The organism is Neisseria sp. P0021.S006 (genome assembly GCF_051956895.1).
This window is the reverse complement of sequence record NZ_JBQCWZ010000019.1, coordinates 1-42,193: the sequence shown is the minus strand read 5'-3', so window position 1 is coordinate 42,193 and position 42,193 is coordinate 1. Positions and strand designations below refer to the sequence as shown.

Genomic DNA, 42,193 nt, shown 5'->3' with positions numbered 1-42,193 from the left:
GGCGAGGATAAATCGACCAAGCTGCTGACGCGCGGGTCGTTTTGCAGATGCGCTTTGAGCGCGTCTTTCAATATTGCGCCGTTGGCCGGCGCGGCAATAACCAAACGCATAAAAACTCCTTGAAGCACACAATAAACATTACTCAGCATACGCCCGCGCGTGATACGATTCAAGCCTGCAACGCAGAAAGCACGGTATGAGCAAAACCTACTTCACATCAGACCTACATTTCTCACATAAAAACATCGCTAAATTCTGCCCCCAATTTCGACCGTTCGATAACGTGGAGCAGATGGATGAATTTTTAATCCGGATATGGAATGAAACCGTTACGCCTGAAGATACGGTGTACAACTTGGGCGATTTTTCCTTTGCCCAAGACCATAAGCAGATAGAGCGCGTTTTGTCGCGGTTAAACGGGCAACATCACTTGATTTACGGCAATCATGATCATGTGATTCGGCAGTATGCCGATTTTTTCCGCAGCCAAACCAAGCATGACGGCCATCCGCTGCTGTCGTCCATACTGCCGTATTTGAAACTCAAATTGCCGGAAATTAAGAATACACTGGTTCTCTTTCACTATCCGATTCAGGAATGGGACGGCTGCTATCAGGGCTGGTATCACTTGTACGGCCATTTGCATGACAGGGTGGCGGAAATCAAAGGGCGTGCTTTAAATGTCGGATTCGATTTGCACGGCCGTTTTTTGACGGCGCAAGACGTCGATAAGTTTTTGTGTGATTTGCCTAAAATTTCGTATTTTGGTGAAGCAGGATTTAAAGCCAACTCGCCGGAAGAAGCGGCAGAGCTGGTGTCTCGGAAACTGGCGCAGTTAAATCAGGTATAATTTCAGACGGCCTTTGCGGATTTCCGGCAAAGGCCGTCTGAATATCAATTTCCCATTTTTGAGTGATACATGGAAAACCTTTTGGCTTACTTACTACAAAAAATCAGCCTCCCCAACCAAACCGGCAAGGACAAGTCATGAGCAGTAAGCCTTTGAAGTATCCCGTTTCCGCTTTGGTTGTTTTGTATGATAAAGACGGCAATATCCTGCTGATTGAACGCACGGCGCCGCAAGGTTTTTGGCAGTCGGTTACCGGCAGCTTGGAAGAGGGCGAGCGTATCGAAGAAACCGCATGGCGCGAAGTGTGGGAAGAAACCGGTATCCGCCTTGCAGACGGACAGCTGGAAAACTGGCACGACAGCACCGTTTATGAAATCTATCATCACTGGCGCCATCGCTATCCCAAAGGCGTTTTTGAAAACCGCGAACACATCTTCTCCGCCCAAATTCCGCGCGATACGCCTATCGTCCTGCAACCGGACGAACACGTTGCCTACGGTTGGTTTAGTGCGGAAGAAGCGGCAGAAAAAGTGTTTTCGCCTTCCAATAAACGCGCAATTTTAGAACTGGTCAAAAGGCTGAATGCCAAAAAGGCCGTCTGAATACGACAGTTTCACATTTTCAGACGGCCTTGGGTTTGCTATACTTTCGCCGTTTGACTCTATTTAAAATCAAAGGAAACCATCATGGCAGACTTCAATAAAATCCTGACCCCGGGCGATGTGGACGGCGGCATCATCAACGTTGTCAACGAAATCCCTGCGGGCAGCAACCACAAAATCGAATGGAACCGCAAACTGGCCGCTTTCCAACTCGACCGCGTTGAACCGGCAATTTTCGCCAAACCGACCAACTACGGCTTCATTCCGCAAACTTTGGACGAAGACGGCGACGAATTGGATGTATTGCTGGTGACCGAGCAGCCTTTGGCAACCGGTATTTTCCTGGAAGCACGCGTTATCGGTGTGATGAAATTCGTTGACGACGGCGAAGTGGATGACAAAATCGTCTGCGTTCCGGCCGACGACCGTAACAACGGCAACGCCTACAAAACTTTGGCCGATTTGCCGCAACAACTGATCAAACAAATCGAGTTCCACTTCAACCACTACAAAGACCTGAAAAAAGCAGGTACCACTAAAGTTGAATATTGGGGCGATGTAGAAGAAGCGAAACAAGTCATCAAAGAATCTATCGAACGTTGGAACAAACAAGCCTAATCGGTTTGCCCCATCCAATATCAAGGCCGTCTGAAAATCAGATTTTCAGACGGCCTTTTCATATCTCAGCAGCCTATCAATCCTTCAAGCATTTTCAAACTGATATTTCAAACGAATCAATCATATTATTTTAAATAATTGTTCCCTAAAGCCGAAATTTCAGACGGCTAGAGAATAGGTTTTCTAGATTGCAATTACAGCATCAGCCCCAAAACGCTTTTTCAAATCCTGCCGCGCATTCTGGTGGCAGTTCCCGTTGTAGTAAATCATGCAGAGCAGAATATAATTCTGGAGGTATGTCGCAGCTTTCTTCATCGTAGAACTCCCCGCCTGCTTTCCGCCATTCGCGCTCAAAATCATAAATTGCCAATAAGGTTTGCATTAGTATTGCTACGGAAGGGGCGATAAGGCGGCGTTTTTCTATTGTACCGTAACCTATTATCAACCAATAAACAGGACTGCCGGGAGCGGTGGTATCAGCAAAAAGAATTGAATCGTCAAACATTATGCCAAATATCGCCCATTCTTCACGCCAGCCTTGTGTAGGCAGATATTGCTTGGTCTTCCTATCCCAGCCGAAGGCCCAATCGTGCCAACTGTTGGGCAATTTGGGATAAGTCACCCATTGTAAAAACAGAGTTTCCATCTCCAGCCAATAATTGGCAAGTAGATTGTCGGAATGCCATATGCCGTCCATATGGCGGTAGAAGTCGGCTAATGCACCCAAATGTAGATGACGGTTACCTTCCAGTGGGGGCAGTTTCTGCAACGTTTCTGTATAGGGAAAACCAAAGGTTTGTGCGAAGGTGCGTATAAGGGAGTGAGGCATAAAGTTTGCTTGCTGTATTTTTACGGTTTAAGTCCGTGGAAGATAATGGATTATAGTGGATTTAATTAAAATCGGGCTTGACGCAGGCTAATGATGTAAGCCATCGATTTAGTTTATTTTTGATCTGCCAACGTTCATCAGTCAGAACATAAATATAGTAAATTCAAATTGTCTATAAGTTAGTGCGATATTTTGCCAATATAACAAAATCGTCTTTAAAACAAACAAACCATTCTTTCTCATTTTCAGACGGCCTCATTAAAGTAACGCCTATACCAAAAATAAGGAGTGCTTCAATGACTGCTACCACAACCGATCCACGAGCCAAGCTGCCTGAGACGCCTTTGTCCGGCAACGAAGCCTTGAAAGAGCGCAGCGATTATCTGCACGGTACGATTAAGGAGGAGTTGAAAGACAATTTTACCGGCGGCTTTACTGCCGACAACTTTCAACTTATCCGTTTCCATGGCATGTACGAACAGGACAACCGCGATATCCGTGCCGAGCGTACCGAACAAAAACTTGAACCCTTAAAAAACATGATGTTGCGTTGCCGTTTGCCCGGCGGCATCATTACGCCGAAGCAGTGGCTGGGTATTGACAAATTTGCCGGTGAAAATACGATTTACGGCTCTATCCGCCTGACCAACCGTCAAACCTTTCAATACCACGGCATTTTGAAAACCGATTTAAAACAGGCACATCAGGCATTGCACAAACTTGGTTTGGATTCCATTGCCACAGCCAGCGATGTCAACCGCAATGTGTTGTGTACCAGCAATCCGGTGCAAAGCACGTTGCATCAAGAAGCCTATGAATGGGCGGCGCGCATCAGTATGCACCTTCTGCCGCGTACCATGGCATATGCCGATGTCTGGCTGGACGGTGAAAAAGTGTTTACAACCGAGCCGACCGAGCCGCGTAATAAAGAAATTGCTGATGAGGTCGAGCCGATTTTGGGTAAAACCTATTTGCCGCGCAAATTTAAAACTGCCGTCGTAATTCCGCCCGACAACGATGTGGACATTCATTCCAACGATTTGGGTTTTGTGGCGATTGCAGAAAACGGCAAGTTGGTGGGCTTCAATGTATTGGTCGGTGGCGGCTTATCCAGCGAACACGGTAATACCAAAACTTATCCGAACATTTCTTACGAATTTGGTTTCGTTCCGCTCGAATACACCCTCAACGCCGCTGAAGCTGTTGTCAGCACCCAGCGCGACTGGGGCAACCGCAGCGACCGCAAAGCAGCGCGTACACGCTATACGCTGCAACGCGTCGGCGTAGATGTGTTCAAAGAAGAAGTCGAAAGGCGCATGGGCATTAAATTTGAACCTATCCGCCCTTACGAATTTACGCATCGCGGCGACCACATCGGCTGGGTACAAGGGCATGAAGGCAACTGGCATTTGACTTTGTTTATTGAAAACGGCCGTCTGCTCGATTATCCCGGTAGGCCGTTGAAAACAGGTATCCGCGAAATTGCTAAAATCCATCCCGGCGACTTCCGTCTGACGGCAAACCAAAATCTGGTGGTTGCCAATGTACCGCCCGAATTGAAAGACACGATTGATAAAATCGCCAAAGACCATGGCCTTATCAGCAAATCGATTACCATCCAGCGTGAGAACTCGATGGCCTGCGTTGCCTTGCCGACCTGTCCGTTGGCAATGGCGGAGGCTGAGCGTTTCCTACCAACATTCTCCGATAAAATTGACGAAATGTTCGCCAAATATGGTTTGGAAGACGAATACATCGTTTTGCGCGTAACCGGTTGCCCCAACGGTTGCGGCCGCGCCATGCTGGCAGAAATCGGTTTGGTCGGTAAAGCGGTCGGCCGCTACAACCTTTACGCAGGCGGCAACCGTGAAGGCACCCGCATTCCTCGTTTGTTTAAAGAAAACATTACCGAACCTGAAATCCTTGAAATTGTCGAAGGCTGGGTGGCAGATTGGTCTCGAAACCGTTTAGATGATGAAGGTTTTGGCGATTTTGCCATCCGTACCGGCATCGTCAAACCTGTATTGGACGCTCCGCGAGACTTCTGGGCATAATGCATACAACCAGATCCGCAAGTCTACAATAAGAAAATAGAGAAAACCAAAGGCCGTCTGAAAATCAGATTTTCAGACGGCCTTTTATATTGTGCGTATTTATATTAAAGATGGAATATAAACCGAATCAGCGACGGCGGCCAAAGCCCCGACCCATACTTGGGCGGCGGTAGTTGGAAGGCTGACGCGCGGTTTCGCGGTAACGCTGTTGCTGTTGAGCGTTTTGTTGCTGGGCACGCAGGGTGCGCGTATTCAGCTGTTGGCTGGTGCGTCTGTTTGGACGTGCGGTTTGATAATAGTTGGCACGGGCTTGACGTGCAATCGGGCTGTTTTGATTGCTTGCCTGTGTGAATTTGTTGGCCAATGCGTTGCCGATAAATGCACCGGCTGCCGCGCCCACCAAGCTTTGCAGCAGCCAGCTGCCGGTGGATTGGTCGTAGATATATTGTTGGCCGTCTGTACCGGTTACCGGTTGGCCGTTGTTGCCGTTAGCTTGTGCCTCGGCAGGAATGGTGTCTTTCACGGCTTCAGGCGTGAGCTGGTAAACCGTATTGTCTTCTTGTTGGCCGTTTTGTTGTGCCAACTGTTGTTGTAATGCTTCGATTTGTTTTTGTTGCTGCTCAAGCTGCGCTTGGGTATTGTCTTTGCAGGCAGCAAGGGCAAAAGTGGAAAGGGCGGCTAAGGCAATCAGTTTTTTCATTGTTTTTCCTGAGAGAAGTTTGTCTTTGCCGAGATTTCGGCGGAGTGTGTTCGCCTAATATTAAACCATTTCCCTGTTTTTCAAGTAGTTTTACAAAATAATATTGGAAAGTTGCGCTGCAAATGCACGGCTGTTGGCAGCCAGATTGCCCAGTGCGGGCATTTCGTGTTCGGTTTCGATAATCAGCAGGTTGGCAGGGCGGCGGGTGTGCAGGGACATTTGCATTTCAGCGGGAGAGAAGGGCATGTGATGGCGTTTGGCGAAAGCTTCGGCGCGTTTGTTGGCGGTTTTGAGCATGGGCAACAGGGTAATATCCAAATGGAAACGGCGTACGCCCAAAACCAAAATACGCGCTGCGAAGAAATCCGCTTCATCAGTAAAAACGTTGGGGCTGCTTTGATTGAAGTCGTGGCGCTCTGCGGCAATCAAGGTCGCGATGGTGCGTACTTGCGGAATCAGGGCTTCGCTGATGAGGCTGTCAGGCGAATCAGGCAAAGTGTGCATGTTGAGCATGCTGTGGTGGCTGTTGCTGTCAACGACCATGCGGCAGGTGTGTAACATTTGTGTTTGGCTGTGGATTTTAGTTGAGGCAGTCATGGCTGTATTCCTTATTTCTTAAAAATGGGTGGATTTAAGCGGCCATGGTGGGTATAAAAAAAGCCGCTCAAATGAGGCGGCTCTAATTTGCGTATTTTCAATTTGGTCTGTTTTAGACAAGCGCAAAAAAGTACCGCACGTTTGTGTGGTACCAATAGAAGAAAGTAGCAGAGCGTTGCGCGGTTTGCATGATGAAAATACGTCTTTAATGTATAAAAGAATGGAACGTAGTTTAAAACAAGAATGCCAGTAATTTCAATATCCAATCGACAAAACCCACCAATAAATCTACAAGTTGTTGTAATCCTTCCAATTTATTTTCTTTCGAGTGAGTCAAATTTGCACAATTATAATGCAAAACCGGGTGAATTGATAACAATCCGAGCAGGCTCTTTAAAAAGGCCGTCTGAAAACTGAATTTCAGACGGCCTTTATTTTTGTTTATCCAATCAATAAATGTCGCGTTGGTAGCGTTTGTCTTCGCGCAGGTCGTTGAGGTAGTCTTCGGCTTCGTCACGGCTGAGTTTGCCTTGGGTTTCGATGACTTCGATCAGGGCGTTTTCGACATCGCGTGCCATGCGTGCGGCGTCGCCGCAGACGTAGATGTGTGCGCCTTGTTGCAGCCAGTTCCAAACTTCGGCGGCGCGTTCGGTGATTTTGTGTTGGACGTAGACTTTGTATTCGCCTTGACGGCTCCATGCGAGGTCGGCGCGGGTGAGGAGGCCGTCTTTGCGCCAATCGCTCCATTCGAGTTGGTAGAGGAAGTCGTCGGCCAGGCGTTGGTTGCCGAAGAAGAGCCAGTTTTTGCCGCTGTCGCCATTGGCTGCGCGTTGTTGCATAAAGGAGCGGAAGGGGGCGACGCCTGTGCCTGCGCCAATCATGATGATGGGAGTGTCGCCGTTTTGGGGCAAGCGGAAGTTGGGGTTGGGTTCGACAAAGACACGGATTTCGCTGCCTTCTTCGAGGCGTTCGCCCAAGTAGCCAGATGCTGCGCCGGTGTAGGTGTGGTCGTAGTGGTTGAAACGGACGACGCCTACGGTAAGGTGGACTTCTTCGCCGACTTCGTCTTGGGCGGAGGCGATGGAGTAAAGGCGCGGGGTTTGTGGGCGGAATAGGCTGTATAGGGTTTGTGCGTCCAGTGGGTGTGGATGGGCGGCAAATACGCCTACGGGCGGTGTGGCGGCGAGGTAGGCATCCAGTTGGGCTTTATCTGCGACTATGGTTTTGAGTTCTTCGTTGTTTGTTAATTCGGCGTATTGTTGGACGAATGCCGGTGTGTTTTGGGTGATGTCTGCGGATTCGGTCAGGGCGGTGCGGATGTCGGTTTCGCGGTCGTCTGAAAGTTGGACGGTTTCGCTGCCGGTCAGTTGGTTGAGGTCGAGGATTTCTTGGACGAGGTCGGCGGCATTAAGCGGCCATACGCCGAGTGCGTCGCCTGCCTGATAATGCAAACCTGAGCCGCTGAGGTCGATTTCGATGTGTTCGACGTCTTTTTCCGCATCGCGCGAGGTAATTTTTTGGCGCACGGATAGGGTGGCTGTGTAGGGTTTTTCTTTGGTATAAATGGCGTCGTTGCTTGGTGTTGCTGAACTGTTTGGTGCAGCGGTTATACTTGGGCTTGCTGCTTGGGCGGTTAATTCGGCTACTTTGGGTACGACGGCGGCAATCCATGCGTCGGCATCGGCTTGGAATTCTAAGTCGCAAATGCCCAAGTCGTTCAGACGGCCTGCGCCCAGTTCAGCAAATTTGGCATCAAAGTCTTTGCCTGCTTGGCAGAAGTTGGGATAGGAGGAATCGCCAAGGCCTAAGACGGCAAAGGTGAGTTTGCTGAGTTCAGGTTTCTTTTTGCCGTAGATGAATTTGTACAGGGGCAGGGCTTCTTCGGGCGGTTCGCCTTCGCCTTGGGTGGAGGTAACTAAAAGCACGATGTCTTCGTCGGGCAGGGTCTTGCTTTTGAAATCGCCTGTGCTGCTGAGGCGGGCTTCTACGCCGGCGGCTTGAAGTTTGGTGTGTAATGATTCGGCAACGCTACGGGCATTGCCTGTTTGTGAGGCGGAGAGGACTAATACGCGGCGGCCGACTGTCGAGGCGGCTGCTTGCAGGGCAGATGGTTCGGCTGCTGCTCCGGATACGCCTTGGCTTTGCGCCCAGCAATAGCCAGAGAGCCAGGCAAGTTGGGTGGGGGATAGGGTGGAGAGTTGGACGGAGAGTTCGGGTGGAAGCGGATTGGCTTGGCTCATTTGGATTCCTTTGTTGGACGGCTATAACCGATTGTTTGAATAATGGACAATCGCCACTTTAAACAGGCCGTCTGAAAAAAGGAAAGAATGCTTGGTTTTAATTTAAGATGATTTCGTTATATTCGGGAAGGTATTAGGCCGTCTGAACATGCTCGTTCAGACGGCCTTGGATTGGATAGAAACGAGATTTTCAGTTTCCGCTGGAGAGTTTCATCACTACGACGCCGGAGATGATGAGAAATGCGCCAAGCCAGCGGCCGAAGTTGGCAGCATCGTTGAAAAATACAACGCCTACCAAAAAAGCCCCTGCCGCGCCTATGCCTGTCCAGACGGCGTAGGCTGTACCCATCGGAATACTTTTTTGGGCAAGGTAAAGGAAGTATCCGCTGCCGACGATGCAGGCAAGCGCGGCGGCAAAGCCATGCCAGCGGTAGCCTTCCTGTTGTGCCAGCTTCAAGCCCAATGGCCAGCCGATTTCCAGCATACCGGCTAAGATTAAATAAAACCAACTCATAATATGTCCTGATAGTGTGTTAAGGTTTCAGACGGCCTTAGAAAGATTGTTTTCTTCCGAGAGTTCAACGCGTTGTCCGATATCTTTTAGATTGGAGTATTGTTCGACCAAGCGCGGTACATCGTCCAAGCTCATTGCAAACATCCATAAATAAGTGCTGACGGAATAGATATGGCCGGCGCTTCCGTAGCCTTTAAGCGTCATGTGTATAAAGGCGAAGCCGAACAATACGCTCATCGCCATGCCGATACTGAGATAGCCTAAGGCTTCGCGGTTGGAAATCAGCACGCGTAGTTTGGCAAACCAGCCATAGTGGCGGTAGAGCTGATGCTCGTTGCCGTCGCGGATAAGGTGGTTGTCGCGTTCAAACCGATTGTTTAAATGGAAATATAGGTTTTCGCTGATGGCGGCAAAACGCGGCAGCAACCATAAAAACAGGGCAAGTATCGCGACAGCCAATACGCCCACCCAAAATTCCAATATCAGCAACATCATACATGCACCGAAGATGGAGACCAGCGAAGTAGCAGCGATGGGCAGGTGTTCTTCAAAAAAACTGACAAACTCGCGCGATAGGGCAACGCGTGCGGTAATGGCGGAATGCGGTACTTCTCGCTTGCGCTGTTCCAAAACGACCGGGACGGCTATTTCAGTATAGATTTTGGTAAATGTACGCGTATCGGCTATCCTTCGGGCGGCGCCGATTATCCACATTAATAAGACCACCACACCATACAACATTGCCTGCCAGACGTTGCCTTCCATAACGGCATTAATCGCCCAGCCTCCAAACACGGGATATACCAGCAAGAGCAGATTATCCAAGCCGACGAGAGAGAAGGTTGTGATGAGTTTGCGGCGGTGTGTTTGACCGATGTGTTTCAACATTTTCCACATGGTTGCCCTCCTTCCTTATTTAGTATTGAGGGTTTGCGCCATTAATTCGGCCAACGCGTCCAAATCGGCAAACAGTCGGGCTGCACGTTTTTCACCGAAGGCGGTAAAAATTCGTTTGCTGAATTCCTGCATGTTTTGCACCAATGGTGCGGCGGATTCTTTGCCTTGCTCGGTCAGCGACAATAAGCGTTCGCGTTTGTCTTGTTCGCTTTCGTGAAATGTCAGCAAGCCTTGTTCCGCCAGCGTTTTGCATGTGCCGGAAACGGTTTGCTTGGGCAGGCTCCATTCTTCGCCTATGTGTTTTTGAGTGCGGCTGCCTTCGGTGGCCAAGGTGTAGAGAACGGCGAAGGTATTGTAGTTGGTGTTTTGCTGTTTAATCCATTGGTCAAATGCGCTGTCTATGTGGCTGATACGCATGCCGAGTTGGTCGAGCTGATTCATAAATTGGTCTCAATATTGACTAATTGGATGCGGATTATAGTCATGTTTAGGACTAATTGCAAATGGAGGGCCGTCTGAAACAATCATTTTCAGACGGCCTTGAAACCGTTAAAATAATTAATGTAGAAACGATATATTCAAACTACGATAAACCTAATAAAACCATCTTCAGCACATACGCCATGATTCATTTCTTATCTCAAAACATCTCCTCTAAACAAGCCACTGCCATCGGGCTGCTTGCCGTTGCTTTGTGGAGCTTTGTCATTTCTCTGATACGCTCTTTGAGCCTGCATATGGGGGCAGTGGGCGGAGCGGCAATGATGTACACCCTGTCCACCGTATTGATTTGGCTGATTTTCGGCCGGCCGCATTTACGCAATTACAACCGCAGCTATCTGTTTTGGGCGAGTGTGTTTTTTGTCGGCTGCGAACTGTGTTTGTCGCTCTCGGTCGGTTTTGCGCAAAACGCGAGACAGGCGGTGGAAATCGGCATGGTCAATTATTTGTGGCCGACGTTTACCATCGTCGGAGCGGTATATTTCAACAAACAGCCGTCAAAATGGTGGATAGTCATCGGCTTTGTGCTGTCGTTTTTAGGGATTGCCACTGTATTGGGCGGCGATGTCGGCTTGTCAATTTCCGGCATCTACCACAATGTCCGCACCAATCCCGGCGGCTACATCATGGCATTTGCGGATGCGGTGTTTTGGGCGGCATATTGTACGCTGACGGCGCGCGTGAAAGCGGAAGGCAGCAGCGTCGGCTTTTTCTTTGCGCTGGTGTCGATATTGTTGTGGATAGAGTATTTTCTCAGCGGCGCGGATACGTTGAGTTTTGATTCCGTATCGCTCGGCTATGCCGTTGCCGCCGCGTCTTGTATGGGCTTGGGCTATGCAGTGTGGAATATCGGTATTTCGCGCGGCAACCTGACCGTATTGGCAGGCGCATCTTATTTCATTCCGGTATTGTCTGCGGTAGTGTCATCATTTTTGATTAGCGCGCCTTTGTCCATGACATTTTGGCAGGGTGCGGGAATGGTGTGCTTAGGGTCGATTGTATGTTGGTTGGCGACCCGGAGAAAACGGATGGTGTGAGGTAATATCCCATAGTTTTGCGATATAACGAAAACAGCTTTTTTAACAACCAAACATTCTTTCCCATTTTCAGACGGCCTGTTTAAAGTAGCAGTCAGTTTGAGAAATCACGAGAAATGGGAAAGAATCATGACCGTAGCTTCCGCTCCGCTTTTACGCTTCATTACCGCTGGCAGTGTCGATGACGGCAAATCCACCCTCATCGGCCGCCTGCTCTACGACAGCAAAACCTTACTGACCGACCAGATTGACAAGCTCAACCGTGCCACTGAAAACGGCGAAACGCCTGATTTTGCCAGTTTGACAGACGGCCTTGCCGCCGAGCGCGAACAAGGCATTACCATTGACGTGGCCTATCGTTATTTCGCCACGCCCAAACGCAAATTCATTATTGCCGACACGCCGGGACACGAGCAATACACCCGCAACATGGTAACGGGTGCATCGACCGCCGATGCCGCCATCGTCCTGATAGACGCAACGCGCGTCGATTTTTCCGGCAGCGAACCCGTCCTTCTGCCGCAAACCAAACGCCACAGCGCGATTCTGAAACTCTTGGGCTGCCCCAACGTCATCGTCGCCGTCAACAAACTCGACCTGCTCGACTTCGACGAAACCAAATATCAGGCCATTACCGCAGCCTACCGCAAACTGGCTGAACAAATCGGTCTCCAAGCCCAAATCCACTTCCTGCCCATCAGCGCGTTAAAAGGCGACAACATCGTCAACGCCAGCAGCCAAACCCCGTGGTATCAAGGTTTGCCGCTTTTACCCCTGCTCGAAAGCCTGCCCGTCAACCGCCAAAACGCCGCCGACCAAGCCACCCACTTCCCCGTACAGCGCGTCGCACGGCAAGACGGCAGCAGCAGCGACGACTTCCGCGGCTATCAAGGCAGGCTGGAAGCAGGTCGTCTGAAAACCGGAGACGAAATCAAAGTCCTGCCTAGCGGACACACCGCCAAAATCGCCGAAATCTACAATCCAAACGGCAAAACCGAATCTGCCGAGGCAGGGGAAGTGTTGACTGTCGTTTTGGATACCGATATCGATATTTCACGCGGCAACAGTATTGTTTCAGCCGACAGCGCCATTGTTCCCGAACAACAATTTCAAGCCGCGCTTTGCTGGTTTGACGATATTCCGCTCAATCTGCGCCGCAAATATTTGCTGAAGCACACTACCCAAACCACGCCCGTAAAAATCAGCGAAATTGCCTATGTTTGGGACGTGAACACCCTCAGCCGCGTCGAATCCGCCGAAACGCTCAAGCTCAACGACATCGGCAGCGTCAGCCTCAAAACCCAGCAGCCGCTTTCTGCTGCCGCATACGAAGACAACCATGCACAAGGCGCGTTTATTTTGATTGACGAAGCCACCAACCATACTGTCGCAGCAGGCATGATACGCAAAGTCAGTGAAACAAACAGTTTTGAAATTTAAAAGAAAGTTGCAATAAAAAAAGGCCGTCTGAAGTTTCAGACGGCCTGTTATTTTATCCAAGGCGAAATGCTTATGCGCCGTAAACCGGATATTTATTGCACAAAGCAGTCACTTGTTCGCGGACTTTGGCGAGGTTGGCTTCGTCTTCAGGGTTGGCCAATACGTCGGCAACCAAGTTTGCCAATACGCGCGCGTCGGCTTCGTTAAAGCCGCGTGTGGTCATGGCGGCGGAGCCGATGCGGATGCCGGAGGTAACGAATGGTTTTTCCGGATCGTTCGGGATGGCGTTTTTGTTGACGGTGATATGAGCTTTGCCCAAAGCGGCTTCGGCGGCTTTGCCGGTGATTTTCATCGGTTGCAGGTCAACGAGGAAAACGTGGCTTTCAGTACGGCCGGAAACGATGCGCAAACCGCGTTTAACCAACTCTTCCGCCATAGCGGCAGCATTGATTTTCACTTGTTTTGCGTATTGTTTGAACTCAGGTTGCAACGCTTCTTTAAACGCCACGGCTTTGGCAGCGATAACGTGCATCAACGGACCACCTTGCAGGCTTGGGAAGATAGAAGAGTTCAGCGCTTTTTCGTGGGTATTGTCACGGCACAAAATCACACCGCCGCGAGGGCCGCGCAGGGTTTTGTGGGTGGTGGTGGTTACGAAGTCGCAGAATGGTACGGGGTTAGGATATTCGCCGCCGGCAATCAGGCCGGCATAGTGCGCCATGTCGACAAAGAGGTATGCGCCGACTTTATCGGCGATTTCGCGGAATTTTGCCCAATCGATTTGTAGCGCATAGGCAGATGCGCCGGCCACAATCATTTTAGGTTTGTGTTCAAGCGCCAAGCGTTCTACTTCGGCATAATCGAGAACTTCGTTTTCATCCAAACCATAAGTAATGGCGTTGTAGAGTTTGCCGGAGATGTTAACGCTTGCGCCATGGGTCAAGTGGCCGCCGTGTGCCAGAGACATGCCCAAAATGGTGTCGCCCGGTTTCAAAACTGAAGCATATACGGCTTGGTTGGCTTGCGAGCCGGAGTGCGGTTGGACATTGACATATTCTGCGCCAAACAACTCTTTAGCGCGGTCAATCGCCAATTGTTCGACAATATCAACGTATTCGCAGCCACCGTAGTAGCGTTTGCCAGGATAGCCTTCGGCGTATTTGTTGGTCAATTGCGAACCTTGGGCTTCCATAACGGCACAGCTGACGTAGTTTTCAGAGGCGATTAGCTCGACGTGGTCTTGCTGGCGCTTGTCTTCTTGGGCGATGGCTGCTGCCAAATCGGGGTCATATTGTGCGAGGGTAACGCTTTTTGAAAACATGTTCTCGATTCCTTTGTGATGGGCTGAAAATATGGGATGGAGTGCTGCGGATTGGTTCAAGATGAACTATTTTTCTTGCATTGTCAACAATTGTGTCGGGTGTTTGGTTTCAGACGGCCTGAGATTGAAGGGTTTATTTGAAAATATCATCTTGTTTTAAATGAAAATCCATTTTTTCCAGAAGTGCGACCAAATCGGATTCGGCTTGGGCGGCTTTAAGATTTTTTGCCAGTTCTACCAAGGCTACTGCATTTAATCGTTCTTTCTCCAACCGTAGAGCTTCTTCGCTGAAGATTTTGATATTGTCTGCCGATTCGGCGGCATCTATTTTTTCAAATGGATAAAATGATTCTTCGTGCACGGCCAAACCGTCAGGCAAGGGGGCAGCATGGTTGAAATCGGCATCATTGACCGGCATCCATGAAGGATGGTTTTCAAGCAGGATAAATTGTCCGTCCATGCCGTTGATATGACGGAATAGGGTGGTTCGGCCATTGTGTAAACGCATAAGCCCGATTGTATGCCCAAGTCGGCAAACCGTCTAGAAACCTGTTTCTTTCCATTGGGACGATGGCTAATGGTGATATTATTAATTTTGACATAAAACAGTTTCGGCTTAAAAAAGACTGGATAAAACGCCCGTGTTTGTTATAATGAAGCTAAAGATTAATTCGTCCTAGTTTTTGGCAGCAGTACTTTTTTATTTAATTAACAAGAGAGGAAAACAAAATGTTTCCAGAATATCGCGATCTGATTTCTAAACTGAAACAAGAGGATGCACACTTTGCCCGTTTGTTTGAGGAGCACAACGAGCTGGACGATAAAATTACCGGTTTGGTGAATAACGTGGTAACCAGCGGCGCCGAAGAAATCGAGGAGCTGAAAAAAGCCAAACTCAAACTCAAAGACGAATTGTATGCCCTTTTGCAAAAAGCAGCAGGCAAATAATTAAAATTTGAATAAGGCCGTCTGAACGGTATGATGGAAATCTCAGATTCCCTTTCATGCCGGTTTAGACGGCCTTTTTAATTATTAGGCATTTGGTTATTTTTATTGGCTTAATTTAACGAATAATTGTAAATCACTCTTAATTGCATTGAAAACTCTGTTAAGTTTATTTAAAATCTCGAATAATTTTTATTTTGATTTTTAACAAACAAAGTTAAAGAGAAACGATGCAATGAAAACATTCACACTCGCCATTTTGCCTTTGGCGTTAATTAGTGCATTCTCACACGCAGCTGAAGAGAAAGCAGTTGAGCAGGCTGAAGTCGATACCGTTTACGTTACTGCCGAGAAGCAGTTGCAGCAATCGCTCGGCGTATCGCGTATTTCGAAAGACGACATTGACAAGCGTCCGGCCGTCAACGATATTTCCGAATTTGTCCGCACCATGCCGGGCGTCAACCTGACCGGCAATACAGCGACGGGTCAGCGTGGCAACAAACGCCAAATCGACTTGCGCGGTATGGGCCCTGAAAACACATTGATTCTGATTGACGGCAAGCCTGTGAACTCGCGCCAATCCGAGCGTATCAGTATGCGCGGCGAACGCAATACGCGCGGCGACAGCAACTGGGTGCCGGTTGAAGAAATTGAATCCATCACCGTTTTGCGCGGTCCGGCGGCAACGCGTTATGGCTCGGGTGCGATGGGCGGCGTGGTCAACATTGTCACCAAAAAAGTACCGAAAGAATTCAAAGGATCAGTGAACTATTACACTAACCAGCCGCAAGACAGCAAGGAAGGGGCAACCAACCGTGTCGGCTTCAACCTTGGCGGGCCGATTATCCAAGACGTATTGGGCTTCCGTATCTACGGCAATTTCAACAAAACCGATGCCGATTCCACAGACATTAACCGCGATTCTATCACCACTGTTACTACGAAAAACGGCCCGATACGGGAACGCGGACGTGTCGTTGTGCCTGCCGGACAAACCCGCACTGTTACCAACACCACCTATGGAGCGGCAGGGGTGGAAGGTGTGAAGAATAAAGACATAGCCGGCCGCCTACAATGGAAAATCAGTCCGTCACAAACCCTGATTTTAGACAGCAGCTACAGCCGTCAGGGCAATATCTACAACGGCGATTCGCAAAATTCCAATGCTGCCAATACACGGACCGTCATTACAGATACTGCCACAGGCGTGGTGATTTCCGACACCGATTCGACCCTGCGCGAAATTTACCGGAGCGGCATTAAGGAAACCGCTCGCCTCTACCGTTCCTCCTACGCCCTGACCCATGACGGCGCGTGGGACTGGGGCGACACCAAAAACGTATTGAGCTACGAACGCACCACCAACAGCCACCTGCCCGAAGGTTTGGCAGGCGGGCCTGAGGGCAGCTATGTCGGCACGGAATACGTCCAAAGCCGTCTGAAAAACCTGCGTTTCAGCAGCGAGGCCAACATACCGTTCAAACTCGGCGTAGAAAACGTACTGACCGTCGGTGCGGAATTTACCGACAGCAAACTGGACGATCCCTCATCCAACCGCCAAGGCTTTACCGACCAAGGCCAAACATCGACCTTCCCGGGCGTTTCCGCCATACGTGGCGGCAAAACATCGCAGCAGAACAAGGCAATCTATGTCGAAGACAATATTTCGCTGACCCCGTCCACCAAACTGATACCGTCCCTGCGCTACGACCACAACAGCAAAAGCGGCGGCAACTGGAGTCCCGCGCTCAACTTCTCCCAGCAGATCGGCGCAAACTGGCTGGTCAAAGGCGGCATCGCGCGCGCCTACAAAGCCCCCAACCTGTACCAAAGCAACCCCGAATTCATCCTGTACACGCGCGGTAACGGCTGCCCCGTGGAATTGGGCAGCGACCCACACTGCTACTTTATGGGCAATGCCAACCTAAAACCCGAAACCAGCGTCAATAAGGAAATCGGCATCGAATTCGAAAAAAACGGCTGGCAGGCCTCGGCAACCTACTTCCACAATGCCTACCGCAACAAAATCATCACCGGCACGGAAATCATAGCCCGCAGCAGCACCAGCTCAGGCATCCTCTACCAATGGGACAACTCACCGAGGGCGACTGTTTCCGGCCTGGAGGGCAACCTCGTCATCCCCCTGCACAACACGCTGAAATGGAGCAACAACTTCACCTACATGCAGAAATCGGAAGACTACAAAGGCAACCCCCTGTCGCTGATTCCGAAGTTCACTATCAACAGCACGCTGGCCTGGACGCCGAACGAACGCTTTGACGCCAACCTGACCTTCACCCAATACGGCCGCACCAAACCGCGTTCGGTCGCCATCAACAACATCGAACAAAGCGGCAGCGGCGGCAGCGGAGAAACCCTGGCTTCAGCCCGCAACCAAACCGTTTTGGGCGGATACAGCATCTGGGGCATCAACGCCGGTTACAACTGGAACAAACGCGTGGCCGTGCGCGGCGGCATCAGCAATCTGTTCGACAAAAAACTGTACCGCACCGGCAACGGCGCGCAGACCTACAACGAGCATGGCCGTGCCTTCTACGGCAGTTTGAAAGTATCGTTTTAAGTAGAAGCGTATTAAATCAGGCCGTCTGAAACGGTGTGAAATGAAATCTAGGATTTCTGACACATGGTTTCAGACGGCCTTCTGATTTTAAATTTAGAAGTATTTGTTGTTACGGAATTTGCTTCTCTTTTTGGAAAAGTAAAAGGGCGGTTTTGCCGCCCTGAGAATACAAACTACTTATTCGACCCAAGTCACCATTTCATCAATCGGCTTGCGTGATTTTTTAGTGATTTCTTTGGCGCGATAGCCGAATGTTGCCGCTACGGATACGCCCCATTCGTTGGCATCAAACAGGCCTTCTGCTGCCAATACTTCGTTCATTTTGTCGTAGTTGAAGCCTTCGATTGGGCAGGAATCGATGCCGATGGCCGCTGCACCTGTAAGCATATTGGCCAAAGCAATATAGGTCTGCTTGCCGCTCCAGTCAAAGAGTGCGCGTTGGTCGTCGGCAATTTTAATGTCGGTTTCTTGGAAGCTTTTGTATCTTGCCAATGCTTTTTCCAGTTGCTCTCCTTGCAGGCCCCTGCGTTCGGCAACACTGCGGAAGAACGGGGTATCGTAACGGGCATTTTTCTTGGCAAGGATAATCACCAGATGGCTGCAGTCATCCAGTTGCGATTGCATCCCCCAGCTGAAAGGCTTGATTTTCTCACACAGGGCTTTGTTTTGAATCACCAAGAATTTCCATGGCTCGGAGCCGACGGAGCTTGGGGAGAGGCGGGCAAATTCTAGAATCGCTGCAAAATCTTCTTGGCTGATTTTTTTGTTGGGATCGTAATAACGGGTGGAGCAGCGATTTTCGAATACTTGCAGCATTTGTTCGCGTGTAATTTGATTCATCTGGTTTTCCTAATAAATGAAGATGTTATTCCAATATCCGGTTCCTTTTGAGGCATCATTACCGGCATAACCTTAAGGAGGAAACAGGCTGGGGCAACACCATGTTAAATCAAACCTGACGGTCAGGCTATCTTTTAATTCTGAATTTCGCAAAAAAAATTCGATAAATATCAATATCAATACGAAAAGGCCGTCTGAAACTTTAAACGTTAAAGTTTCAGACGGCCTTTGATTTCAAATCCTAATTACAGATGAGGATTAATCAGGTTTTCTGGAGAGAGGATGCGGTTGAGCTCTTCTTCGCTCAACAGGCCGCGCTCCAGTACGACTTCGCGCACGCCTTTGCCGGTTTGGGCGCAGATTTTTCCGACCAAGTCGCCATTGCGGTGGCCGATGTATGGGTTCAGATAAGTGACCAAACCGATGGAGTTGAAGACGTAGTGTTCGCAGATTTCGCGGTTGACCGTAATGCCTTTGACGCATTTGTCGGACAGGTTGACCGCGGCATTGCCCAAGAGGGAAATAGTTTCAAACATACATTGGGCGATGACCGGCTCCATAACGTTCAGCTGCAACTGACCTGCTTCGGCTGCGAAAGTGATGGTGGTGTCGTTGCCGATGACTTTGAAGCAGACTTGGTTGACGACTTCGGGAATCACGGGATTGACTTTGGCAGGCATAATGGAAGAACCGGCCTGCAATTCAGGCAGGTTGATTTCTTTCAAACCAGCGCGCGGACCGGAAGAGAGCAGGCGCAAGTCGTTACAGATTTTAGACAGTTTGACGGCTGTGCGTTTCAATGCGCCGTGTACCATCACATATGCGCCGCAGTCGGAGGTCGCTTCGATCAGGTTTTCAGTCAGTTTGCAAGGCAGGCCGCTGACTTCGGAGAGTTTCTCAACAACCAAAGCCGCATAGCCTTTAGGCGTATTCACGCCGGTACCGATGGCTGTGGCGCCGAGGTTGACTTCAAGCAGTAGGGAGCGGGTACGGTCGAGGTTGAGGATTTCTTCTTCCAACAACACTTGGAAAGATTGAAACTCTTGTCCGGCAGTCATCGGCACGGCATCTTGAAGCTGGGTGCGGCCCATTTTCAAAACATCTTTAAACTCTTCGGCTTTTGCGGCAAAAGAGTTTTTCAAGATGGCCAGTTTGTCGAGCAATTCGCCGATGCTGTAATACACGGCAAGGCGGAAGCCGGTAGGGTAGGCGTCGTTGGTGGATTGGCTGGCGTTAACATGGTCCATCGGATTGACGATGTCGTAGTGGCCTTTTTCGTGACCCAAGACTTCTAATGCGAGGTTGGCAATGACTTCGTTGGTATTCATGTTGACCGAAGTACCGGCGCCGCCTTGATAAACGTCGGACGGGAATTGGTCGAGGCAGCGGCCTTTGACCAATACTTCATCGCAGGCTTTTTCGATGGCGGCCGCGATTTCCGGCTTGATGGCACCCAATGCGCCGTTGGCTTGCGCGGTGGCTTTTTTAACCATGACCATGCTGCGGACAAATTGCGGTACGTCGGAAATTTTTTGCGTGGAAATTTTAAAGTTTTCAATGGCGCGCAAAGTATGGATGCCCCAATATACTTCAGCAGGGATCTCGCGGTCGCCCAATAAATCGTGTTCGATTCGTACAGTCATTTCTCTTACCTTCTCGTATAGTTGTGTTGGTGTGCGTTATGCGTTTGGAACATTAGCCCAGTTTGGCAAGATTGTCCAGTCGGTAAGGCTTAATCGTCAGGGTGAAGGCGCGCTGCTTCGCGTTCCTTGGCAACCGTATCTTTGTCTTTCAGCTTCGCACCCAGGCCCAACATTTTTTCATATTCGGATTGTGGCGTTCCGTCATCCTGCATACCGAACGCGCTGGCGTTGACCCAGAGGGCGAGCAGGGAAACGATAATGGCGAAAAAGCTGACGATATACCAAAACATTTTTTTCTTCCTTGTGTGTCTGCGTGTGCAGATTGTTGTGGTTTGTAAAGATGTGAATGTAGCACAAACGCGGTTGGGTTTAAATTCTTCTCCCGCATCCTTTCATTGATTTACCTGTAATTGTTTAGAAAGGAAAAGGCCGTCTGAAAAGTAAGACTTTTCAGACGGCCTTGGGGGCTTTGTCGGGAAGATTAGCCGCCGCATGCGCCGCAGCAACCGCCTTCGCCATGACCGCCGCGTTTTTCTTCGTTGTTGATAACGGGCAGCTCGGTTTCTTCGGTTTGCTCTTTTTTATCTTCAGGCAAATCGTTTACTTTGATTTTGTTTTCTTCGGCCATGATACATCCTTTCAATGGATTGAGGAGTGGAAAGATTCATAAAGATAGCATCTTTAAACGAATAAACCAAGCAGCACAAAACTGCCTTGTGATAATGCCATGACTTGGAACAATAAATTTGCTTGTAAAAGCGTTAAGGCCGTCTGAAAAAATCCAAAGAGGAGTGTTGGTTTTATGGTTTGAAATGGCAGCAGAAAGATTTAAGAATGCTTGATTTGAAGGGATAAACTGACATTGATTTCAAAAAACAATACAATGTTATCATCATCTGGAAACAGCCAATTTATCGGAGCATATATGTATTCACACCACAGCGAACGCCATTTCAGCGACCGCAACAACTGGCTTCGGGCAAGCGTATTGGGTGCCAATGACGGCCTGATTTCCACTGCCTCGCTGTTGACGGGCGTAGCCGCTGCCGCGCCTGATTTCCAAACCCTGCTGTTGACGGGCGTTTCGGCGCTTATCGGGGGCGCAGTATCAATGGCGGCGGGGGAGTACGTTTCTGTGTCCAGCCAATCGGATACGGAAAAAGCCGATTTACACAAAGAGCGTTTTGAGTTGGCAAATAATCCTGATGCGGAGTTGGAAGAGCTGACGGAAATTTACCGCCTCCGCGGTTTGTCCGATGCGCTTGCCGCAGAGGTGGCCAAAGCCTTGATGGAACACGATGCGCTCGCCGCCCACGCGCGTGACGAAATCGGCATTACCGAAGCTTCTTCCGCCCGTCCCATGCAGGCTGCGCTGGCTTCTGCCGCTTCATTTTGTGCCGGCGCGATTTTGCCGTTACTGGTCGCATTGACAGCTTCTAGCGCCATTGTTCCGGCCTTGGCAGTTTCCACTTTGTGCGGACTGGCAGGACTAGGCTATGTCTCCGCCAAACTCGGTGGCGCGCCTGTTGTTCCCGCCGTTTTGCGCGTGTGCCTATGGGGCGTTGCGGCATTGGTGATAACCGGATTTATTGGAAAACTGGCCGGCGTGGCCGTCTGAATGTAAGGGCTTATATTCTTTTAAACCTGTATCCAGTAAAATTGAAAATCTATTTGATCGCTAAAGGCCGTCTGAAAATTTTTCAGACGGCCTATGGTGCTTGTATTTACTTACTTACAAACTGTTTTGTCATGACCTATCCGATTCCCAAACCTCGTGAAAAATCCCGTTGGCTCAATCTGTCTCAAGGCTCGCTGCCCTTGGCTTTGGCGCGTTATCTGCCGCATAAGCAGCTCAAGGTTGTCTTGACCCAAGATGCGGAACAGGCGCTACGCCTTCAGACGGCCTGGCTGTTTTTCCGTCCGCACGATACGGCGGTATTCCTGCCGGACTGGGAAACGCTGCCTTACGAGCGTTTTTCACCGCATCAGGATTTGGTGTCGGAGCGCTTGTCAGCATTGTGGCAGATTAAAAGCGGCACTGCGGATGTGTTGTTCGTACCGGTTGCCACGGCGATGCAGAAGCTGCCACCCGTGCCGTTTCTGGCAGGGCGTACGTTTTGGCTGAAAACAGGGCAGACTTTGGATATAGGCCGTCTGAAAAGTGATTTGGTGGATGCAGGTTATAACCATGTTTCCCATGTTGTCGCGGCAGGCGAGTTTGCCGTGCGCGGCGGTATAGTCGATTTGTTCCCGATGGGCAGCGAAATACCGTACCGCATCGATTTGTTTGACGATGAAATCGACAGCATTAAAACCTTCGATACTGAAACGCAACGCACCATTTCCCCCGTTTCCGAAATCCGCCTGCTACCGGCGCACGAGTTTCCCACCGACAGCGAGGCGCAAAAGATTTTCCGCAGCCGCTTTCGTGAGGAAGTCGATGGCAATCCGAACGATGCCGCTGTGTACAAAGCCGTCAGCAACGGCCACTTCGGCGCGGGCGTGGAATATTATCTGCCGCTGTTTTTTGAAAACGAGCTGGAAACGCTGTTTGACTATATCGGCGAAGATGCGCTGTTTGTCTCTTTGGGCGATGTTCATGCCGAGGCAAACCGTTTTTGGAGCGACGTCAAATCGCGTTACGCCATGGCACAGGGCGATGAAACATATCCGCCTTTGCTTCCACAGCATTTGTATCTCTCTTCTGATGTCTTTGCAGGCCATCTGAAAAACTACGGACAAGTGCTGCCCGATGTTTCCGGCAAGGAACACACCCTGCCCGACCTTGCCGTCAACCGCCAATCCGACGAGCCGTTGCAGGCATTGAAGGATTTTCAGACGGCCTTTGAAGGACGGATTTTGCTGTGTGCCGAAAGTCTGGGACGGCGCGAAACCATGCTCGGTTTCTTGCAGCAAAACGGCTTAAAAGTCAAAAGTGTATCCGACTGGCAGGGCTTTTTGTCGGCACATGAGCCGCTGATGATTACAGTGGCGCCGTTGGCTTACGGGTTTAAATTAGAAGATCAAAACATCGCGGTCATTACCGAATCCGATCTTTATCAATATGTTGCCCGCTCACGCAAACATCATCGTAAGAAACACGCCGCCGTTTCAGACGGCCTGTTGCGCGACCTTGCCGAAATCAATATCGGCGATCCTGTTGTACACGAAGAACACGGCATCGGGCGCTATATGGGCTTGGTCACAATGGACTTGGGCGATGAAACCAACGAAATGATGTTGCTCGAATACGCGGGCGAAGCGCAGCTTTATGTGCCTGTTTCGCAGCTGCATTTAATCAGCCGCTACTCCGGTCAGGCGCATGAAAACGTTACTTTGCACAAGCTCGGCAGCGGCGCGTGGAACAAAGCAAAACGCAAAGCTGCCGAAAAAGCGCGCGATACCGCCGCCGAGTTGCTCAATCTCTACGCCCAACGCGCTGCCCAATCGGGATACAAGTTTGAAATCAACGAGATGGACTATCAGGCGTTTGCCGACGGTTTCGGCTATGAAGAAACCGAAGACCAGGCCGCCGCCATTGCCGCCGTGATTAAAGATTTGACGCAGGCGAAACCTATGGATCGCCTCGTGTGCGGCGATGTCGGCTTCGGCAAAACCGAGGTCGCCCTGCGCGCCGCGTTTGTGGCGGTAATGGGCGGCAAACAGGTCGCCGTACTTGCCCCGACCACGCTTCTGGTCGAGCAGCACGCGCAAAACTTCGCCGACCGCTTCGCCGATTTCCCCGTGAAAGTCGCCAGCCTTTCGCGTTTCAACAACAGCAAAGCCACCAAAGCCGCGCTGGAAGGCATGGCGGACGGTACGGTCGATATCGTTATCGGCACGCACAAATTGGTGCAGGACGACATCAAATTCAAAAATTTAGGTTTAGTGATTATCGATGAAGAACACCGCTTCGGCGTGCGCCAAAAAGAGCAGCTCAAACGCCTGCGCGCCAATGTCGATATCCTCACCATGACCGCCACGCCAATTCCGCGCACCCTCAGCATGGCGCTCGAAGGTCTGCGCGACTTCTCGCTGATTACCACCGCACCCAGCCGCCGCCTCGCCGTCAAAACCTTTGTCAAACCCTTCAGCGAAGGCAGCGTGCGCGAAGCCGTGTTGCGCGAACTCAAACGCGGAGGACAAGTGTTTTTCCTGCACAACGAAGTGGATACCATCGAAAACATGCGCGAGCGGCTGGAAACCCTGCTACCCGAAGCCCGCATCGGCGTGGCGCACGGACAACTGCGCGAGCGCGAGCTGGAGCAAGTCATGCGCGACTTTTTGCAGCAAAGATTCAACGTGTTACTCTGTTCCACCATCATCGAAACCGGTATCGACATCCCCAACGCCAACACCATCATCATCAACCGCGCCGATAAATTCGGGCTGGCGCAACTGCATCAGCTTCGCGGGCGCGTCGGCCGCAGCCATCACCAAGCCTACGCCTACCTGCTCACGCCCGAATACATCACCAAAGACGCAGAAAAACGCCTCGACGCCATCGCGGCGGCAGACGAACTCGGCGCAGGTTTCACCCTCGCCATGCAGGATTTGGAAATCCGCGGCGCCGGCGAAATCCTCGGCGAAGGGCAGTCCGGCGAAATGATACAGGTCGGCTTCACACTCTATACCGAAATGCTCAAACAAGCCGTGCGCGACCTCAAAAAAGGCCGCCAGCCCGACCTCGACGCGCCGCTGGGCATCACCACCGAAATCAAACTGCACAGCCCCGCCCTGCTGCCCGAAAGCTACTGCCCCGACATCCACGAACGGCTCGTCCTCTACAAACGCCTTGCCGTCTGCGAAACCGTGCAGCAAATCAACGCCATACACGAAGAACTCGTCGACCGCTTCGGCCTGCCCGAACAACCCGTCAAAACCCTCATCGAAAGCCACCACTTACGGCTTGCGGCAAAAGAATTAGGCATTGATGCCATTGATGCGACCAGCGAAGCGGTAACGGTAACCTTTGGTAAAAATAACAATGTCGATCCAACCGAAATCATCCTGCTGATTCAAAAAGATAAAAAATACCGCCTTGCCGGAGCCGATAAGCTGCGATTTACCGCAGAGATGGAAAATATCGAAGTGCGGATTAATACGGTGAAGAACGTATTGAAGACTTTGAAAGACAGGGTGATAGCAAAGTAGAGGCTAGTGAAAAAAGGTCGTCTGAAATGATTTTTCAGCTTTCAGACGACCCTTTATAAAGACGATATGGAATATAAAAGCAATTAATCTTGTCAAATCTTTTAACCGCGTGCGTCCCAAACGTTCACTATAAATAGACTTCATGTAGGCTATGACTTGCTTAAACGCTCCGTCATCGCAATTTATTGTTATTTCAACGATAATATCGGGTTACAATCTAACATTTAGATTAAATTTATTCAGACAAACAATTATTTGGAGACAATAAAATGCTAGATGAAAAAAATAAGCTAATTTTTCAAACTTGTTTATTGCTGGTTCGTCATATTACAAATTTAGTTGAACACGAAAAGAGTACAGGAGTACGAATAGGTTACCATAGCCGAATATTCGATTCTTTATTACACCCACAAGAGTATTTTATTTCTTTAGGGAAATCAGAAAAATTATTAGATGGGGTTCAGGGTCGTATTGAGCACGTTGTCCCTTGTGCGTATATAGTTGAAAAGCTTGAAGAGTTAATTAAGGAGCAAAAATATACACAAGAAGAATTGGCGCATGCATTACAGAAAAATTGGAAGGTGGCACATATTACGAAAGAAGAAGCAAAGTTTATGGACTTCAATTTAAAACTCAAATCCACCATGCCAAAAGATTGGGATTTTATGACAGGAAGGCCTGAAATTAGATTGGAAGCAGCAGGAATCAGATTAGTCCCTAACAATCCACATTAAACAACACACGCTCATATTTACGTTGTTTATTTCAAGTGGCACACGATAGCAAGCCATAGCCTGCATTAAACCTGTAGGCAGGGTGTGTGCGGTACGCACGCGAGCTTTAAGTGTAAATATAGAAGCAGTATAAAAAGGTCATCTGAAAATAAATACAATAAAGGCCGTCTGAAAAATTTTCAGACGGCCTTCCTATTCCGGCAATATTTCAAGATTTTTCTGCGCAGAAAAAGGAATACAGCAACTGTATCATCTTGGTTACCCTCGGGTCGGCAATGTAATATTGCCGTTCCCGATGGTTCACTTCAAACGATACCAAACCGGCTTCACGCAGTAGGGCTAATTGGCTGGACATTGCCGCTTGTGGCAGTCCGGATGATTCAGCCAACTCGGTTACATTGTGCGGCCTTTCATGTAGTTTGCACAATACGGCGAGGCGGTTGGGATTGGCCAGTAGTTTGAGAAAAGCGGTGGCTTCTTCGTAGGGTGGTTGATTGTCGGCAGTGGTCATTTTTCACGCTTGTCGGCAAATGAGGAGGTCGAATTATCAGTCATAATAGTCTTAGCAGCAACTTTCAGACGGCCTTTGCTTAATGATTCCATGGCATTTTGGCCAGCAGGCGTGCCATGCCGCAGAATCCGGTTAACCCCGCCGTTAACAGGCCTGCACCGACCATTACGTCTATCAGATAAAACCAAGGCGATACCAGCCAACCTGCCAGCACGCCCAACAGAATCAAACTGCCCGCAATGGTTTGCACCTGCCGCATGATGTCCGGTGCGGCACGGTCGGCAACAGTAGGAAGCCCTGCAGCCTTCCATGCCTGTAAGCCGCCTTCTAGAATATAGCATTCTCGACCTTGGCCAAGCACTGACAATATTGTTTCTGCCCGTGTTGTACGTTTGCCGCTCAGGCAATAAAAAATCAGGCATGGGGCTGTATCATCGGGCAGTTTGTCTCGCTGCTGTTCAGGCGGAAGGGATAATGCACCGCCAATATGCCTGCCCCGATATTCGGCTTGGCTTCGGATATCGACTGCCAACGCGTCCTCACGGATTTTTGCCGTAGCTTCGGAAGGCGTGATTCGCGGGAGTTGTCCGACCGTACTCATGTTTTGTCTTCGTTATTTTTTGTTGATGCGGCAGGTGTTGATGCCCAATAAGCTGTACAGTGCGCAGTTGCCAATCAGTGCTGTGCCCAGAGGGACGATGCCCAGCCAACCCCACCAGCCAATTTGTCCGGTAGCGGCTGCAGCAATCAGCGCTACGCCGATAACAATACGGATTACGCGATCCAAAGTACCCAAGTTTCGTTTCATTTTATTGCTCCTTGTTTCAGAATGAATTGTCTATCAATAAATATATATAACAAAAATCATATATGAGAAATATTATAGCTTTAAAGATGACTTTGTCAAATGGTTTACAGTAAAAGTGTAATGAATATTTGGATTGTATTTTTAAACTCCAACGTCATGGTTAAATGTAAAAATACAGCCTTATATTTTCAGACGGCACTGGAGATGATCTATATAATATTTTATTTATATTGGAAGAATTGGTAGTCAGTTTTCAGAAGGAATCAAATCATGACCGATTTGGAAAAGAAGCCCAATGGAGAAGATTTGAAGACTGGATAATCCGTTGTGTAACTAGAAAGGGAGAGGAGATACTTTAAAATCAAATTGTCTACGAATTATAAAAGGCCGTCTGAAAACTGAATTTCAGACGGCCTTTGGTTTCTTTATAACGTCGTTCGTATCATCAGAAACGATAGTTCACGCCCAAGGCAAACTCGCGGCCGCGTTCGTAGAAGGGCATGCGTCCGTTGCCGTCAGGGAAGCGTTGGCTGTGCGAACGGTATTGCTTGTTGCCGATGTTGTTGACGGCGAAGTTGACGTTCAGGTTGTCTTTTTTCAGCGGCTGCCAGTTGGCGTAGATGTCGTGTACGCCGTAGCCTGATTTCTTGCCGTGTATCGTGCCTTGTCCGCGGGCGACGTCGGTGTATTTCACGCTTTGGGCGTAGCGGCCGCGCCAGCCGATTTCGAGTTTGGGGTTTTCAAACTGATAAGACAGACCGGTCAGCCATTGGCGGCCGGTGTTCCAGAAGGTGAACGAGCTTTCGTGGTCTTCCGCTTGAATCGGGCTTTCGCCGTAGTACATTTCGCCGTTCAGACGGGGTTTGACGTAGGACACGCCGGCGCGCGCGGTCAGACCGCCCCAGCGGTAGGATGCGTCAAGTTCGTAGCCGTAGGTTTTGAGCGTGCCGCCGTTGTAAATCTTGCCGCGTTCGGTGATGGAGGCGGTGTTGTTGTTGATTTTTGCCCAACGGTAGACGATGAGGTCTTTGATGCGTTGGTGGAACACGCTGCCGCTGACGTTGAAGTTATCGTTGCGCCATTTGAAGCCGAGTTCGGCACGGCGGGCGGTTTCGGCTTTGAGGTTGCTGTCCAAATCGGCGGCGGCGCCTGCGCGTTCGTTAGCCAACAGGGCTTCGTTCAGGCGGGGCGCGCGGCTTGCCTGATTGAGGTTTGCCAAGAGCGAGAAGTTGTCGTTGATGTCCCAAATCGCGCCGATGCTGGGGTTGAGCTGGCCGTGGGACGCGCTTTGTCTGCTGGCGGCGTTGTATTTGAAATGGTCGTAACGCAGGCCGGTGGTCAGGGTAACGGGGTGCAGGTTCCAGATACCTTCCGCGTACACGCCGTATTCGGATTTCTTCTCTTTGTCGCGGTCATACAGGCCGAGAATCTTCAGCCACGCGCCTTTGTCGGACGGCTCGGAGGTTTCGTGGCGGTAGTTGACGCCGTATTTCACCATGTGTCCGTCGCCGAAAGAGCTGGCGAGGTTCAGATTCGCGCCGGTTGCTTTGATTTTGCTTAACTCAAGCTGGCCAATGGGAACGCCGCCTTGCGCCGTGCCGGAAGCTTGGGCTTTTGGAGAAGGAGCGCCTTTAGGCGGTTTGGTGTCGTCGGTGTTGATTTGGAAGACATTGGCGTCGATTTTGTCGATGAAGCCGACGTTGCGGCCACGGTATTCCAGATTGTAGGTCTGCTCTTTTTGATAAGTGCCGTCCACGCCGACGTAGCTGTCAACGTTTTGGAACTCGGCTTTATCGGTGCGGTTGCCTTTTTGGTATTCCTGACGGTAGGTCAGGCGGATGCCGTGGTCGTCGTTGAAGTCGTAGCCGATTTTGGCGAGGTAGCTGTGCTGTTTCAGACGACTGCCGTGGTTGACATTGCCGTTGCCGTCTTTGTAGTCGCGGTTGTTGAGGAAGTTGCCTGCAAACAGGGCATCGAAGCCGTTTTGATAGCCGTAAACCGCCGCGTTGCCGGTTGAGCCTTTATTGCTGCTCAAGCCCGCGCCGAGTTTGAAACCGAAAGGTTTGCCGTCGGTCAGCAGGTCTTTCGCGTCAACCGTCGTCACGCGGATGGTACCGCCGACCGCGCCCAAGCCCGCGCTCGCCGCGCCCGTGCCTTTTTCGACGTTGATGCTTTTCACCAAAGCAGGGTCAAGCTGGAAGCGGCTTTGGTGGTGGAAAATTTTGGTGGATTGGCTGGTGCCGTCCACTTCCAGATTAATTTTGTCCTCGCCGACGCCGCGGATGCTGTAAAACTGCGCCACGCCGTTGCCACCGCCGACATCCATACCGATTTGGTCTTTCATGACTTGTTTCAAATCGGTCGAAGTCTCGCGGTCAAGCTGGTTGCGGGTAACGCGGGTCGGTACGGCGGTACCGGTAACCTTAATTTCATTCAGTTCGGCAGTTTCTGCGGGGTGCGTATTTTCGGCATGGGCGAAGCCTGTTGATAGTGCGAGTGTAATGAGACTAAGGCGGAATACAGGAAAAGAGGTTTTATTCATGATTTTTCCCAAGGAATAAAAAATTGACCGCTTATTCTAATTATTTTAATAATGATTATCAAACTACAAATAAATGTAAAAGAACATATTAGTCTCATTTTGATTTGTAGTTTGAATATTTTTATAAATATCAATCGGTTTATTTATGGTTAAATTTTGTAAAACTATTTTAAGAGAAAATATAGTGAGGCTTACTTTTTTGAAACTGAAGAAAAGGGATGAGTTGAATATTTATCGATGATCAATATTGTGTATAGGTGTTTTAAAAGGCCGTCTGAACAGTGCTTTCAGACGGCCTCACTACTTCTTTTTTACAGCAAAGGACTCATCAGGCGGACGGCATTTTCTACGAGGCCGCGGAGTTTGGAGCGTTGTTGCCATGATTTGATGGCAATGTAGCTGCTGTTTTTGAGGTAGTCACGTTGGAGGTTGCAGATTTGTTTGGTGGTGTCGCGATCGTAGATGGCGAGGCTGATTTCTAGGTTGAGGAAGAAACTGCGCATGTCCATGTTGACCGTACCGAAGAGGGAGTAGTCTTCGTCAATAGTCATGGTTTTGGCATGTAGAAGACCACCTTCAAACATGGCGATTTTGACGCCGGCTTCCAGCAGCATAGGGTAGTAGGCGCGTGAGGCGTAGCGTACCATCAGTGAATCGACTTTGGCGGGCAGTATCAGGGTTACTTTGACGCCGCGTTTGGCGGCGACGGTTAATGCCATGAGAAGCGGCTCGTCAGGGACGAAGTAGGGGGTGGTAATTGTGATTTGTTTGGTAGCGGCATAGATGGCGCTGATGATGGTTTCGTAGATGACGAAGCTGCTTTGCTCGGGGGCGGAGGGAATGATTTGGGCAACAATATTGCCTTGCTGCATTTTTTCGGGAAGGATTTGGGGCAGCAGGTTTTTTGCTTGGTTGAGGTATGTTTGTACGTTTTGGAGGTTTTTATCGGTTTCGACGGCAAGGTCGGCGAAGAAGACGGCTGACAGCTCCAGTACCATAGGCCCTGTGCAACGCATCATGGCATCTATCCATTCGCCGACGCCTGAGTTTTGTTTGAAGTAGCGCGGATCGACGAGGTTGAAGCTGCCGGTGTAACCGATTTTGCTGTCGATAACGAGGATTTTACGGTGGTTGCGCAGGTCGGTGCGCGTGAATAACGTACGCCAAATGCCGACAGGCAATGAGGTATGTACTTCAACGCCTGCTTGGCGCAGTATCTCTACCCAATCGCTTTCAAGAAAGCTCCTGCTGCCGACGGCATCGGCCAATATGGAGCAGTCTACGCCTCTGGCTTTGGCGGCAAGGATTTCATTTAGAATTTCTTCGATGCGGCCTTTGGGTTCGATAATGTAAAAGGCCAACAGGCAGGAATGGGCTGCGGCGCGTATGTCGGCAAGCATGCTGTCGATGATTGCATCGGTGGTCGAGAGCAGGCTCATGGCGTTGCCTTTGGTTGCGCCCAGCCCCGTTCCTTTTTCGGCAACTTTACTGATGCCGTGGTAACGTGATTTGACTTGGTCGGCAATGTCGAGATAGATATCGGCTAGATGGGTGGCGGCAAAGTTGCGGTAGAAGCGGTTCATTTCGCCGGTACGTTTGGCGCGGGCTGTGCCGAGACGAGGCTCGCCGATAAGGATGTAGGCGATGGTTCCGAATACGGGGAAAAGGAATAGGATAATCAGCCAGGCGAAGGTTGAGCCGATGTTTTTTTGTTTATACAACACGCGCAGCATGCAGACGAGTGCGGCGCAGGTGTGGGCGAAGATGAAAATTTCGGTCCAGGTGATGTCTTTTAAAAAATTCATATTCGGTAGCGGGAGTGGATGTGTTTTAAGTTTGAAGGTGTCAGCTGATAAGCTTCAGATATTAAGTATATAGAAAAACCGTCTGAAAACAAATTTACACGATAATTGTGTTTTTGTTTTCAGACGGCCTTTGCGTTGTTTCCATTAACGGTGATACTGACGGGACAGTTCGTGTACGGTATCGACCAAAATTTTGGCGTGTTCCGGGTCGGCGTGTTGATTGATGCCGTGTCCGAGGTTAAATACATGGCCGCTGCCGTTGCCGTAGTCGGCAAGGATGCGTGCGACTTCGGTGCGGATAGATTCCGGTGTGCCGAAGAGGGCAAACGGGTCGAAGTTGCCTTGCAGGGCAACTTGTTCGCCGACGCGACGGCGTGCTTCGCCGATGTTGTATGTCCAGTCCAAGCCCAATGCATCTGCACCGATTTCTGCCATGCTTTCCAGCCATAAGCCGCCGCCTTTGGCAAATACGATAACAGGCACGCGGCGACCTTCGCTTTCGCGTTTGAGTCCGGCAACGATTTGTCGGATGTATTTCAGGCTAAACTCTTTAAACGCTGCATCGCTCAACACGCCGCCCCAAGTGTCGAAAATTTGTACGGCTTGTGCGCCGGCATCGATTTGGGCGTTGAGATAAGCGGTAACGGCTTGGGCATTGGTGTCGAGGATTTTATGCAGCAAATCAGGACGCGAATACATCATGGTTTTAATGGTGCGGAATTCTTTGCTGCTGCCGCCTTCAACCATGTAGCAGGCGAGTGTGAACGGGCTGCCGGAGAAGCCGATGAGCGGAACTCGGCCGTCCAGTGCTTTACGGATGGAAGTTACGGCATCAAAGACGTATTGCAGTTTTTCCATGTCGGGAACTTGCAGTTTTGCAATGTCGGCTTCGTGTTGCAAGGCGCGTTCAAATTTCGGGCCTTCGCCTTCGGCAAAATACAGGCCCAAACCCATGGCATCGGGAACGGTCAGAATATCGGAAAACAGAATTGCTGCGTCCAGATCAAAACGTTCTAAAGGCTGGATGGTAACTTCGGTTGCCAGCTCGGTGTTTTTGCACAAATCGAGAAAGCTGCCTGCGCGTGCGCGTGTGGCTTTGTATTCAGGCAGATAGCGTCCAGCTTGGCGCATCATCCAGATGGGAGTGTATTCGACAGGTTGTTTGAGCAGGGCGCGGAGGAAAGTGTCGTTTTTCAGAGCAGTCATGATAAATAGGCTTTCTGATTTGGTATGTTGGACAAAGTTCAGACGGCCTTAGATATGTATAGAGGCTGTCTGAAATGATTAAATGGTTGGTTTTGTTGTAGATTTCATATTGTCGCTTAATGCGAAATCAGCACATCAATTTGGTTGAGGAAGGGCTGCCGGATGTTCTTCTTCGGCCACGCTTTCCAAAACTAGATTGCGTTGTTCTTGCGCTTTTTGCGGTTGATCGGTTTCATCAAACACGCGAGCCAAGACCAAATGTGCGGATACGCTGGGTTGCAGGGCGATACTGGCTTCGAGGTAGCCCTGGGCTTTGCCCCAAAGTTTTCGGCCGTAGGCCAGTTGGCCAAGATACATCAACAGCAGTGCATTGTCGGGTTGTTCCTGTAACCAAGAGTCTGCTAAGTCGATGGCTTTTTGTTGCTCGCGCTCGCTTAGGAAACGCACGGATTCGACAAATGCCTCCAAAAGCTCGGGCTGGCGGGTTTGCAGATAATGGGTTTTAACCCATTTGACTGCATCGGCATACAAACCCAAACGCTCGTATTTTTCGGCAATCGCGACGCACAATTCGCCAGACTTCACACTTTCGGGAATCTGTTTCAAACAGGCTTTCAGACGGCCTGCATCGGTTACTTCGCTCAAGAGGCGGCGATATGCCCAGTTTTGATACTGTTCGGCTTCGTAATCGTTGATGGCGCCGGCTTTGACCAGTTTTTCCGCTTTTGCCAAGACATCTGAAGCATCGCCGTGATCAAAGGCATAACGTAATTGCAGACGCACCAAGCGGCTCAAGTTGCCGTTGATTTTTGCTGCGGCTTCAAGGTTTTGTGCGGCAGTCGGATAATCGCGGCGGCTCAGTGCAGATTCGGCCAGCAAAAGATGACGGGAAAGCTGTTGTTTTTGTGGCAGGTGTTCGATTTCGTGTAGGTAGCGGTCGCGCAATTCGAAGTTTTCCATTTGGTCGGCTGCGTGCGCGCCCAACATCAAAGCCAGGGTGCGGTTGTCGCCGGCTTCTTTGTTTTGCAAGACTTTGGCAGCTTCTTGTTCGGCTTTTTCAAAACGACCTTCAAAATATGCCAGACCTGCGCTGTTCAAAGAGGCAGAAGCCTGACGGCCTTTGCGGGCAATGCCGAAGCGTTGCATACGCGCCGGAAGGTTCAAGAGGCCGAACACGAATTTAACCAGGAAATACAAAACGAATACGCTCAATAGCAGGCCTAAAACAAAGGCATGCAGATTGATACGTAGCATGGTTTGCTCAACCACGACATACACGTTACCTGTATAAATGCCGGAAGCCAACGCTAAACCAACGGCGGCTGCAAACAGAATGACAATCCAAACGACGGTTTTCATGCTTGCTCTCCTTTAATTTTGGCAGCAGGCTTGGTTTGGTTTTGTGGTTTGGCAGCTTCAGCGGCCGGTTCTTTTTTGTTTTCAGACGGCAAAGCAGGTGCTTCCAGAGATTGAGGTGCAGAAGCGGCAGTGGGTGCAGCAGTTGTGGCTTGTTCGGTAGCTGCAGCCGGAGCGGAAGCGGTTTTCTCGGTAGCTTGGGTTTGTGCAGCTTCTTCGGTCGTCATTTGTGTACGCGAACCTTCTTGATAAGCGCGAACGGCGCTCAAGCTGGCTTTCAAGCTGTCGTCTGAGATCATGCGGACATCAAGGGCTTTGAGTTCGGCCAACTCTTTCAACCATGACTGGGTAGCAGGGGATTTGCTGTCGAAGTATTGTTTTACAGTTGCTTCAACGTTGTTCAAATCGCTTTGATACACTTCGCCGTTGTGTTGCAACAGGGCAATGCGCGCATCCAAAAGGCGCAGGCGCAGGTTTTCACGGATGAAGTAGGTTTGATCGGGTGAAATCAACATGGCGTCGTTGCTGTCCAGATGACGGACTTCAACCAAGCCTTTGAGGGCATTGAGGGATTTTTCCCATGTGTTTTCCCACCAAGTTCCTGAATTGGCGGCTTCGACAGGCGCGGCACCTGGTTTCAATACGCCGTCCAAAACCAAAGGCAGGCCTGAAATACCGGTTTCCAAACGGTCGATACGCAAGGCAGTGGCGGAAATATCGACATAAGGACGGTTTTTCAGCGCGGCCAAATCATTGCTGATGGCTTGCTTGATGGGGATAAGCTCAGGCTGTTCAAAACGGCTTAAGCGGCTGTCGATGTGTTCCAATACGCTGACCGCGCCTTGAAGGTTGCCTGACAGCATCAATTGTTGCGAAGCAGTGTTCAACATGGATTCGGCTTCGTCGACCAACCAGTTGATACGACCTTTGAGTAACTCTTGATAAGCTTTCTGCGTTTGCAGGATTTGATCGCTATTGTTTTTTTGACCGTTGTTCAGGCGGTCTAACTCGGCCTGAATAGCGGTTTGGCGGTTGAGGTTGTCTTTTAAAAGGCTGGCGTTTTCAGATTCGCCCAATGCGGCTTTGTCGATTTTTTGGTTGAATTCGAGCTCTTGGTTTTTTAAAACATTTTGACCCTGTACAAACAGGAATCCGCTCGCGCCCAAGCTAAGCAGTGCCAAGACGGTTGCACCTGCAGCCAAGGCTTTGCCGCCAGATTGTTTGATGATAACAGGGGCGTTGTTTTGTGGGAGATTGTTGGACTCGGTCATGCTCGCCTCCACTCGCTGAGGTTGGGTAGGTTTGATTTGTTCAGAAGGCCTGGTGTTTTCAGAACGTTCAGGCGCCGGAGCTGCCGTATTGGCAACTTGTTGGGTATCTTTATTGTCTTCGACTGGGTTCACTGCTTGGCTCCTTTGTGGCATGGATAAAAGTGCAGCGGATAAAGAAGTGACGGTTTCTACATGTTTGGCGCCGACGATGCGAAGCGCATCGGCAATACGCGGATGGTGGGTGAAGTATAGCAAGGATTCGAAGAATCGGGAAAATTGCGGCGGAATCTGATGGAAAAATTCGCGCGCGAGCTCGCCGGATGTGACGTAGGCGGCGGCGATGTCTTCGGTTTTAAAGTTCTGCCAATCGATGGCGTGTGGCCGTCTGAAATAGATTTCGGCGATGTCGATTTGGAAACCCAGTTCGGTCAGTTTATCTGCTAAAAAATCACGGCCTCCATGGCCTCGAATGATTAGAACTCGGGCGTTGGGTGGCAGGTTTTTCCAAATAGGCATTCTCAAGACGGCTTCGCTGTCGTTGCCGTCTTCGGGAGAGAATACGGGATAGGGGGAGAATTGCGCCAAAGTATGTTGGCTGGTTTGGCCGACGGTAATGTGTGCTTTAGGGCCGTCTGAAAAGTTCAGATGCGGCGCTGCGGTTTCAATAGCGGTGGGGCTGACCCAAAACACGACATCGGCTTGCTTAAATTGTTCGGGAAGTTTGTTTAGTGCCGAACGGTCTGCCTCTATTTCGATCGGACTCAATACTTGAGCCTGCCAACCAGCTGCATGGCAGGTTTGGATATCTTGCTGTGGACGGTTGGACGGACGGATGATGAGTAGAGTAGGCATAATGTGGGATAAATTATTAAGGTTTAGGCCGTCTGAAAGAAGGGTTTCAGACGGCCTGCTGCCGGGGATACGTTATTGATCGACGAATGCGCGCTCAATCAGGTAGTCGCCGCGGACACCGGTTTTCGGAGAAACGGTCAGGCCGAATTCGTCCAAGACGTTGCAGGTGTCTTTCAACATAGCAGGGCTGCCGCACAACATGGCGCGGTCGTCTTGCGGATTGATTTTAGGCAGGCCGATGTCTTCGAAGAGTTTGCCGCTGCGCATTAAATCGGTCAGACGGCCATGGTGTACATAGTCTTCGCGTGAAACAATCGGATAGTAAATCAATTTTTCTTTAACCAAGTCGCCCAGGTATTCGTGTTCGGGTAATTCTTTGGTAAAGCGGTCGTAGTATGCCAAGTCTTTTTTGTAGCGTACGCCGTGAACCAAGATGATTTTTTCGAATTGCTCGTAAATTTCAGGGTCTTTGGTAATGCTCAAGAAAGGTGCGATGCCGGTACCGGTGCTCAAGAGGTAGAGGTGTTTGCCCGGATTCAGGTCGCCGGCAACCAATGTACCGGTCGGTTTTTTACTGATGAGGACATCATCACCGACTTTAAGGTGTTGCAGGCGGCTGGTCAATGGGCCGTCTTGTACTTTAATGCTGAAAAATTCCAGATGCTCTTCCCAGTTGGCAGAAGCCACGCTGTATGCGCGCATCAGCGGTTTGCCGTCAACCATCAGGCCGACCATGACGAACTGGCCGTTTTCAAAGCGCAAAGATTCGTCACGGGTGCAGGTGAAAGTGAAGTAAGCGTCGGTCCAGTGGTGTACGGACAAGACTTTCTGGGTGTTGAATGCTGCCATTGATATTTCCTGTCGGATAAGGCCGTCTGAAAAGGATAGGTCGGGGCGGCCAAGGTTAATAAAAAGAATGGAATATGCTGTTCAGCTACTTACTTGCCGGTTTGGCTGATTTTTCGCTGAGGCTGTGCAGGTCGGAATAGCGTCCGCCTGCGTTGATCAATTCATGATGAGTGCCTTGTTCGACTACATTGCCTTCATGCATCACAACGATGTTGTCGGCTTTTTCGATGGTCGAAAGTCGGTGGGCAATCACTAATGTGGTACGGTTTTGCATCAGGTTTTCCAATGCGGTTTGTACCAAACGTTCGGATTCATTATCCAATGCACTGGTGGCTTCGTCCAAAATCAAAATCGGTGCATTTTTCAAAAGCGCACGCGCAATGGCGAGGCGTTGACGTTGGCCGCCAGACAGTTTTAAACCGTTTTCGCCAACTTCAGTGTGCAGGCTTTGCGGCATTTTTTGGATAAATTCCCAAGCATTGGCGGCTTTTGCAGCATTGATAATTTCTTCTTCGCTGAAGTTACCGGCTTGAGCATAGGCAATGTTTTCAGCAATCGTACCATTAAACAGGACAACGTTCTGGCCGACGAAAGCCATGCGGCTGCGTAGGCTTTCGAGTGTATATTCATTGATGTTGATGCCGCTAATCAAAACCTTACCTTCATCCGGATTAAGGAAGCGCGGCAACATATTGGCCAAGGTGGTTTTGCCGCAGCCTGATGCGCCGACCAATGCGGTCACTTTGCCTTGCGGTACAAGCAGGTTGATGTGGTTCAAGCTGTTGCGTTCGGCTTCAGGATAGCGGTGTACAACGTCGCAAAATTCGATATCGCCAGGGTTTGGGCTGAGGATTTGTTTGCCTTCGTTGCTCTCTTCGGGTTGATCCAAAAAGGTGAAGACACTTTCAGCCGCCGCCAAACCGCGTTGAAGGGATTGCATCACGCCGGTCATGCGTTTGATGGGATCAAACATCATGATCATACTGGACAAAAACGACATAAAATCGCCTGCGCTGAAGCCGGAAAGCCCTGCTTGGCGTGCGGCTGCGTAAATAATCGCAGCCAGAGCAACCGAGGCCATTAATTGCGTAATGCCGGTACCGGCAGAGCTGGCGGAAACCTGTTTGAGCAGGTTGCGGCGAACATCATTGGCAATACGGTCGAAGCGGCGGTTTTCATAATCTTGACCGCCGTAGATTTTTACAACGCGTTCACCATTAATGCTTTCGCCCAAGACCTGCATCAGCTGGCCAAGATAAATTTGGTTGTTGGCAGACAGTTTGCGCAGGCGTTTGCTGACTGTTTGGATACATACAGCAACAACCGGCAAGATGATAAAAGTAATCAGGGTCAAACGCCAGTTCAGATAAGTCAGCAAGCCCAATAGGCCGACTACGCTCACGCCGTCTTTAGCAATCACGGTAATGACGTTAAACCCTGCATCGGTAATTTGATTGACGTCGTTCAAGATACGAGACATCAAACGGCCGCCGGTATTGCTGCTGAAATACGAAGTCGGCAGGTGCATCATTTTGTTGAACATTTCACCGCGCAAGCGCTGCACCAAGTGGCTGGACAGATACGTCGTGCAATATTCGTTGATGAAGTTAAACAGGCCGCGAACGAAAAACAGCGCCACAATTGCCAGCGGCAACCATGACATGCTTTTCATGTTTTTATCGACAAAACCTTCATTGATCAAAGGTTTGAGCAAGTAACCGAAAGCCGGCATCGTACCGGCGACAATCAGCATGGCCACTACGGAGACGATAAACATCTTCCAATAGCTTTTCAAATATCCAAGCAAGCGCTTGTATAGCTCCCAGTTGGATGTGGCTTGTGTTGTCTGCATATCAATCCAAATTTAGAGCAAACATGCAATTCTAAACGAAAATATCTGTCATTACAATGTTTGCAATTGAAAGTCAAAAGGAGTTGGTATTGTTTTAACACCTTGATTTTATATTAGGAACGACTGCGGCGTGGTGGGTTTGGCAATAATGTTACCCACTTCTCAAATATCGGTTGCGGCCGTCTGAAACTTTTTCAGACGGCCTGTGCAGTCGTCAAGGACGGCCGGTTAAGCCAGGGCTTCCTTAATGATGTCTTTCACTGCTGTTGCATTATTAGGGACAACACGGACACGTTGCGGCAGGTTTTCCAAGCCTTCCAATGCGGCCGGACGAGGGATGGAAACTTCGCCGACAGCCTCATGGATGGTGGCTTCAAATTTGGCGGCCAGTGCGGTTTCGAGGCAGACGATGGTTTCGCCGGCTTCGCGGACTTCACGCGCTACTTTGACACCATCAGCTGTATGCGGATCAATCAATTCACGGTCTTGCTCGTAAACCTGTTTGATGGTGGCAAGGCGGTTGGCATGGGTCGATTTGCCGGAAACAAAGCCATATTGTTGATGTACTTTGTTTAAGACAAATTCCAAATTGAAACCTTTGCCGGAACCTACTTCCGCCCATAAGGTTTTGATTTCGTCTGCATCGCGGTCCATCAGGTCAAACACAAAACGCTCGAAGTTGGAGGCTTTGGAAATATCCATAGACGGGCTGGAAGTAACGTGGGTGTGTTCGCTGTTGCGCGGGCGGTATGCACCGGTTTTGAAAAATTCGTCCAATACGTCGTTTTCGTTAGTGGCGACAATCAAGCGGTGGATGGGTAGGCCCATTTGACGGGCGATATGACCGGCGCAGACATTACCGAAGTTGCCGCTTGGTACGCAGAAGCTGACTTTTTCGTCATTGCTCGAAGTGGCGTTGAAATAACCGGCAAAGTAGTACACGACTTGGGCGACAATGCGGCCCCAGTTGATGGAGTTGACTGTGCCGATGTGGTATTTGGCTTTGAATTCGGCATCGTTTTGTACGGCTTTGACGATGTCTTGGCAGTCGTCAAACATACCTTCAACGGCGATATTGTGGATGTTGGCATCTTGCAAGCTGAACATTTGCGCGCGTTGGAATGCGCTCATTTTGCCTTCCGGAGACAGCATGAAGACATTGATGCCTTTTTTACCGCGCAGGGCATATTCGGCGGCAGAGCCGGTGTCGCCACTGGTGGCGCCTAAGATATTGAGTTCTTTGCCTTCTTTGTTCAATACATATTCAAACGCATTGCCCAAGAATTGCATGGCCATGTCTTTGAATGCCAAAGTCGGGCCGTTGGAGAGGGCTTGGATTTTGATGCCGTCTGAAAGTGTGCGCACCGGAGTGATGGCTTTGGTACCGAATACTTCTTCGGTGTAGGTACGGTTGATGATGTCGCGTAAATCATCAGCAGGGATGTCGGTAGCAAACAGGCTCATAACTTCAAACGCCAGCTCAGGATAGCTGAGTGTGCGCCATTGGTCTAAAGTAGCACGGTCGATTTGAGGGTATTGCTCAGGCAGCATCAAACCGCCGTCAGGAGCCAAACCCATCAATAAAACTTCGCTGAATTGCTTGCGTGCGGTCGCACCGCGGGTGCTGATGTATTTCATAGTTTCTTCTCTATGTATTTAAAATTCAAATAGAAAGTCAAAACGAATTCAGACGGCCTCGATATTAAAAAAGGCCGTCTGAACGATTATTTGTAGAGTCGTTTGAAGCAGGCGGTAACCGTTTTCGCAGTAACGGACGCAATGGCCTGATCGCGGGTTGCCGGGCTCAAGACTTGCATCATTTCGGTTGCAGTCAATTGGTTTGGTGCTTCTTCGCTGGCGCAGCCGCAGATTTTATTTTCCCATTCGGCTTGTTTTTCCGCACTCATGGCCAAAGCAATGACACGCCATTCGTTACGTTTGTTCAATTCGGTACGGCATTGGCTGTCTACCGCCATTTTCACTACGCTGCTGCCGATACCTGTACCGCTGCCCAAGCCGCCGAAAGATTCGCCGCCGGTAGCGCATGCACCCAATAAGAAAGCTGATGTAACAGCTGCCAAAAGAGTTTTTGAAGTCATGATGTTTCCTGTTAGCAAGGCCGTCTGAAACGCCCGAAGAGTTCTCAAAATAGCATGTATTATACCGTAATGCGGCCCGATATGTGAGTTTGCGAAACTGCCGTATAATGCTAGCGAGTTTTCTTTTTAATCAATCAGCACGAAAGCCGCTATGTCCGACCTTTTCGCCCGCCAACCCGAAGCCCCTTTAGCCGAACGCTTGCGCCCGCATTCTTTAGATGATGTCATCGGGCAGCAGCACTTAATCGGCGAAGGTAAACCTTTGCGCGTGGCGGTGGAAGGCGGGAAGCCGCATTCTATGTTGCTATGGGGGCCGCCGGGTGTAGGCAAAACCACGCTGGCACGGATTTTGGCGCAGAGTTTCAATGCCCAGTTTCTGCCGGTTTCCGCCGTATTTTCCGGCGTGAAAGACATACGCGAGGCAATCGAGAAAGCTGAAATTGCCTTGCAGCAAGGGCGCGCGACAATTTTGTTTGTTGACGAGGTACACCGCTTCAACAAAGCGCAGCAGGACGCATTTTTGCCTTATGTCGAAAGCGGCTTATTAACCTTTATCGGCGCCACCACGGAAAATCCGTCATTTGAAGTCAATCCGGCTTTACTTAGCAGGGCGCAGGTGTATGTCTTGCAATCCTTGTCTTCAGACGACCTGAAGAAGCTGATTACCAAAGTATTGGCTTTGCCTGAATACCAAGATTTCACGATTGAAGCAGATGCGCAAGAATTGCTTGTGAATACCGCCGATGGCGATGCGCGCAGATTGTTGAACTTGATCGAGCAGCTTTTACGCGCTGCTAATACACGTCGTCTGAAAACCCTGACCGCCGAATTTCTTGCCGACAGTTTGGGTGCGCAAATCCGTCGTTTTGATAAGGGTGGCGAGAGTTTCTACAATCAGATTTCCGCGCTGCACAAATCCGTGCGCGGTTCGCATCCTAACGCGGC

37 protein-coding genes and 2 pseudogenes are annotated in these 42,193 nt (G+C 50.0%); 12 read left to right on the top strand and 27 right to left on the bottom strand.

What is annotated here, in order from left to right; all coding sequences use genetic code 11:
• Nucleotides 1-110 (bottom strand): annotated as a pseudogene (locus tag ACTHUM_RS05875) (D-erythrulose-4-phosphate isomerase 1); the annotation flags it as partial.
• Nucleotides 111-196: 86 nt separating this feature from the next.
• Between ACTHUM_RS05875 and ACTHUM_RS05870 the strand changes: the two are divergent.
• From ACTHUM_RS05870 to ACTHUM_RS05860, 3 genes are all read left to right on the top strand, one after another.
• Nucleotides 197-850 carry a metallophosphoesterase gene (locus tag ACTHUM_RS05870; protein WP_004520016.1) on the top strand — a complete coding sequence of 218 codons (654 nt, stop codon included), beginning with the start codon at nt 197-199 and terminating at the stop codon, nt 848-850.
• Nucleotides 851-987: 137 nt separating this feature from the next.
• Nucleotides 988-1,452: a dihydroneopterin triphosphate diphosphatase gene (gene nudB, locus ACTHUM_RS05865; RefSeq protein ID WP_004520014.1), complete on the top strand. Its 465-nt coding sequence runs from the start codon at nt 988-990 to the stop codon at nt 1,450-1,452.
• An 84-nt stretch (nt 1,453-1,536) separates the two neighbouring features.
• The gene (locus ACTHUM_RS05860; RefSeq protein WP_004520013.1) at nt 1,537-2,070 is read left to right on the top strand and encodes an inorganic diphosphatase; all 534 of its coding nucleotides are present in this window, start codon (nt 1,537-1,539) and stop codon (nt 2,068-2,070) included.
• Between the two features lie 202 nt (nt 2,071-2,272).
• Here the strand turns inward: ACTHUM_RS05860 and ACTHUM_RS05855 are convergent, their stop codons facing one another.
• A complete protein-coding gene (locus ACTHUM_RS05855) occupies nt 2,273-2,899 on the bottom strand; it encodes a hypothetical protein (protein ID WP_004520011.1) in 627 nt (208 codons plus the stop codon).
• Nucleotides 2,900-3,195: 296 nt separating this feature from the next.
• Between ACTHUM_RS05855 and cysI the strand changes: the two genes are divergently transcribed.
• A complete protein-coding gene (cysI, locus tag ACTHUM_RS05850) occupies nt 3,196-4,953 on the top strand; it encodes an assimilatory sulfite reductase (NADPH) hemoprotein subunit (protein ID WP_070695666.1) in 1,758 nt (585 codons plus the stop codon).
• Nucleotides 4,954-5,080: 127 nt separating this feature from the next.
• On the opposite strand, the gene ACTHUM_RS05845 is transcribed toward cysI, so the two are convergent.
• From ACTHUM_RS05845 to ACTHUM_RS05820, 6 genes are all read right to left on the bottom strand, one after another.
• Nucleotides 5,081-5,653 carry a hypothetical protein gene (locus ACTHUM_RS05845; RefSeq protein ID WP_004520009.1) on the bottom strand — a complete coding sequence of 191 codons (573 nt, stop codon included), beginning with the start codon at nt 5,651-5,653 and terminating at the stop codon, nt 5,081-5,083.
• Nucleotides 5,654-5,743: 90 nt separating this feature from the next.
• The gene (locus ACTHUM_RS05840; protein WP_003685697.1) at nt 5,744-6,250 is read right to left on the bottom strand and encodes a hypothetical protein; all 507 of its coding nucleotides are present in this window, start codon (nt 6,248-6,250) and stop codon (nt 5,744-5,746) included.
• A 449-nt stretch (nt 6,251-6,699) separates the two neighbouring features.
• Entirely contained in the window at nt 6,700-8,490 is a 1,791-nt protein-coding gene (locus tag ACTHUM_RS05835) for an assimilatory sulfite reductase (NADPH) flavoprotein subunit (RefSeq protein WP_440361125.1), read from the bottom strand.
• A gap of 190 nt (nt 8,491-8,680) precedes the next feature.
• Nucleotides 8,681-9,004, bottom strand: coding sequence for a DMT family transporter (locus ACTHUM_RS05830; protein WP_004520006.1), 324 nt, complete (start codon nt 9,002-9,004; stop codon nt 8,681-8,683).
• Between the two features lie 27 nt (nt 9,005-9,031).
• On the bottom strand, nt 9,032-9,901 hold the full coding sequence (locus ACTHUM_RS05825) for an ABC transporter six-transmembrane domain-containing protein (protein ID WP_070588398.1): 870 nt from the start codon (nt 9,899-9,901) through the stop codon (nt 9,032-9,034).
• A gap of 15 nt (nt 9,902-9,916) precedes the next feature.
• On the bottom strand, nt 9,917-10,342 hold the full coding sequence (locus ACTHUM_RS05820; RefSeq protein WP_070588400.1) for a MarR family winged helix-turn-helix transcriptional regulator: 426 nt from the start codon (nt 10,340-10,342) through the stop codon (nt 9,917-9,919).
• Nucleotides 10,343-10,524: 182 nt separating this feature from the next.
• Here ACTHUM_RS05820 and yddG point away from each other — a divergent pair, with 182 nt between their 5' ends.
• Nucleotides 10,525-11,439 carry an aromatic amino acid DMT transporter YddG gene (yddG, locus tag ACTHUM_RS05815; RefSeq protein ID WP_039862220.1) on the top strand — a complete coding sequence of 305 codons (915 nt, stop codon included), beginning with the start codon at nt 10,525-10,527 and terminating at the stop codon, nt 11,437-11,439.
• Nucleotides 11,440-11,568: 129 nt separating this feature from the next.
• Nucleotides 11,569-12,879 (top strand): sulfate adenylyltransferase subunit 1, encoded by a 1,311-nt coding sequence (locus ACTHUM_RS05810; RefSeq protein ID WP_049336816.1) that lies wholly within the window; start codon nt 11,569-11,571, stop codon nt 12,877-12,879.
• Between the two features lie 70 nt (nt 12,880-12,949).
• On the opposite strand, the gene glyA is transcribed toward ACTHUM_RS05810, so the two are convergent.
• Nucleotides 12,950-14,200 carry a serine hydroxymethyltransferase gene (gene glyA, locus ACTHUM_RS05805; protein ID WP_004520001.1) on the bottom strand — a complete coding sequence of 417 codons (1,251 nt, stop codon included), beginning with the start codon at nt 14,198-14,200 and terminating at the stop codon, nt 12,950-12,952.
• A 133-nt stretch (nt 14,201-14,333) separates the two neighbouring features.
• A complete protein-coding gene (locus ACTHUM_RS05800; RefSeq protein WP_039862199.1) occupies nt 14,334-14,708 on the bottom strand; it encodes a hypothetical protein in 375 nt (124 codons plus the stop codon).
• Nucleotides 14,709-14,929: 221 nt separating this feature from the next.
• Between ACTHUM_RS05800 and ACTHUM_RS05795 the strand changes: the two genes are divergently transcribed.
• The gene (locus ACTHUM_RS05795) at nt 14,930-15,148 is read left to right on the top strand and encodes a YdcH family protein (protein WP_003746288.1); all 219 of its coding nucleotides are present in this window, start codon (nt 14,930-14,932) and stop codon (nt 15,146-15,148) included.
• A gap of 232 nt (nt 15,149-15,380) precedes the next feature.
• The gene (locus ACTHUM_RS05790) at nt 15,381-17,726 is read left to right on the top strand and encodes a FepA family TonB-dependent siderophore receptor (RefSeq protein WP_049336815.1); all 2,346 of its coding nucleotides are present in this window, start codon (nt 15,381-15,383) and stop codon (nt 17,724-17,726) included.
• A 177-nt stretch (nt 17,727-17,903) separates the two neighbouring features.
• Here the strand turns inward: ACTHUM_RS05790 and ACTHUM_RS05785 are convergent, their stop codons facing one another.
• From ACTHUM_RS05785 to ACTHUM_RS05770, 4 genes are all read right to left on the bottom strand, one after another.
• Nucleotides 17,904-18,566 carry an NAD(P)H-dependent oxidoreductase gene (locus ACTHUM_RS05785; RefSeq protein ID WP_070588404.1) on the bottom strand — a complete coding sequence of 221 codons (663 nt, stop codon included), beginning with the start codon at nt 18,564-18,566 and terminating at the stop codon, nt 17,904-17,906.
• A 245-nt stretch (nt 18,567-18,811) separates the two neighbouring features.
• Nucleotides 18,812-20,209, bottom strand: coding sequence for an aspartate ammonia-lyase (aspA, locus tag ACTHUM_RS05780; protein WP_049336813.1), 1,398 nt, complete (start codon nt 20,207-20,209; stop codon nt 18,812-18,814).
• Nucleotides 20,210-20,298: 89 nt separating this feature from the next.
• Nucleotides 20,299-20,499 carry a hypothetical protein gene (locus ACTHUM_RS05775; protein WP_004519993.1) on the bottom strand — a complete coding sequence of 67 codons (201 nt, stop codon included), beginning with the start codon at nt 20,497-20,499 and terminating at the stop codon, nt 20,299-20,301.
• Nucleotides 20,500-20,690: 191 nt separating this feature from the next.
• The gene (locus tag ACTHUM_RS05770; RefSeq protein ID WP_049336812.1) at nt 20,691-20,837 is read right to left on the bottom strand and encodes a hypothetical protein; all 147 of its coding nucleotides are present in this window, start codon (nt 20,835-20,837) and stop codon (nt 20,691-20,693) included.
• A gap of 297 nt (nt 20,838-21,134) precedes the next feature.
• Between ACTHUM_RS05770 and ACTHUM_RS05765 the strand changes: the two genes are divergently transcribed.
• From ACTHUM_RS05765 to ACTHUM_RS05755, 3 genes are all read left to right on the top strand, one after another.
• Complete coding sequence (locus ACTHUM_RS05765) at nt 21,135-21,827, top strand: VIT1/CCC1 transporter family protein (protein ID WP_004519991.1); 693 nt, start codon at nt 21,135-21,137, stop codon at nt 21,825-21,827.
• A gap of 131 nt (nt 21,828-21,958) precedes the next feature.
• A complete protein-coding gene (gene mfd / locus ACTHUM_RS05760; RefSeq protein WP_049336826.1) occupies nt 21,959-25,363 on the top strand; it encodes a transcription-repair coupling factor in 3,405 nt (1,134 codons plus the stop codon).
• Between the two features lie 269 nt (nt 25,364-25,632).
• A complete protein-coding gene (locus ACTHUM_RS05755; protein WP_049336811.1) occupies nt 25,633-26,097 on the top strand; it encodes a hypothetical protein in 465 nt (154 codons plus the stop codon).
• A gap of 208 nt (nt 26,098-26,305) precedes the next feature.
• On the opposite strand, the gene ACTHUM_RS05750 is transcribed toward ACTHUM_RS05755, so the two are convergent.
• From ACTHUM_RS05750 to ACTHUM_RS05690, 13 genes and pseudogenes are all read right to left on the bottom strand, one after another.
• Nucleotides 26,306-26,608: an ArsR/SmtB family transcription factor gene (locus ACTHUM_RS05750; RefSeq protein WP_049336810.1), complete on the bottom strand. Its 303-nt coding sequence runs from the start codon at nt 26,606-26,608 to the stop codon at nt 26,306-26,308.
• A gap of 79 nt (nt 26,609-26,687) precedes the next feature.
• Nucleotides 26,688-27,209, bottom strand: coding sequence for a rhodanese-like domain-containing protein (locus tag ACTHUM_RS05745; protein ID WP_440361124.1), 522 nt, complete (start codon nt 27,207-27,209; stop codon nt 26,688-26,690).
• Between the two features lie 12 nt (nt 27,210-27,221).
• Nucleotides 27,222-27,416: a YgaP family membrane protein gene (locus tag ACTHUM_RS05740; RefSeq protein ID WP_003746314.1), complete on the bottom strand. Its 195-nt coding sequence runs from the start codon at nt 27,414-27,416 to the stop codon at nt 27,222-27,224.
• Nucleotides 27,417-27,861: 445 nt separating this feature from the next.
• On the bottom strand, nt 27,862-29,958 hold the full coding sequence (locus ACTHUM_RS05735) for a TonB-dependent receptor plug domain-containing protein (RefSeq protein ID WP_049344199.1): 2,097 nt from the start codon (nt 29,956-29,958) through the stop codon (nt 27,862-27,864).
• Nucleotides 29,959-30,269: 311 nt separating this feature from the next.
• Nucleotides 30,270-31,763 (bottom strand): cardiolipin synthase, encoded by a 1,494-nt coding sequence (gene cls, locus ACTHUM_RS05730; RefSeq protein ID WP_070504698.1) that lies wholly within the window; start codon nt 31,761-31,763, stop codon nt 30,270-30,272.
• Between the two features lie 144 nt (nt 31,764-31,907).
• Nucleotides 31,908-32,969 carry a uroporphyrinogen decarboxylase gene (gene hemE / locus ACTHUM_RS05725; protein WP_070504695.1) on the bottom strand — a complete coding sequence of 354 codons (1,062 nt, stop codon included), beginning with the start codon at nt 32,967-32,969 and terminating at the stop codon, nt 31,908-31,910.
• A 135-nt stretch (nt 32,970-33,104) separates the two neighbouring features.
• Nucleotides 33,105-34,328, bottom strand: coding sequence for a heme biosynthesis protein HemY (locus tag ACTHUM_RS05720; RefSeq protein WP_070695663.1), 1,224 nt, complete (start codon nt 34,326-34,328; stop codon nt 33,105-33,107).
• Complete coding sequence (locus ACTHUM_RS05715; protein WP_224783372.1) at nt 34,325-35,596, bottom strand: uroporphyrinogen-III C-methyltransferase; 1,272 nt, start codon at nt 35,594-35,596, stop codon at nt 34,325-34,327. Before ACTHUM_RS05715 ends, ACTHUM_RS05720 begins: the two co-directional genes overlap by 4 nt.
• 213 nt (nt 35,597-35,809) lie before the next feature.
• A pseudogene (locus ACTHUM_RS05710) lies at nt 35,810-36,448 on the bottom strand (uroporphyrinogen-III synthase); the annotation flags it as partial.
• Between the two features lie 72 nt (nt 36,449-36,520).
• Nucleotides 36,521-37,297: a ferredoxin--NADP reductase gene (locus ACTHUM_RS05705; protein ID WP_003746329.1), complete on the bottom strand. Its 777-nt coding sequence runs from the start codon at nt 37,295-37,297 to the stop codon at nt 36,521-36,523.
• An 85-nt stretch (nt 37,298-37,382) separates the two neighbouring features.
• Nucleotides 37,383-39,149, bottom strand: coding sequence for a lipid A export permease/ATP-binding protein MsbA (gene msbA / locus ACTHUM_RS05700; protein WP_004519977.1), 1,767 nt, complete (start codon nt 39,147-39,149; stop codon nt 37,383-37,385).
• Between the two features lie 228 nt (nt 39,150-39,377).
• The gene (gene thrC, locus ACTHUM_RS05695; RefSeq protein ID WP_004519976.1) at nt 39,378-40,787 is read right to left on the bottom strand and encodes a threonine synthase; all 1,410 of its coding nucleotides are present in this window, start codon (nt 40,785-40,787) and stop codon (nt 39,378-39,380) included.
• Between the two features lie 86 nt (nt 40,788-40,873).
• Nucleotides 40,874-41,248, bottom strand: a complete 375-nt coding sequence (locus ACTHUM_RS05690; protein ID WP_004519975.1) for a hypothetical protein — start codon at nt 41,246-41,248, stop codon at nt 40,874-40,876.
• A gap of 151 nt (nt 41,249-41,399) precedes the next feature.
• Here ACTHUM_RS05690 and ACTHUM_RS05685 point away from each other — a divergent pair.
• A partial coding sequence (locus ACTHUM_RS05685) for an AAA family ATPase (protein ID WP_440402800.1) occupies nt 41,400-42,193 on the top strand: 794 nt, incomplete at its 3' end.

Excerpts from the sequence above, each read along its gene's own strand:
- ACTHUM_RS05870 (WP_004520016.1), top strand. The coding sequence starts at position 197 with ATGAGCAAAACCTACTTCACATCAGACCTACATTTCTCACATAAAAAC.
- nudB (WP_004520014.1), top strand. The coding sequence starts at position 988 with ATGAGCAGTAAGCCTTTGAAGTATCCCGTTTCCGCTTTGGTTGTTTTG.
- ACTHUM_RS05860 (WP_004520013.1), top strand. The coding sequence starts at position 1,537 with ATGGCAGACTTCAATAAAATCCTGACCCCGGGCGATGTGGACGGCGGC.
- ACTHUM_RS05855 (WP_004520011.1), bottom strand. The coding sequence starts at position 2,899 with ATGCCTCACTCCCTTATACGCACCTTCGCACAAACCTTTGGTTTTCCC.
- cysI (WP_070695666.1), top strand. The coding sequence starts at position 3,196 with ATGACTGCTACCACAACCGATCCACGAGCCAAGCTGCCTGAGACGCCT.
- ACTHUM_RS05845 (WP_004520009.1), bottom strand. The coding sequence starts at position 5,653 with ATGAAAAAACTGATTGCCTTAGCCGCCCTTTCCACTTTTGCCCTTGCT.
- ACTHUM_RS05840 (WP_003685697.1), bottom strand. The coding sequence starts at position 6,250 with ATGACTGCCTCAACTAAAATCCACAGCCAAACACAAATGTTACACACC.
- ACTHUM_RS05835 (WP_440361125.1), bottom strand. The coding sequence starts at position 8,490 with ATGAGCCAAGCCAATCCGCTTCCACCCGAACTCTCCGTCCAACTCTCC.
- ACTHUM_RS05830 (WP_004520006.1), bottom strand. The coding sequence starts at position 9,004 with ATGAGTTGGTTTTATTTAATCTTAGCCGGTATGCTGGAAATCGGCTGG.
- ACTHUM_RS05825 (WP_070588398.1), bottom strand. The coding sequence starts at position 9,901 with ATGTGGAAAATGTTGAAACACATCGGTCAAACACACCGCCGCAAACTC.
- ACTHUM_RS05820 (WP_070588400.1), bottom strand. The coding sequence starts at position 10,342 with ATGAATCAGCTCGACCAACTCGGCATGCGTATCAGCCACATAGACAGC.
- yddG (WP_039862220.1), top strand. The coding sequence starts at position 10,525 with ATGATTCATTTCTTATCTCAAAACATCTCCTCTAAACAAGCCACTGCC.
- ACTHUM_RS05810 (WP_049336816.1), top strand. The coding sequence starts at position 11,569 with ATGACCGTAGCTTCCGCTCCGCTTTTACGCTTCATTACCGCTGGCAGT.
- glyA (WP_004520001.1), bottom strand. The coding sequence starts at position 14,200 with ATGTTTTCAAAAAGCGTTACCCTCGCACAATATGACCCCGATTTGGCA.
- ACTHUM_RS05800 (WP_039862199.1), bottom strand. The coding sequence starts at position 14,708 with ATGCGTTTACACAATGGCCGAACCACCCTATTCCGTCATATCAACGGC.
- ACTHUM_RS05795 (WP_003746288.1), top strand. The coding sequence starts at position 14,930 with ATGTTTCCAGAATATCGCGATCTGATTTCTAAACTGAAACAAGAGGAT.
- ACTHUM_RS05790 (WP_049336815.1), top strand. The coding sequence starts at position 15,381 with ATGAAAACATTCACACTCGCCATTTTGCCTTTGGCGTTAATTAGTGCA.
- ACTHUM_RS05785 (WP_070588404.1), bottom strand. The coding sequence starts at position 18,566 with ATGAATCAAATTACACGCGAACAAATGCTGCAAGTATTCGAAAATCGC.
- aspA (WP_049336813.1), bottom strand. The coding sequence starts at position 20,209 with ATGACTGTACGAATCGAACACGATTTATTGGGCGACCGCGAGATCCCT.
- ACTHUM_RS05775 (WP_004519993.1), bottom strand. The coding sequence starts at position 20,499 with ATGTTTTGGTATATCGTCAGCTTTTTCGCCATTATCGTTTCCCTGCTC.
- ACTHUM_RS05770 (WP_049336812.1), bottom strand. The coding sequence starts at position 20,837 with ATGGCCGAAGAAAACAAAATCAAAGTAAACGATTTGCCTGAAGATAAA.
- ACTHUM_RS05765 (WP_004519991.1), top strand. The coding sequence starts at position 21,135 with ATGTATTCACACCACAGCGAACGCCATTTCAGCGACCGCAACAACTGG.
- mfd (WP_049336826.1), top strand. The coding sequence starts at position 21,959 with ATGACCTATCCGATTCCCAAACCTCGTGAAAAATCCCGTTGGCTCAAT.
- ACTHUM_RS05755 (WP_049336811.1), top strand. The coding sequence starts at position 25,633 with ATGCTAGATGAAAAAAATAAGCTAATTTTTCAAACTTGTTTATTGCTG.
- ACTHUM_RS05750 (WP_049336810.1), bottom strand. The coding sequence starts at position 26,608 with ATGACCACTGCCGACAATCAACCACCCTACGAAGAAGCCACCGCTTTT.
- ACTHUM_RS05745 (WP_440361124.1), bottom strand. The coding sequence starts at position 27,209 with ATGAGTACGGTCGGACAACTCCCGCGAATCACGCCTTCCGAAGCTACG.
- ACTHUM_RS05740 (WP_003746314.1), bottom strand. The coding sequence starts at position 27,416 with ATGAAACGAAACTTGGGTACTTTGGATCGCGTAATCCGTATTGTTATC.
- ACTHUM_RS05735 (WP_049344199.1), bottom strand. The coding sequence starts at position 29,958 with ATGAATAAAACCTCTTTTCCTGTATTCCGCCTTAGTCTCATTACACTC.
- cls (WP_070504698.1), bottom strand. The coding sequence starts at position 31,763 with ATGAATTTTTTAAAAGACATCACCTGGACCGAAATTTTCATCTTCGCC.
- hemE (WP_070504695.1), bottom strand. The coding sequence starts at position 32,969 with ATGACTGCTCTGAAAAACGACACTTTCCTCCGCGCCCTGCTCAAACAA.
- ACTHUM_RS05720 (WP_070695663.1), bottom strand. The coding sequence starts at position 34,328 with ATGAAAACCGTCGTTTGGATTGTCATTCTGTTTGCAGCCGCCGTTGGT.
- ACTHUM_RS05715 (WP_224783372.1), bottom strand. The coding sequence starts at position 35,596 with ATGACCGAGTCCAACAATCTCCCACAAAACAACGCCCCTGTTATCATC.
- ACTHUM_RS05705 (WP_003746329.1), bottom strand. The coding sequence starts at position 37,297 with ATGGCAGCATTCAACACCCAGAAAGTCTTGTCCGTACACCACTGGACC.
- msbA (WP_004519977.1), bottom strand. The coding sequence starts at position 39,149 with ATGCAGACAACACAAGCCACATCCAACTGGGAGCTATACAAGCGCTTG.
- thrC (WP_004519976.1), bottom strand. The coding sequence starts at position 40,787 with ATGAAATACATCAGCACCCGCGGTGCGACCGCACGCAAGCAATTCAGC.
- ACTHUM_RS05690 (WP_004519975.1), bottom strand. The coding sequence starts at position 41,248 with ATGACTTCAAAAACTCTTTTGGCAGCTGTTACATCAGCTTTCTTATTG.